We start from the raw sequence: 57671 nt of genomic DNA on the forward strand, positions 1-57671 counted from the left end.
GAGCGTATCCGTGAGACGCTGCGTGTTCGGTCACCTGCTGGCTGAATTCGTCGGCGAGGACGTCAAGGTCTGCTTCGAGGGAATCGAGGTCGGCTTTGGCCGCATGAATAGTGAAATGATTTGCCGCGATAACACGATCGGATGAGACCTCTTGGACAGAATCATCAAGGGCCCGGCGAATCGCAGACGTGACGTCGACGGGCTTGATTCCCGACCGAAACACACGGGAAAAGGCACTATTCACGCCTTTTTCCACCGCGTGTTCAAAGCGGTCGAAGATGCTCATTGTGTCTCCTCATGCGTGCGGAATACATCCTGACGTACTGCGCTGGCACAGCCAACCACCACCCAGTTTAACCGTCAACGTGAGATTGAGGGATTTTTGCCTGACAGCCCGCAGCAAAATTCGGAGCATATGCAGAGACAATGCGGTATACAACATGCGTCTTGGCATGAATTAAGGGCCGACCCGAAGGTCGACCCTCAATCCAATCCCATCAACACAGTGCAGTTTTTCCGAAGGCATCCCCCTACCACAATTATCGACCCATGTGTGTGGGCCGCCGCGGCCCGGGTCGTATTCCTTTGTGATGACACCCAATGTAGGAGTTCTTTCTGATGAGACGGTTGAATGCGCCTGGGATTTTCCTGGGATTTGGGCTTCTACGGGCATACGACACATCGCGTTCGCAGGTATCAGAGGTCAATACGAACGACGGCCCCAGCCGATATGGCTGGGGCCGTGTGCTGTCAATGGGATGGGCTTAGAAATCCCAGTCCTCGTCCTCGGTGTCAACGATTTCGCCGATGACGTAGGAGGAACCCGATCCGGAGAAGAAATCGTGGTTCTCGTCGGCATTGGGCGACAGAGCGGCAAGAATTGCCGGGTTGACATCTGTGGAATCGGCGGGGAAGAGAGCCTCGTACCCCAGGTTCATCAGAGCCTTGTTCGCGTTGTACCTGAGGAACTTCTTAACATCCTCGGTCAAACCGAGAGGATCGTAGAGGTCCTCGGTGTACTGCTCTTCGTTTTCGTACAGCTCATACAGGAGTGAGAAGGTGTAGTCCTTGAGTTCATCCTGGCGTTCGGGAGAGGACTCATTGACGGCAACCTGGTACTTGTAGCCGATGTAGTACCCGTGAACGGCCTCGTCACGAATAATCAGACGGATGAGGTCAGCGGTGTTCGTCAGCTTGGCGTGCGCAGACCAGTACATGGGTGCGTAGAAACCGGAGTAGAAAAGGAAAGATTCAAGCATCGTCGAGGCGACTTTGCGTTTCTCAGGGTCGTCACCTTCGTAGTAGGACTTGACGATCTCGGCTTTCTTCTGGAGTGCTTCGTTCTCCTCAGACCAGCGGAACGATTCGTTGATTTCCTCGGTAGACAGCAGAGTCGAGAAGATTGACGAGTACGACTTCGCGTGCACCGACTCCATGAATGCGATATTCGTCAGCACCGCTTCCTCGTGAGGGGTGCGGGCATCGGGAATCAGCGACACGGCACCGATGGTCCCTTGGAGGGTGTCGAGCAGTGTGAGGCCGGTGAAGACGCGGTTCGTCATCAGCTGCTCGTGGGGGCGCAGAGTCTTCCAGGATTGGAGGTCGTTGGAGAGCGGAATTTTCTCAGGCAGCCAGAAATTCCCCGTGAGGCGGTCCCAGACTTCCTGGTCCTTGTCGTCTTCGATGCGATTCCAGTTGATTGCCTGAAAAATGGGTGTATTCGACACGGCTTCTCCTTAGGTGTCCTGCGATTTTACGTCACGTGTGGGGGCGCGTCGGGGCGGGCGCCTCGTTCGCTGCTGCGTATTCGTATTGACGAGGGCGAGCTGGGCCTCCGAGCGTTTCGGATTTCCGGCGCGTTAGTCTCGACTGCGAAGGAAAACCAACGCCGCTGCGTCAACGAGGATAGCCCCAATCGTCAGGGGAAGAGCCTGACGCGTATGAGCCAGGGCCACTCCCTGTGCGCGGCGACGCTCCCCGCGGGAGAAGAGCCATTTTTCACAGGCGACGGTTACCCCAATGGACGCTGCGGCAAGACCCGCGCCGATGGCGAGTTCCTTGATCGGAAGTTCGGCGTCGCCCTCGTCCGTGTCATCACAGTCGGCGTCGTCTGGGGTCTCGTCGTAGGATTCCTCTCCCGCAACGTAGTAGTCAGTGCGATCATCAAAGTCACTGGCACGGTCCCACGCGGCCCACCCGGCAACACCGAGAAGTCCAACTTTGAGAAGCGCTCGCACCCCTTTTGACCTGACAAAATCTGGGAGGGCATACCAGGCGAAGACACTTGCGCCGGTGACGGCGGTGGGGATCAACTGGTGAGGATCCTCTTCAATGGCACTGCGTGTCTCCTCGTACAGCTCGGTAATGTCGAAGCTTGGTTCCGTCAGGTCACGGGGGGCCGGCAGGCCTGTTGCCGAATCGGTCATGATGTCTCCTTGGTTGAGGCTGCCTCCACTCTAACGGCCCCGCGGGTGTTTGTGTATGGGGGAGGACGCACGTGAGGATAAATTGCGAAAGCTCGGGCACGCGAGTAAAGACACTCACTCATCCAGACTGCCCGAGTTCTCACAGGTGGAAACTCTCCTCACCCGCGTGAAGGACGACACCCGATCCGTACACCCAGGTCCCGTGCGGTACCTAATCGTTGAGCATGGCGTGCAGGTGGTCGAAGACTTTACCTCCCGACGCCCTGACTCCGTCATGCTGATACTCATTCGTCACCCACGTGCGGACACCCGGAACAACAGACGCGGTGTCCAAGGAAAGCTCGCGAGGAACAAACATGTCGTCGTAGTAGACCGCCGCGGCCACGGGAACCGTGTTCGAGGCCAACACATCGGGCAGATAGACGGGATTCCAATCTGATTTTTCAGCGAGTTCATTCGCCGTACCCGCCAGGTGACGAAGAGTAGGATCCTCGTCGAAAATCGTCCGCATCATGTGCTCACCGGTAAGGAAGTACGGCTCGTCCTCGTTGAGCGGATCGGCGTCTTTGGCGAAACCGGGGATTTCTTCGGCGAGGCGATCGGCAGCCCACCTCGTCCTCGTCCCCGCTAAATCGGGGGTCGCTCCGGCGTAAATGGACTCTTGGAGAACCCCGTACATGGGAACCATCGCGACTTCGGAGGCTACCTGGTGGAGGAAATTCTCCGAGAGGCGCCGCTGGCCGCGCACACTCACCCACGGGCATTCCACAAGATAGTGGAGCATGTCGAATCGGGTGTCCAACCCCAGGCCAATGCCGATCATGCGGAAACGTTCAGTGGAGAGGCGCTCGCCCGTGGGAAGGAACTCCTCGGTATCGCGCAGGTGCGCGGCAATTTCGCGGATCGTGCGTTCGTCCCAGGGATAGCGATCAAGATAGGCGCGGTTGCGCACAGCGGTCGCTGCGTAGGTCTGACGGTAGATGTCATCAATGGGGACGAGGCCGGGCAGTCCGCCGGTAATAAGCGAGGCCGCCAGGCCCTCAGGTGCTAGTGACAGATAGCTCAACGTGATGAAGCCGCCGAAGCTCTGCCCCAGTGAGGTCCACGGAGCGCCACCGGTGATTTCCTTACGCAGAGCCTCGGCATCGCGAACAATCTGGTCCTGTCGGAAGAACGACAAGTAGTGGGCGCGCTCGGCATCGGAGGCGAAGGACGACAGGTACTGCCAGTCCATGTGTGTTGACTGTCCGGTGCCACGTTGGTCAAGCAGGACAACGCGGTAATGCTCAAGGGCTCGTCCGATCCACCCGTCACGGAAGTCGCTTTGACGTGGGGATGCTCCCCCGGGACCACCTTGCAAGAAGACGAGGTGGGGGAGGGACTCCCCGCCGGAGCGCACGATTTCGCGTGCGAATATGCCGATTGAGGGATTATCGGGTCCGGTGGGACGCGAATGGTCAAGAGGAACCTCAATGCGGTGTTCGTTGATCGTGCAGGAATGCTGGGTGTACGTCAGCGTCATCATGCATGTGAGCATATCGGGTTGGCTGGCTCTCAGTCGGCGTTATCGGTTGCACCGCACAATCGCATGGGCGAGGCGAATGCGGATAGGCGAGGAGGGGGCGAGGGCGTGGCCGAGTGCGGAGGGGCGAGGGCGTGGCCGTGGCCAGAATCGTCTGGACTACGCGAAGGTCGACAGAAGAACAACGTACGTGACGGTCCCCGCCGCGACGGAAAGAATGAGACGTCGGCCAAAAATCAGGTGAACGACGGCGGTGACTGCGGCGGCGAGAATGGCAATCCACCAGGTGGGAGAGGCTTGTTCAATGCCGTCGCGCAGCGTCGCGGCAACGAGGATCACCATGATTCCCGCGGGCATCCACGCTGCCATGTTCCCAACGAAACGGGAATCCCGCAGAGGTTCGAGGATCGCGAAAGGAATGGCGCGCAGCCCGAAGTCAATGAGGAAGACAACGACGAGAATCCCCAGAAGGTACAGCACGGAGATATTCATTCGCGAGAACCTCCCGTACGTGCCGAGACATTGGACGACTCAGATTCGGCGCCGGAATCTTCCCCGGGCGTTGGAGACACCCGATCGCCGAGGACGTCCGGGGATGGACCGTTCGGATTCGAGCGTGTTGTGAGCACATGCCTGAAGCACAAAATTGCGACGAACAGAAGGAGCGCGGCAAGCAGTGATTGATCGGGGAACGCTCCGAGTGCCACGAGGTAGGAAGCGCCCGCCAGAAGAACGGAAGGCAGTTCTTTGAGCGTCCGGGCTGCATCTAATGCCAGCGTGATGAACATGGCGCACAAAGCGAAATCCAGTCCCGGAATGGGCTGGGGAATGAGTGAGCCCGCACCTACTCCAACCAGGCCGGACACCACCCATGTTGCCTGGAATGTCACCTGCATCGCGAGCAAACGAGGTTTCGTCCACCCGTGGGGCCGCGCAGCCGTCAGTGCGAAAGCCTCATCGACCAGCGCGTACATTGAGTACAGGCGCGCAACCCGTCCCTCAACGACGTGCAGTGGAAACGAGAAGGCGTAGAACACGTGGCGAAAATTCACCAGGAGCATCGTCACCGCAATCACCGAGATCGGCGAATACTGCGCTGCCATTGCAATGACCAGAAGCTCCGCTGACCCGGAATACGCCGCCATCGACAGTGCCGGCGCCATCCACCAGGGCATCCCCAGCTGCGCAACAAGTAAGCCGTACGCCATCCCCAGTGGAATGTAGCCCAGCGCCAAAGGCACCGTCATTTTCACCCCGGTGACAATCTCCATCCGGGGCGGTTGCGCGGGCACCGGGACTGGCGCCGTCTCAACTGATCCGGTCATAGTGCCATTGTGCGCGTCCTATAGCTGGTGCGGTTCCTTTGTTTCGTCCCGTGAACCCGCGTGAATTAGCTGATCAGAGTTGACTGATGGTGAACGATCCGCATTGACGAGGACGAATCCGCACCTTGACCTGCGTTGTCACCCGATGGGTGTTCTCGGGTGCCCCGTGTTCGCCAGATTGAGGTTTCGACCGAGGAACCGCCGTCCCAACTCAAGGTGTATCGGGTTGTCCATAGTCCCGAGGCGAGGGCGCAAGCTGCGATACGCCCGATCGTCAGTGAGGCTGGAACGGGCCCGAGTGTTGAATCGGTGACGCGGCCGTTAGGCCACACGCGCCGAAAATCGGGATCTTCGAGCGTGGTAATTGTCTCTTCGTCACCGTTCATCCACGCGAGAATCCACGACTTCTCCGAGTCGATAATCTGTGTCGCCTCAGTGTTTTCACTGTTGGATGCCGAGGCGCTGGCTTCCTGAGCCGTTGCGGGGCTCGGTGCCGACTGAGTGTCCTCATCTTTGGGAGTTGAGGTCTGGATGTGTGATCCGCTCAAGCCCGGTCCTCCCGTTGGAGTTTTTCCGTCTTGATAGGCCTGCGCGCATTCACGCGCACGATCGTCCGCCATCTCGTTGAGCCGATGCCCGGCGTGTCCCTTCACCCACTCAAAGGTCACCTGACGACCGCGGATTTCCCGATCAATGTCCTGGATGACGTCCAGGTTCTTGATCGGTTTCTTGTCGGCCTTGACCCAGCCGCGTTTCTTCCAACCGTGCATCCACTTCGACACGACGTTAATCGCGTATTGCGAGTCAGCAAGGATATGCAGGGGTTCGTCGGCGTACCCGGCGGCCGCTGTTGCGCGCAACAGCTCGAGGATTGCGGTGAGTTCACCAAGATTATTTGTGCCGCTTGGCCATCCACCCGCATCCCACCGGTCATCATCAATGACCCACGCCCATCCGGCGGGACCTGGGTTACCGAGTGAGGATCCATCAGCAGCGGCGGTAATTGTCATGACGCACATCGTAGTTGACGCCGGATAGCCTGATCGACGACGTTTCTGGAGCGCTGGAAACCGTGGAACACTGCGTTGACCCCGAGGCCGCACGGCCTCGGGGTCAACATGGAGTGATCATCCACGACACACCCACATCACGTTGGTGAATGTGTCAGATGATGCGGAAATGGCAGCGGAGCCTTTGGTTCCTCATTCGTCGGCGAGTGCCTCAATCGGGCTTGTGCGTGATGCTCGGCGACCGGGCAACCACGATGCGACGAGGGCAGCGATAAGTGACACCGCAAGGATGGCTCCGATGAGCGGCCAGGGAATCTCAATGACCGTGCGTACTCCATCCAAAGGCAGGGATGCAGTTCCGATGGCACCGAAAATGGTTCCCAGGATGATGCCGATGAGCGACCCGGCAAGGCTGATGAGAACTGCCTCAAGGGTGAACATCCGTCTGACAGACCTGCGTGACATACCCAGTGCCCGCAGCAGCCCGTTCTCGCGAGTCCGTTCGGCAACCGACAGGCTCAGGGTGTTCGACACCCCAACGAGAGCAACCAGCACCGACACACTCAGAAGAGCAATCGCGCCGGTGAGCAGCACATTAATTGCTTTCGTGTACATTGCGCGCTCGGGAGCACCGCCGCCAACGATGAATGAGCTGTCGATCGAGGAAATCCTCGATTCCACATCCGTCGCTTGATCGACATTTGCCAGCTTGACGATAGCCGTTGTGTACGGGGCATTGGGTGCGAGGGACTCAAGCGTTGTTGCCGACACCTCCGCGTTATTCGGCGAGAGAGACTCCGAAAATTCCGCTTTCAGGGTTGCGCACACGGGCTCTTCTGTGCTCGATGACGGCTGAGCGCACACATCCAGTGAATCGCCGAAATGTGAGTAATACGTGGAGACGCGGACAATCGAATCTGGGATGTTCTCCACGGGTGAATGAGTCACCGAGGAAATGTCGGGGTACCCCTCAACCTGTGCGAGAGCGGGTAAATCATCGGTTGTCGACGTGTAGGAATCCATCGAAGCGGCAACCTGCGGCCCCCGACCTGCGGGGGCCAAAACCAGGGTTGAACCGCGGACAGCGACAAGACCATCCGTTCCTTCGACGGCCTTGATCTGGTTGATCCTGTCCTCGGGAATGGACCCCTGTGAAGACTGCACAATGAAATCAACGGGTCGACGATTATCCACCTGATTGAGGATTGTCTCGCGGGTCGAGGCTGCGCCCACACCCATTGTCGTGATCAGGGTGACACCAATGGTGATGGCAACCGCCGTTGCAGCTGTGCGACCGGGAGAGCGAACAACATTTTCCCGAGCGAGCTTGCCCGTCATCGACCGCATGAACACCCCGAGAAGATGTGCGATCGACGGGAAGAAAGCGGAGCACACCCCCATTGAGGACACCAAAAGCACGAGAGCGGAAACAAAGGTGACCAGGAAGCTCTCCTCGGTTCCTCGGTGCACGAGCCCGAAGGTAATTCCCGCGATGGCCAGGAGAGAAATGATGGAGAACACGATGAGGGAGGTGCGTCCCTTCCGTCGCTGATCCATCGTCACATCAATCGACGACAAGGCGGCGATCGGGCTGAGGCGCCCCATTTTTGCTGCGGGACGCCGACCGGCAATCCACGCGACAAGAGTTCCAACTAACCACGTGGCGGCAAGACCACCAGGGGAGAACGCGGCGAGGAATGCGGGGCCAAGGGTAAGGAAACCCAGTGCCCAAAGGCCGAGGCCACCCAGAGCAGCACCGATCAGAGCACCCAGTGCCGAGGCAACAGCACCCACAAGAAGTGTTTCCCGTGCAATGAGAGACCGAACCTGGGAGCGTGTGGCCCCCAATGCCCGAAGTAGTGCAAGTTCACGCGTGCGCTGTGTCATCACCACTTGGAATGTCGTCGACACAATGATGATCGACACAACAACGGAAATCAGTGGGAATATCGCCAGGACGGTCATCATTCCAGCCAACGAGGTTGACAGGAACTTCATCATTTTGTCAACGGCCACATCGGCAGTGGTGACATCTGTGGTTTCAGACAGACCGGCTTTTGCGAGGGAATCAGCAATCGAGGACGTGAGAGACTCCTGCTCGGCTTTCGACGGAGAGTCACTGTCTCCAGCCACGAGAAGACGCAGGGCGTTTCCTATGGTGGGAGAGAGGCGATCCATACCAGCGCTCGTGATGTAGACAATGCCCGACTCCATTGGAAGTGCTTTCGTAATGCCGGTGATTGTCAACGAGCGTGTCTGTGAGTCCTCCGTGTACGCCTCGGCAACCTCAAGGGAGGAACCGACATCAACGGACAGTGCCTTGGCAATATCGGGGCTCACAAGGACGCCATCATCGCTTGTTGGCAGGCTCCCGCGACTCAGAGTTGGAGAAGAGAAAGGGGGTGAGGAGAGTGTGCTCAGCATGCGCGTGATGCGTTTCCCCTCGTGTGAGAACTCCAGGAAAGACTGGCGAACAGGTTCAACGGCGCGCACCCCGGGAATCGTCGACACGTTGTCGATGATGTTGCGTACGTCCGAATCTTCGAAACTCGATAGAGATTCCGGCGGGGTGATGACTGTGGAGGCTCCGGCGAACTGCGCGGACGCCGACTGCGTGAAGGACCGCATCAAACCGGACGCGAAAGACAGGAAGAGGACGACGAATGCCGCCGATATGGCAACTGCAAGTCCTGTTGCCAGGTATCGACGAGCATGCGCTCGAAGATTTGCAGACAGAAGGCCTTTCATCGTGCGACCTCCAGCAGCTGCGCCTGGCTCGGGTGACGCAAGTCGGCGAAGATCTGGCCGTCGCGCATCACGAGGACGCGGTCAGCGACAAGAGCGGCACTCATATCGTGGGTGACCATGATGACGCTTTGTCCGAGCGTGTCGACTGCCGAACGCAGAAGCCCAAGAACTTCCTCGGATGCTGTGGAATCAAGGTTACCGGTGGGCTCATCGGCAACGATCACTGCGGGCTTTGATGCGAGGGAACGCGCAACGGCGACGCGCTGCTGTTGCCCTCCTGAAAGTTCACTGGGACGGTGAGTGAGTCGTTGTGACAGGCCAAGAACATCAACGATTGTCTTGACCCATTCGCGGTCCGGTGTGCGTCCCGCGAGGCGCAGCGGAAGCTCAATGTTTGCCTGAGCGGTCAGCGTTGGGACGAGGTTGAAAGACTGGAAAACAAATCCGATGCGATCGCGACGCAGACGCGTGAGGGCATCATCGTCGAGGGTGGACACGGCAACACCTTCAACGAACACCTCTCCAGATGTCACGGTATCTAGGCCAGCAAGCATGTGGAGCATCGTGGACTTGCCCGAACCGGACGGGCCCATGATCGCCGTGAATTCGTTGGCATTAATTGTTAACGAAACAGAGTTGAGTGCGGTGACAGCTGTTTCTTTCGAGCCATAAACCTTCGAGACGTTTTCTAAACGAATGACGGAAGCGGCCGTAGCCGGCGAAGAGGAAGTGGACGGAATTGACGTAGAAATGCTCTGAGGCACAGGTGTTGTGTTCATATGTCTACTGTGCCGAAAATCTAGCGCACGCAACATTGGGGGAAGGCCCCTTTCGGCCCTGAAATTCCTCCGCCACCTCTTCGGGGAATACCCTGAGCAGCAGTGCGGGAGGGGAAATTATTCGGTTATTCCCAGCTGCGTGAGTGTAAAAGCGAACTCCTGTGCACGACAGGCCCATCGTCCTTCACGGCCCGACGGACCAGAGTGCCCGGCAACCATCTCGGTGCGCAAGACAATGGGTCGCGCTATTGCGTTGGCGGTTCCCGTGGCCTCACGCAGGCGTTGAACCCACTTCGTTGGCTCAACGAACTCAACGCGCGTGTCATTGAGTGAGGTTGACGCGAAAACCGCAGGAAGACGCTGACCTTGGGGAACGTTCTCATAGGGGGAATACGACCGCATGAGCGCATACACCTGCGGATCCTTCACGGGATTCCCCCACTCTTGCCACTCACCAACCGTCAACGGCAATGTCGGATCGAGGATCGTTGTTAACGCATCAACGAATGGGACACCGGCAACGATGACTCGGAATAGAGAGGGAGCCATGTTGAGGACCGCACCCATGAGCAGTCCGCCTGCGCTGCGTCCCTCAGCTGCCAAACGCTCAGAGGCAACCCAGCCAGATGTTGTTAACCATTGAGCAACATCAATGAAGTCCGTGAAAGAGTTGACCTTCGAGAGTTGGCGTCCGTCCTCGTACCAGGACCGTCCCATCTCGCCGCCACCGCGGACGTGAGCGATCGCGAAAACCACTCCGCGCTCCAACAGCGGTAAACGCAGGGTGTCAAACTCGGGGTCATAACTAATCTCGTAGGCCCCGTAGCCCAGGAGCCACCCTGGATTCGTGAAGTCCGGTGTGACGTCGCTTCGGTGAATGAGGGTCACGGGAATACGGGTTCGACCGTCACGCGCCAGAACCCACGCGCGTTCCTCCACGAAATGACTCGGATCCCACCCGGGAACATCGCGCACTCTGAGCGTGGTCAGAGCGCAGGTAATGGGGTTAACGTGCAGGGTCGTTGGAGGAGCCGTAACCGACTGAATCTCAACACGTAGTGAACGGTCCTCGAAACGAGCCCCCGGCACAGTGGAGATCGTTCGGATATCAGCGTCCGTTGCGAGGAAACGCCCGGGGCCCCACACGTGGGCGAGGTCATCGGCTTGGCCGAAAATCGCTGAACGCATGCGTACCTCCACCTGAGTGAGGCCCCCGGAACGCATTGTCACGGCAAGATAATCCGCGCCAGCTTCGGCGTAGAGCACTCGCTCCCCACGGCGGGGCTGGCGCAGAGTCCACCACAGCGGCTCGGGAGCAATGGGCGCCAGCGCGGGAAATGACGGATCCGACGGATGGGAGTACACCGCGCAACCTTTGAGAAGGAGTTCTTGCTCGCCAGACAGGCGGAGAAGCTCCTCGCGATGGGGTAGGGGTGCGAGGGCGACGCAGCCCTCTCGTGACCGTGCGCTATGAACGAGGACGAGGTGATCTCCCGCCGGTTCAACGGATATCAGGACGTTATCCATCGGCCCGGTAATGGGCAAGGGCGTTGCCGTGGGTTCCGAAACGATCCACAACCAGGCCTGAGATGATGTCAGTGACGACGAGGAAATGACCACGTGCTCTGGGTCAAGAGAGTCAACAATTTCAATGTCAAAGGACGGGTCTTCCTCTTCGAGAAGCAGACGATCGTTAAATTGCGGTGACCCAACGGTGTGGAGCCACACCTGGTGGGCGCGCCACGCATCATCCACACCGACGTAGAGAAAAGCCTGTGAGGAAGCAGCCCACGCGAAGCCATAACCGGCGTGATCCACTCCCGAATCAATGACTTCCCCGGTGGACATCTTCGTGATGTGCCAGCGGTAGCGTTCATCCCCGCTCCAATCCGCAGCCCAGGCAACAAAGGCCCCATCGGGGCTGGGAACCAGATCAGCTAAACGGAAGAACTCGTGCCCTAAAGCCAAAGCGTTTTCGTCAATGATCAATTCCTCGCCGTCAAGAGGAACACCGGGGGTTACCGTCGGAGGAAGATCGTTGGTGCCCATAGGTCCGCTGCTCTGAGCGGCCACCCGGTAGTGCCTGCGATATTGGTCTCCCTCGGTCCAGCGAGAGAAATACCAGTAGTCGCCGGCGCGCACCGGAACAGAGACATCGGTGAGAATGGTGTGAGCGCGGACCTGACGAACGATCTCCTGTGCGAGGGAGCGCGAGGAGTGCGTCACCTGGTCAGTCCACGTATTTTCTGCGTTCAGATGCGCGATGACCTCTGGGTTTTCCCCATCACGGAGCCAGTCCCACCCGTCATCGATACGGTCAGAATGGAGTGAACGTACACGCACCCCTAAGCGCTTTGCGGCGACGGGTGGCGCGGTCATACGGGACTGGGTATTCGTGGTCGCCTGCGCGGTTGCCGCATTGAGGGGCGAAACAGAGGACGCAGTGGGATTGTCTGAGGAATCGGAGGAATGCGAGCTATTTTCAGGGAAGGTCATGAGGTGACTGTAGACATGTTCTTCCGCATCGGTAAGCCGATTGTGTCGGCGTGTTGATTCAGATCCACGTGCCTGTGGATAACTCGCATCGTCACTAGCTGAGCGCGGGTGACCGACCCCACCGATTGAGTGAGAACCCACGATGAAGATTCACGGCATAGGCTGGAGGAATGAATGAAACGATGGGAGTCACCAGCACCACGGTGACGCGAGTTGAAGATACGGCGATCATTTTCGAGGGCGGCGGTATGCGCAATGCGTACACCGCAGGCTTCGTCTCGATGCTCCTGGAGCAGGGAATCGAATTTCCCCACGTCTCAGGGGTCTCTGCCGGATCGTCCCACCTGTGTAACTATGTGTCTCGAGACATTACCCGAGTTCACTCAACATTCGTTGACATCGCCGATGACCCAGAGTTTGCTGGGCTCACGCACCTACGCAAGGGTCACGGCTTCTTCAACGCCGAATATATTTACCAAAAGATCTGCTACCCCGACGGCGCGATGCCCTTCGATTTGGCAACTTTCCTCCAGAACCCGGCACAGGTGCGCGTATGCGCTTTTAATGCCTCGCGCGGTCAGAGCCGCTGGTTCACCAAAGAAGATATGAGCACCCTTGAAACCCTGGGACCGGCAGTTCGCGCGTCCTCAACCCTGCCCGTGATGATGCCTCCCGTGGTCATTGACTCGGACACCTACGTTGACGGAGCCATCGGAGACAACGGCGGAATCGCCCTCGATGCTGCTCTTCACGACGGATACCGCAAGGTCGTCGTTGTTCTCACTCGTCCTCGTCACTACGTCAAACCCCCGATGAAAAGTTCCGTTGGGGCACTCCTGAAAACCGTCTACCGTGATTTCCCATCCGTGTACGAGGGCGTCGCGCAACGCCACATCAGATACAACGCGGCGCGCCGCCTCCTTGACCGCATGGAAGCCGACGGACGTGCCTTCCTTTTCTGCCCCGACAACCTGTGGATCAAGAACACGGAGATCCGTAAACCCCGACTTGAAGCGGCGTTCCGTTCGGGCTACTACCAGTCGTATCGGGAACTTGGCAGGCTCAAAGAATTCCTTGGTATTGCGTAGACGCCTCAACGTCTTCACGGGCGCGCTCGTCCTCGTTCATCACCGGCGCCTGGCTGGTGACCTTCAACACCCGGTAGCGGTTGATCGCGGCACCAATGTCGACAAGCCGTGGGCGCACAAGGAAGGGCGGGAACTCGCGGGCACCGAACTTCACTGCGGCGTCAAGGCCCTCGGAATTCACCTGTCGCTCAAGACGCTTGAGTAGCTCAGGCAGGGGTGTCTTTCCGTTCGCGAACTGCTCAAGGATGCCGCGAATAAACCACGCGATCGCTTCCGTTTGCCCCGGATCAACGATCTGCTCAACATCTGTCAGATCAATGATCTGGCGGTCGAGCATGACTTCGTTGAGGCCCGTTGACTTGGTTTTCGGACGAGAATTGGAGCTTGTGGCGCGCGCGGGCATGCGCTCGGGAGTGAGTGCGGTCGCGGGTTCGTCACTTCGCCGGCGCGGCATCGCGGCAACAACCTCGCGGGCCCGTTCGGTGACATCGCGACACCGGTACTCGTCAAGCATGATCACCTGGTCGGCAACATCGAGATAATCTCCTGAACCACCCATCACCATGACAACGGACACCCCGCGGTCATGGGCGAGGGCGCCGATGCGATCAACGAGCGGGGTGATCGGTTCCTTGTCCGCGTGGACAAGCTCGCGCATTCGCGAATCCCGGATCAGGAGATTCGTTGCGGACGTATCCTCGTCAATGAGGAGCATCTGGGCTCCCATCTCAACGGATTCAACGATTGCCGCGGCCTGCGACGTTGATCCCGACGCGTTCTCGGTGGAAAACACCGTCGTGTCGATCCCCCCGGGCAGGTGTGAGATGAACGGGGACACATCCACGCCGGTGACCGCGCGTCCGTCTGCGGCCCGCACTTTCACAGCCGTGGGGACCGTGGCAACGAGCTCGCGTCCATCCCCGGGAATATGTGCGTACACGCCGCGCTGGAGGGCACCCAGCAGCGTGGATTTCCCGTGGTAGCCACCGCCCACGATCAGCGTGATTCCCGGTGTGATGACCATGCCGGATACCTCGCCTGCGTGAGGCAGAGTGACGGTGCGGCGCATGGACTCTGGGGACTCGAAAGCAATGACGCCATCGCCCGTCATTGGTAGCTGCGACACCCCGGATTTGCGTGCAAGAACGGAATGGTCGCCAACGAAGGCCAGCCACCCGTTTTCTTCAAGGAGTTCCTGCAGTGCGCAATGATCCTCATAGGTGGCGATGTGTCCACGGAGGGCGCGTCGCTGGACATCTGTTCGTGGATCGTCGGATACGTAGTCGAAGGTGTCCATGACGATGTTGGGAATGTCAACGTCGAATAGTCCGGCGGCCTCGTGTCCGCGAATTGTTCGTCCTCGTGCGGGAAGATGCACCTGGAAACGCACCTCAACGCGGTCGGGGAGGACGGTTGCGCTTGAGCGTTGGAGAATCTCCTGACCCGGATGTGCGATACGGACCGTACCTGCGGCGTTGTTCTGACGGATCGCGTTCTCGAAGGTCCGCGCAAGGAAATCTGCCGCAGCAAGACGCGCATCTGCGTGTGCGATGGCTTCGGCTGGCAGACCCATGCGTTCGGGTGTCGTGATTGCACGGACCTGGGTTGGCGGCGCATAGGGGTCGGACTGGACGCGGTCAATTGACAGCGAGAAATCCCCGTAGTCCCAGTTGCCCGTCAGGGACTTGTACGTTCCGTACGGGCGTCCGTCGATCCGGTGGAGATCACCGATGAGGTCCTTGTCGGTTCCTTCGCGCCGCCGGGGGCTGTCGGAGTTCTTGCGTTGCCCGTGGTGAGCGTAAGGGGGAGTCATCGGGGTTTCCTTCCGCGAACGTGTTCGGTTCACTCACCGTCATTGGCTGCGAGCAGCCGTTGACGGGTCCTTTCCAGCGTGAGTGTAGGCGGGGAGGGCCGACAGGGAACCCCCGGGAGCCCTCACCCGCTCCTCTCGTACGCGCGCTGAGTGCGCGTCTGGGCGCTGGTGATCTTAGGGGACGAGGACGAGTGCCCTCACCCGATCACAGCATGCAGGACACGCAGCCTTCGACCGCGGTTCCTTCGAGAGCCATCTGACGTAGACGCATGTAGTACAGCGTCTTGATGCCGTTCCTCCACGCGTAGATGTAGGACTTGTTGATGTCTCGGGTGGTCACGGTGTCTGGGTAGAACAGCGTCAGAGACAGACCCTGATCAACGTGCTGCGTGGCCACAGCGTAGGTGTCGATAATTTTTTCCGGGCCGATTTCGTAGGCGTCCTCGTAGTATTCGAGGTTGTCGTTTGTCATGTACGGCGCCGGGTAGTACACGCGGCCGATCTTGCCCTCTTTGCGGATTTCGATCTTCGAGACAATCGGGTGGATCGACGAGGTGGAGTTGTTGATGTAGCTGATCGACCCCGTTGGTGGAACCGCCTGGAGGTTCTGGTTGTACATTCCGTAGGTCTTGACGTCCTCTGCAAGCCTCTTCCAGTCTTCACTGGTGGGGACCCGGATTGTGGACTTTGCCAGGAGCTCGCGGCACTTATCTGTTGTTGGCTCCCAGGTTCCGTTGATGTACTTGTCGAAGTACTCGCCGCTTGCGTACGTTGAATCGCGGAACCCCTCGAAGGCGATGCCGCGTTCCTTTGCGATGAGGCACGACGTGCGAATCGCCTCGTAGGCAACGGTCATGAAGTACATGTTGGTGAAGTCAAGAGCTTCGGGTGATCCGTAGTGCACGTGTTCGCGGGCAAGGTAGCCGTGGAGATTCATTTGTCCCAGGCCGATGGCGTGGCTCATTGAATTACCGCGGGCAATTGAGGGAACAGACCCAATGTCGGATAGATCAGAGACAGCGGTTAGGGCGCGAACGGCTGTTTCGACGGTCATCGAAAAATCGTCCGAATCCATCGTCTTGGCGATGTTGAGTGATCCGAGGTTGCAGGAGATGTCTTTACCGACGTGATCATAGGACAGGTCGTCGTTGTAGGTTGAGGCCTCGGAGACCTGGAGGATTTCGGAACACAGGTTCGACATGGTGATCCGCCCCTTGATGGGGTTCGCCGCGTTCACCGTGTCTTCGAAAACAATGTAGGGGTACCCGGACTCGAACTGGATTTCGGCGAGGGTCTGGAAGAAACGACGCGCGTTGATCTTCTTCTTGCGGATCTGCCCGTTGTCAACCATCTCGTGATACTTCTCGGTGACGGAAATATCGGAGAATGGCACGCCGTAGACGCGTTCAACGTCGTAGGGGGAGAACAGGTACATATCCTCGTTCTTCCGGGCCAACTCGAAGGTGATGTCGGGAACAACAACACCTAAAGACAGGGTCTTGATACGAATCTTCTCGTCGGCGTTTTCGCGCTTCGTGTCAAGGAAGCTCATGATGTCGGGATGGTGGGCGTGCAGGTAGACGGCACCCGCACCCTGACGTGCTCCGAGCTGATTGGCGTAGGAGAAGGAATCCTCAAGTAACTTCATGACGGGCACGACGCCGGAGGATTGGTTCTCGATACGTTTAATCGGTGCACCGGTTTCACGCAGATTCGTCAGCTGAAGCGCAACGCCGCCGCCGCGTTTGGATAGCTGGAGGGCAGAGTTAATGCCTCGGGCGATGGATTCCATATTGTCTTCGATGCGCAGAAGGAAGCAGGAGACCAGTTCGCCACGTGCGGCTTTGCCGGCGTTGAGGAATGTGGGTGTTGCGGGCTGGAAGCGGCCCGTCATCATTTCGTCAACGAGTTGACGGGCAAGGTCAACATCGCCGCGAGCAAGATAAAGAGCGACCATTGCGACACGATCCTCGAAACGCTCAAGGTAGCGTTTCCCGTCGAAGGTTTTGAGTGTGTACGACGTGTAGTACTTGAAAGCGCCCAGGAACGTGGGGAAGCGGAACTTGTGTGCGTAGGCCTGCTTGTACAGCGCCTTAATATCGGCGAACTCGTACTGATCGAGGACGTCTTTCTCGTAGTAACCCTCTTCCACCAGGTACTCAAGTTTTTCTTCCAGGTCGTGAAAGAACACGGTGTTCTGGTTGACGTGCTGAAGGAAGTACTGGCGTGCGGCCTTGCGGTCCGCGTCGAACTGGATGTGTCCCTCAGCGTCATAGAGATTGAGCTGGGCGTTGAGAGCGTGGTAGTCAAGCTCCGGGCGCGAAATTTCTTCTACTCCCGTGTCGGTGAGATTCTCTGCCAAAACTCGTTCAGTCCTTCGCGAACTCGGGAGACATCCTCGGGTGTTCCAAGGAGCTCGAACTTATACATGTGCGGGACTTTCAGCTTCGCTGAAATGATGTCCCCTGCAAGGCAGTATGCCGTGCCGAAATTAGTGTTGCCCGACGAAATGACGCCCACGCAGTGACGCCGATTCTCGGGGTCGTTGAGGAACTTAATGACCTGCTTGGGAACCGCGCCTTTGATATTACCGCCACCGTAGGTTGGGACAATCAACACATAGGGCTCGTTGACGTGAAGAAACTCATCATGTGGACGCAGGGGGATGCGCTGGGCGGGAAGCTGGAGTTTCGTGACGAAGCGATGGGTGTTGCCGGTGGCCGACGAAAAATAAACGACGTTGACCATGACAACATTCCTTCCCGAAACTTCGCATTCTCGCGGGGACTGGTGACGCCTGACGAGGCGGTGCGCCTGCTGCGTGGCGGACACACAGGTGTCCCGACCGCCCAGGCGGCCGGGACACGGTGCTTAGTTCTGGCCGACGGCGAGAGGAGCTTCTGCGAGGGCGGCGGCAACGGCCTTGATCCGGTCGGGACGGAAGCCGGACCAGTGATCTTCGCCGACCGTGACGACGGGAGCTTGCTGATAGCCCAGGCCCTTGATGAAGTTGAGAGCGGCAGCGTCCTCGGTGACGTCAACCTTGACGTAGTCCATTCCCTGCTTGTCGAGGAGGCGGTACGTGGCATCGCACTGCGGGCAGCGGGGCTTGGAGTAGACGGTGATCGTCATGGGATGCTCCTTACTCATGTGTCTGGGCGTTTCGGTGCCGTAAAGCGCGAAATGACGCCGATGTAATTCGGATGGGAACGACTCGCGTTCCGAACACAGATAACACTACACCTTGTGGTGTCCGTCTGGGTGAACCCCAAGATGTTGTGTTTATTGCCTCGGTGACATTTTGCTGTGAATGACGGAAGTGCGGCCTGTGGATGGCATGTGTATATCGACTTCTTCTCCTTCATGATCTCAGGGGGTACCGGCATCTGCGGCCCGAGTGAAAGCCGAATTTTTCGCTGACAATGCGCCGATCTTCTTGGCGAGGAAGATGAGGGACAAGCCGCTGTGGATACTGTGGAACAAGGACGATCATTTTTCCACAGCCTGTGGAAAACTCTGAGGATTCCCTGTGGCAGTGAGTGAAAAAATTGTCTCTCATCTCGGCGTGTCGCCACTAGATCTGGGGGTGGGCATCGACATGCGCCCCCGATATCTAGTGGTCGTGTGATGGGCGGGGATACGGTGACGATCTATTCGCGCCACCACAGCGTGCGCCCAAGGCGCCAAAGCATGGTGTTTCTCTCGTGGTCCGCGCGCGTGAATTCGGTGGCGAGGACGGCATGTGTCATGTGCTCGTAGAAAATCAGGGGCGTCGAATCTATTGACTTTCGTTTCAGCGAGTGATTACTGTGGATCCATAGCGTTGAGCATGGCTCCGCAGCGTCATCTACACCTTCTGCTCATGCGAAGGTCTCGTGTTTCCGCAATCTCCCTGAAAAACGACGGTGGTGAGGAGTTCTCCCATGAGCATCAGTATGTTGGGGTATCAGCAATGAACTGGCTCCGTGTGTGCGCTGCTCTCGTGGCATTTCACCTGGTCGCGGCATTGCTTTCCCCGCTGCGGCCGAATAGGACAATTCGGTTGAACGCCAATGAGTACCTTCAGTTTCGAGCTGTTTTACCGGAGGTATTTCTGTTTGCACTGCCGTTTCTTGTGTGCTCGGTGATCGCGCTTGGTGTCTTTTATTGGAAGAAATCGGTTCCCGTCCTGGTGTTGAGCTACCTGCTGGCTATTCCTGGAATCGTATGCACCGGGTATCTGGGAATCTTTCTTCTCCTCGCAAGCGGCATCATGATGCTCATCAGAGTATGCAGAATCGTCCTCGCAAAAGAGACAGAAGGCTAGCGGTCTGACGTCTGTGTCATCTCGATTCACTGGTCGCTTCACTGTGCGCATGGATCGAACTGAGGCCGGTCCGAAACATCGGACCGGCCTCCTGCCTTGCCAGGTAGCTATGCAGGTGGCTTCTTCTGGTGGAATCTCAGTCGAAAAGTCAGCGGCTTTGATCCGGCTGAGATGAACGACTCGGCTTCGGCGAATCCTCAACATTCAACGACATTGACGGCTAATCCTCCGGCTGATGTTTCCTTGTACTTTGACAGCATGTCGTTGCCGGTTTGCCTCATCGTCTCGATGACGACATCGAGAGCTACCGTATGTCTCCCGTCGCCCCACAACGCCATGCGTGCGGCATTGATCGCTTGAACAGCGGCAATGGCGTTGCGTTCGATACAGGGAATCTGCACCAGGCCGGACACGGGGTCACAGGTGAGTCCCAGTGAGTGTTCCATCGCGATTTCCGCGGCATTCTCAACCTGCTGGGGTGTTCCGCCGAGCGCCTGCGCAAGCCCAGCTGCCGCCATCGCCGAAGCCGACCCCACCTCCCCCTGGCACCCAACTTCGGCGCCAGCGATCGACGCATTTGTTTTAATCAACGCCCCGATCGCCGTTGCAGCGAGGAGAAACTCATGAATAGCGCGACGCCTCAGGAATGATCCGCGCATCTGTGTTTCACTCAAAGCCGACAATGTGCCATCAGCGCACGCAGGAGCACCTCCAGAAGAAGAGGGACCACTGTCATCCGAAGCACGCAGCCGCATACCCTTGAACGGCATGACCCCGCCGTCGTCCATGTTGGGGACGCTGAGCGACGGCGAACACCCGGCTTCTGGACAGAAAGACACGAGGTACCCCAAGACCGCGGGAATAACCCCGGCAGCACCGTTCGTTGGTGCGGTGACGATGCGGTGCCCGGCGGCGTTCTCTTCGTTGACGGCAAGGGCAAAAACGTTGACCCAGTCGATGGCTCGCATCGGGTCGTTCGGCATCGATGCCCAGCGCGTGATGGGGGAACCCTCAGCCGCTGTGCCTGCGGTTTGAGATGAGGTGGATTGAGACGAGTGGGTGCGTCCCGCGAGCCGGTAGACCAGAGTTTTCGCGCGGCGAGGAACATCTAAGCCTCCCGGAAGAATTCCCTGCGCACTGGTGCCCTGGTCGATTGCGTCGAACATCGTGTCGGCGATGCGGTCAAGGTAGGAGTCAACAGCCGCGGGCGGGCGTACCGCCTCCTCGTTTGCGCGAACAACCTGAGCGATGGAGAGACCGGATTCTTCGCACACAGCGAGCAGTTGCTCCGCCGAAGAAAACGGATACGGTGCCGCAGCGTCGATACTTGCGTTCGTCTGTCCCGTTGCCAGCGACCCGACCTGCGGGTCTTGCGGGTCGTCGTTGTGCTGAACCATGACGAAGCCGCCGCCAACGGAATAGTAGGTGCGCCGCAGAATCATCAACGAGGACGAGTTCGCCTCTTCCCCAAGCCTTTCGGGTGATCCAGGGGTCACGTGGGACGGGAGTGATGTGGGTGCGATGCCAGGCGCAGTTTCGCCCGCATTGTCGAGCACATTCATCGTCTCATCACCCGGCACCTGAACTGGCGGCACCTGAGCTGGCGTCGGGGGTGCCCATGCGGTGATCGTCAGGGCGTTGACGTGGTAGGGAAGGATCGTCAGGGGTCGGAAACGCACATCGCGGTCAAAGTCCATAGGGACGCTGCGTCCACCGGGCAGATCGAGAGTCTTCGTGCGGGCAAGCGACGGAAGGATCGCCTCAACGGTGTCCACCGACACCGTCTCCGGGTCGTGACCTGCCAGGCCCAGGAGGACCGCGCGGTCCGTGTTGTGGCCGCGGCCCGTGGCACCCAGAGAACCGAACAGGTCAACGGTGATACGAGTGGGAGTGGGCACGGAGGCAAGCTCCGCGGTGAAGGCCAGTCCCGCACGCATCGGGCCAACCGTGTGCGAGGACGAGGGGCCAATTCCCACGCGGAACATATCGAATACCGACAGAGGGTGCGGGGCCTCATCGGCGGACACCTCACCGGACACCAACGCGGCAGGAGTCGGACGATCCGGAGCGAAGTGCGTGGGAATCGAGCGGCTCAGTTCGCGTGTGCGATCGGGTGAGGAAAGATCCATGAGGACATTGTGCCTGATCCGAGGCGTAGCTCATGACAGGCGGCACGGCGCGAATATGGTGCTGACAGGCGCGCAGACCGGTATTCACACAGTGGGGAGAGACATCGCGCAGGCACGCGCCTCCCAATTAGACTGAGGCGCATGTCGAACACACAGCCAGGCCCTTTACTTTCGCTCCACATGCCCAAACGCACCCGTGTCGACGCCGTCATCCAGTGCGCGATGCCGATGGAAGCCCAGCCCTTTCTTCACGAACTCGACATCTGCGACTCCATCGAATTCGACGCGCTGACGAATCGGGGGGCAGAGAATCTTCGCGGCCAGAGTAGTGCTCAAGCCGCGGTTGCGGCGCCTGCGCACACGGGCGACGGTTCGCAAGTTTCCCCCGAGGCTACCGACACAGCTAGCTCGCAGTGGACTCCGAAAGATTTCCCGCGTTACGTGCTTGGACGATACGCCGGATCAACGGTCCTGATCGTCACCTCCGGCATTGGGCTGGCGAACTCCGCGGCCGCGACCGCCCGCGCACTCATGCTGGTTGATACTCCCGTGATCCTTGCGGCCGGAACAACGGGCGGTTTGGCGCGCAACATCAACGTCGGTGACATCGCCGGCGGGATCGCTTCGATCTACGGAGCTGCGGACGCCACGGCATTCGGATACGTCATGGGGCAGGTTCCTCAGATGCCCGTTGATTACCATTCAAGTGACGCCCTCATCGAGGCCCTTGGTCGCTTGGGAGAGCATCTTCCCTACACGGTTCATTCCGGGCGGGTCGTTTCTTCGGACTCTTTCATTACTCAGCCGCTGGCTGAACCCATGCGTGCGAAATTCCCCGACGCCATTGCCGCGGATATGGAAACGGCTGCGATGGCGCAGATCGCGTGGGTTCACGGCGTTCAGTGGCTGAGCCTGCGCGCTGTGTCGGACCTGTGTGGACCCCAGGCGGGGCAAGACTTCCACATGGATTCCGAAGAGGCCGCGCGCCATTCCGCCGAGGCAGTGACAGCTTTCCTCAGTCTGAACACGTCAGCCCATGTGACGGTAGGCCGCGCTCGTCCTCGTGAATAACGTGAATGAACAGAAGGGAAACCCGACATGACCAGCATCCTCATGGTGTGCACCGGAAATATCTGCCGATCAACGATGGCACACGAGGTACTTGAGGAGGCACTTGAAGCCGAAGGAATCGACGGCATCACCGTGGACTCCGCAGGCGTATCGAACGAGGAAGAAGGCAACCCCGTGGACTACCGGGCCGCTCGGGTGCTGCGCGATGCCGGATACCGGATTCCCAGCCACCGAGCCCGGCAGGTCCACGCAAAGGAACTGGCTCAGTGGGACCTGATCCTCGCGATGACCAGTCACCACCTGTCGGCACTCAACCGGCTGCGTGACCGTGCGGGACTGCCCGCAGGTCAAGGCCCAGAAATCCGGCTGTTCCGCGACTTTGATCCGAAATCTCGGCCCGGAGACATGGACCTGCCCGACCCCTGGTACGGCGGACACTCCGACTTCGTTGAGACCCTTGAGGTCATCGAACGGACAACACCGAAGATCGTTGAGTATGTCACGAAGCGCGAGCAGTAACGAACGAGGACGAGGGAGAACGGCTTAGCCCTCGGGTGGCTCTTCGGCGCTGACAACATAGTCGGCACGAGGACGGGACTCCTCAACGAACTCAATGTTCGCTGCGTCCACGGTCCGCACCCAGTGGGCGGCATCCACGCGGTCACGCCCAAAAGCTTCGTGCCGAGCAACGAGGCGGCGAAGCATATCGCTGCGCGGAGTGTCGATGTACACCAGCATGTCGATGAGCTCGCGCACGTCGCGCCAGCCTGGAAGATTCACCCCGAGATAGTTGCCTTCGGTGATGATGATTCCGGTGGGAGCCAAAGGAATCGAGGCTGCGATAGGTTCATGCAGGTCACGTCGATAGTCGGGCGCGAGAAGCGTCTCATTCGAGACCGTGCGCACCCGATGCAGAAGAGACACGTAGCCGCCGATGTCAAAGGTATCGGGGGCACCCTTACGATCATGACGCTCCCACAGATCAAGAACGGTGTTCGACAGGTGAAAACCGTCCATCGGGAGGATCCCCGCGACCTCCACATCCGCAGACTGAAGAAGGTCGCTGACTATTCCGGCGACCGTTGATTTCCCGGTTCCCGGCGGCCCAGTCAGGCCGAGGACGCGCAGTTCTTCACCGCGTGCGAGCCGGTGAAGAACGAGGTCCGTGATCTGACGGGCAACGGACTGCGAAGCATTAAACGAAGATGCGTGGATCATGACGAGTACCTGCGTTGTGGAGGGAATGGACCGGGCGCCGGCAGTGAGATGCCGATTCGTTGAGGGGTCGCCTGTGCGCTCGTCATGACCTGAGTTTAGGGCAAAGGGCGCCGCAGTGACGCTAGCTCACGAGCGTAGGCACCCCCGGGTTGTGTGGGAACGCCATCCTTCGTCCACGTGAGAATCCGACGCCGATCAAAGGAATGCGTGCATGAGCCACATGCGACAACACGTTTGGGCTGCCGGAAAAGTTTCTTCGTTGCCCCGCACACCGGGCACGTCCCCACCCAGGGGGCCTCAGGTTCTGGGAGTTGAGCGGGTAGGCGTGCGTCATCAGGAGCGCCGAGCGCCCGAGCCATACGCTTCCATTCGGCATCGTGATGGTGATGGGGACCAACCATTGCGTGCGCGATTTCGTGGAGGATAACGCCGCGCACCGTCGCCTCGTCGTAGAGATCAACAAGGGGGCCCGATAGAGTGATTGTTTTGCGCGCGTGGGTGCACGAGCCGGCGCGTCGTTTCGCGTGATCGAAACGAAACGTCCAGTCGCTAAGTCCCGCGGCGTCCATGATGACCCGGGCTTGCCTGCGTGCCTCCTCCCGGTTCACGTCAGACGCCCCAACAAAGTGCGGATCCGCTTGACTGACACTTTCGTTGGCGTGCCCAACTGTTGAGCAAAGAAAGACACCCGAAGTTCTTGCAGCATCCACCGGGCGTGGAGAATCAGCTCGGCGCGTTCGGTACTGAAAGGCAGAGTATCGGCGCGGGCCTGAGCGTCATCCACCATCGCCGTGGCCTCGGTGATCCGGCCCATGTCCTCGAGGTCTCGGGCGAGTGCTCCAGGGGACGAGGACGCGCGCGCAATGCGCGCGGCACCCGCACGCAAATACCTGGCCAGATGGGGCATCGCCCACAGCGGGGTCTGCGCAACAAAACCGGGGTAGACAAGGGATTTCGTGTTTGCGGCCACGTCCGTGACGGTCTGAGTCATCGATGCTTCCGTGTGCTCACGCAGTGCGCTGTCAACCTCACTCTGGCCCTCCATTGCACGCACCACGTGACCGAGAATGTCGTAAACGCGATCCTCGTGAAGGTCACGGGCCACGGCAGCAAGACTGTCGAAAGATTCTCGGCTACGGATCGACGAGACACCGCTTGGCCCGGAGAGTTCATCAACCAAGGAGAGCGCGGATGCGTACTGTGCGTCGGCAACCAATTCTTCCGTGTTGGCATAGGGAGAAGCAGCGAGCATCAGTGCCTGACGTCCCGTCCACCGCGTTGTCACCCGCGTGTGTGTCAATTGCACTTTAAGTAAGAGGAGACGAGCAAGCCCGACCCGATGGTTGCGATCAGCTTCGGCTGCATTCGCCATGACGCGAACACTAACGGCACCTGTGTCAGTGGTGCTGTGGTTGATGAGTGCGGGGAAACCGCGGAGTTTCACCCCATCTGCTCCCGTTGACTCAACGGATCGAGGCAACGGTCTGATGGGAAACTCCGTGAGGCCGTCTTGGTGGAAGTCAGCGGCCTGGCTCATTGCCCCCACAGGGGATGGTGAATGATCGAGGGCGTGCTGCGCGCGACTGTCTTTCACAGAAGCGGTGCGATCAGAGGCAGCCGTGCCGCTTGCCCCGTGAACACCGTGGAGTTCAGATGAGCGGGGTTCACCCGTCTGCGTGGAAGCTGGATCCTTTGCCGCCGTCACCTTGCGAGCCCCGGCTCTCCCACGTCGGTTGGAACGGTCGCGCTGTGCATCCTCAAACGCCTGAGCAACTGCGCCTCGCACCGCATGACGAATGGCCTGGTCCGCTGCCTTCGCAAGGGTTCGCTGAAGATAGGTCAGGTCAGTTCCACTCCCCAGCTCCCTCCCGGAGCCATCAACAACAACGTAGGTCATGCGCAGATGATCGGGCAGAGCATTGGCAGCGTAGGCCAGGTCCTCATCGGACAGATCAACGCCGCGTAGCTCACGCATCGCTCGGGAAAACGCCTGAGCGAACGACGCGGACATACCGGCCCGCGTTTTCTGGGAGTCACCGGAGTTCAAGGGGACGCTCTGAGCGGCAGGAGAGTCGGCGAGTGCATGGGAGCCCTGCGCCGAAGCCGCTGTCACTGCCTGCTGAGGGAGAGCTTTCGGTTTGGCGCGCGTGGCCTGCCCCGTGCGCGCACCCCACTGCGCAAGACGGTCCATCGCCGCCGACAACGACAGGGGATCGTCCTCGGCTCGGCTCGTCGTCACAGTGTTGAGCGCCGCCGCCTCGTCCTCGTCACCATCCCCCGACTCTCGCTTCGCCATCCACGCGGATGCCTGCGCCCCCACCTCAGGTGCCGGAGCGAGAAGACGGCGTTTAGCTTTGGGGAGGGCCCGAATGGTTTCAGTAATGAGTTCCTCGCGCATCCCGGGAACCAGCCAGTCAGTTCCCCCGTCGGTCACGCGTTCAAGAACCTCAATGGGAATTGTCATCGTGATGCCATCACGAGCCGACCCAGGTGAGAACTCGTAATCCAGACGCAGCCTGATGTCACCGCACATCCAATGGTCAGGAAAACCTTCCTGCTCATGGCCACCACCGCGCGGCAACAGCACAGCCGATGTGTACGTCAGCAAATCAGGGGTCTTGACCCGCTGACGTTTCCACCAGCGATTGAAATGACCCGTCGACACGACGTCCTCGGGAATGACATCGTCGAAGAAACGGAAACGTGCGTCCTCGTCTGCAACGAGGCCGCGGCGACGTGAGCGCCGCTCAATCTCGCGGGCTTGCTCAAGGAGTTCATCGTTACGTTTCTGGAAGGCATGACGTTCACGCCACTGGCCCGCAACCAGGGCATGCGAGATGAACATGTCACGTGCCACGGTTCGCGCCGTCAACTTGGCATCGGCATCATCGACATCGGTGCCGGGGGTTGATGCGCCAGTCGATAAGGCACTGTCCTGCGGTGAAGAGTCACGTGACGAGGCCGCACCAGCGACTCCGCGAGCGCCAGTTGCAGCAGGAAAATGAGCATCGGCGGACACAACGGAATCTGGTTGAGCCCCGTGAGCCTTCCCCTCGTCGCTGGCAGCTGCGGAGCTGGCGGCCAACGCTAAGGCAAGAATGTCGCGCCCCACCGACCCGAGTTCTTGGGAGGCGCGCGCTGACCCGCGACGAGCGGGTCCGTCCTCGTCCCCACGATCTCCGAGCAAACCCTGAGCGATGCCCGCAAGAGATCCCGGTGTGGCCACAGATGACCCGAGTACGCCGGATGACCCAATAACAGTGTCGCCCAGACGCCCAAGGAGAACAGGCCGGTCGGCGCTCAACGTCAGGCCGTAGAGCAGCACCTTTTCTTTGACCATCGCGGCGCCCTTCGAGGACGACCAATACGGTTGCGAATAGATACGCTTGACAAGAGGGGCAGCAAGAGGCTCGATCCATTCGGGGCGGATCCGCGCAACTGTTCGAGCAAAGAGACGGCTTGTTTCCACAAGTTCAGCGGTCATCACCCACGCCGGATGTGACCTGGCCAAACCCGACCCCGGCCACACCGTGAAACGCGTGCCACGAGTACCCTGATAGGTGCGTTTCTGCTCATCCCAGGACCCCACGTTCGATAGCAACCCCACGAGGAGAGAACGGTGAATCTCATCGGCATCAACCGTGGTATGCCCCTGCGTGAATGCCACAACCGCGCGGGCCGCAGCGTCCTGGGTTCCCCCAAATTGCGCGGCCTCGACGACATCTCGGCTGCTGGGGATACTCAACGGATGGATCGCTAAATCCAGAGGGCGGGCCATCTGCTGAAGCTGCGTGACGACGTCGCGCCACTCACGGAAGCGCAGGTAGTGAAGGAACTCCGCGCGGCATAGGCGCCTGAAAGCTGAGCCCGAGAGGTCGCGCTGTTGAACATGCAAGTAGCGCCACAGGTTGAGGTAGGTGATGAAATCTGAATGCGGGTCGGCAAAGCGCGCGTGGGACGCGTCGGCGGCTTGCTGATGATCGAGTGGGCGCTCGCGGACATCTTGAATAGACAGGGCTGCAACAATGACAAGAACTTCGGACGCACAGCCGTTCGCATCGCCCTCAAGGAGCATCCGACCCAGGCGCGGATCAATGGGAAGATGAGCGAGGTCTCGGCCGATCGGCGTGAGGGAATGCTCGCCCGCCTCGTCCTCGTCAAGCGCGCCGATCTCCACGAGAAGCTGGATGCCGTCACGCACAGCCCGACGATCCGGTGGGTCAAGGAAGGGGAACTGCTGGATGGACCCCAGGCCCAGTGAGGCCATCTGAAGGATGACGGAAGCCAGGGAAGTTCTCAGGATCTCAGGTTCGGTGAACTCTGGGCGCGCCTCGTAGTCCCGCTGTGAATACAGGCGAATCGCAATGCCGTCGGCAACGCGGCCGCTTCGTCCGGCGCGCTGGTTCGCGGAGGCCTGCGATACCGGTTCAATGGGAAGACGCTGCACTTTCGTCCGATTTGAGTACCGGGAAATTCGTGCCATGCCAGGGTCGATGACGTAGCGGATCCCCGGGACAGTCAGCGACGTTTCCGCCACATTCGTTGCCAGAACAACCCGGCGCAGACGGTGCGCCTCGAACACCCTGTGCTGTTCGGCCGCGGTCAGGCGCGCGAAGAGCGGAATGACTTCCACGCTGCCGGGTCGGGCTGGTGCATCTTCACCGGCACGCACTCCCCGGGGGCCCAGGTGGTCGAGCAGAGCCTGTTCGGTGTCGCGGATATCGCGTTCACCCGGGAGGAATACGAGGATGTCGCCCTCGCCCTCGGTGGCGCTGCGGTGAGCGTCCTCGGCGATGAGTTCGTCAACGGCATGACAAATTGCCTGCTCAACGTCGATGTCTTCGCCCAGGCCATAACCGAGGGTCGGGAGGTCATCGTCTGGGTCTTCGAGTACCAACTGCTCGACGTGACCTAAGTGATTGTCTTGACCGGGTGTCACGCGAGGATCAGAGGAGTTGCCCGGGGTCTCGTGGGCGCCGGATATTCCGTCGGGTGCGTGAGTGTGGCTGGACGTTGAGTATGAGGTCGGTACGTCGGCGCTCAGAGGTCGGTAGCGGATCTCCACGGGGAAGGTCCGGCCTGATACCTCGATGACGGGAGCTTTCTCAATGAGACGCCCTTGCCCGGGGATTCCGTCCCACCGGCCAAAATGCTCAGCGAAACGCTGAGAATCAATTGTTGCCGAGGTGATGATGACTTTCAGATCAGGGCGCATCGGCAGCAGACGCGCGAGGTAGCCCAGGATGAAGTCGATGTTCAAGCTGCGTTCGTGGGCTTCGTCAATGATCAGGGTGTCGTAGCGGCTTAGCAGTGGATCCGACTGGATTTCTGCCAGCAGGATGCCGTCAGTCATGAGTTTGACGAGGGTTGTGGGGCCGACCTCGTCGGTGAAACGCACCTGGTAGCCCACAACCTGACCGTTTTCTCGTCCGACTTTCTGGCCGAGTTCTTCTGCGATTCTGTCGGCGACGGATCGGGCGGCGATCCTGCGTGGCTGTGTATGACCGATCAGTCCACGCACCCCTCGTCCCAGTTGCAAACAGATTTTCGGCAGCTGCGTTGTTTTACCCGAACCCGTTTCTCCCGACACGATAACGACCTGGTGGTCCCTGATGGCGTCGGCGATTTCGTGGCGTCGCGCGCTGACGGGCAAGTCAGGGTACGTGATGACGGGGATCGATGCGGCCCGCAGCGCCAATTGATCGGGGGTGAAAGGACGGAAAGGACGTGCCGTGTCGTAGTGGGGGCGCCGCGTGCGTCGCCGAAGTCTCAGCTGGTCGCGCTGCTGTTCTCCCCGGGTGTGTGCGCGCCTCTTCGGTGACGCTGCCTGTTGGGTATTTTTCCGAGAATTCGTGGGGGCCTTCCCCCGGGGGTCCTTCTGGGGACGAGGACGAGCCGGCCCGCCGGTCCTTAGACGTGAGGAACCGTTGTTTTCAGGCTGCTTCTTACGAGGCTGCGGGTCGGACGTAGGCACCCGACTATTTTAGTCGACGCATCATGACCTACACGATCGAAGACCTGTTGTTCGCGGCATGCCTTGGCTTCTCACAGATGATCGAAGACCTGTTGTTCGCGGCATGCCTTGGCTTCTCACAGATGATCGAAGATGCTAGGAATGATCCCATGCATGGAGTTTTCGCTGGCCTGACCACTTTGGACATCATTCACGCCCTGGATCACGAACCCGACACCGCAACGAAAACCACGTCAACGAATCACGTGATGGCCGCCGGAGGACCGGCAACAAATGCCGCGGTAACAGCGGCAGCCCTCAACCGCGTCGCCGGGGCGCTGAAGCCTGGACACGAGGACGAGGCTTTAGCGATGACTCTGCTCACCGCGCTTGGTGGGGGAACAGTCGCACAGTTCCTGGCTGTGGACTTGAAAGAATCCGGGGTGTTGAGCCTCGATGCCACTGCTGCATCGTCGACAGAGGATACGCCGGCGATCTCCTCGATCATTGAGCATCCCCGCGGACGCATGGTTGCCTCAACAAATGCGCGCCTCGACGTTGACGTGGACACCGGACGGGCTCTCCTGCGCGCACAGATTGAACGCGTTGGACCTCCAGACGTTGTTCTCGTTGACGGACACAACCCCGGCCTCGCCAATGAAGCACTGAAGTGGGGAGTTGAACTGGCTCACGAGGACGGTTCACACCGGGGCGAAAACTTAGATGACCCCTTTGCTTTCATTGAGGCAAAACCCCCTCACCTGCGGATTCTTGACGGCGGCTCGTGGAAGGACTGGTTGACGCCGCTGCTGCCACTCATTGATATAGCGGTCGTCTCGGCTGACTTTTGCCCACCTGTGCTCACTCAACCCGACGGCGAACAGGTCGCAGCTTTCCTGCGCGGGTTCGGCATCACTCGCGTGATCCGCACGCAGGGACCCGACCCGGTTCAGTGGTGGTGGGCAGGCACCTCGGGTGAAGTTGAGGTTCCCAGCGTCAACGCCATCTCCACCCTGGGTGCCGGTGACATTTTCCACGGGGCACTGGCATGGGCTCTCGGTCACCTCCACCACAGTTCACGAATCATTGCCGAGGACGAGGCGGGCTCAACGCACCCACACGCACGCGACACCCACGTTCACACTGACGGTATGGACAATCCTTCGGCGGTTATTGCCTTTGCCAGCGATGTTGCGGCACTGTCAACTCAGAGCTTTGGGACGCGATCGTGGCGGGAAACCCCAGAGCTTGAGAGCATCGTCGCGAGGTTCCTTGAGGCGAACTGACACGCGGGCGACACCAGCGGGTGCCGGGTGCTGTGCGGGAAACTATCTCTGGGCCGGAAAACTACCGCTGGTCAGCGGTTTTACGTGCGATGGGCACCCACTGTTTGGCCCAGTTAACTGCGAGGCTGTCTAGCTCTTCAACGCCGACGCCGGAACCAAAATCTGAGTTCGGAACAATCTCCACCCGAGACCCGTCAGGCAGCTTGGGGAACGCGTCCTGCGTGAGCGCCATCAGGCCGCTTTGCGCATCCGCTTCGTCATGAATGATGAGCGTCGGCTGAGAAAGCCCGTCAACAAGGGACTCAGTGTCTGTCATTGACAGGTCAATGAGCGTCTGCTTGGAGATTGTGAACTGGCGGCGAACCGACGGTGAATCATCGGGGATCGTCGTGGTTCCGTAGTCCTCGAGGTCACGCAGCTGAATGTCAGAGAAGATCGCCGTCCAATCGTAGGAGATCGGGCCGATCGTGGGGGAAGACAAAATCATGGCGGCAACGTCACGAGGTCTGGCGCGTAACGCCACGGTCGCGCCGAAAGAATGCCCGTGAAGAACCTGACGCGTAAAACCTTGATCCGCCAACCACCCCGACGCTGCACGCAGGTCCTCGACCATTGCGTCCAGAGTGATGATTTCATCGCCGGAAGCCCCGTGACCCGAATAGTCGAACTCAAGGGTGGCGTACCCGGCCTCACGATAAGCCTTCGACAGCCGATCAAAATGCTCCGCCGAATGTCGGTCAGCAAGGAAGGAGTGAGAGAAGAGGACCGCAGCATCGCTGGAATCGACGGGGTTGGTCAACGTCCCCGCGATTGAAACCCCTCTGGGTGTCTGCATCACAATTTCACTCACCCCTACACGGTATCGCGTTGCGCTGACGAATTCGAGAGTGTTTTCAACTGATGTGCATTTGTGACACGTTTGCCCGCACACTTGCTGGGGATGATTCGTGGGGAAACGGTAGGCTTGATTGCGTTGGATGCTACGCCGACGTGATGACCTCACGCACCAGAATCTGAAGAATCGAGGGGGCCACATGGGAATGAAAATGGGACTTGTTGTGGGACTTGGAGTCGGATACGTCCTGGGCACACGCGCCGGACGTGAACAGTACGACAAGATCCGCACCGTGGCATCAAAAGTTCGCCGCGTCCCCATCGTTGCCAAACCCCTCGACGCCGCCGGAGCCAAAGCCTCCGACATTGTTCGCGCTCAGGGCGAACGCGTCACCGACAAAGTCGCTGACATGGTGAAGGAACGCCTCTTCGGGGCTCCAGCTTCGTCCTCGTCAATGGAATATCCGGCGCACACCACGTACCCGGCGAGTCCGCCTGCCCCTGAGGGAACCGTTCCAGTGGATGGCACGCAAACGAGCGTTCGCTGATGCAACCAACGCGCCAGCAGATTCGGCGGTGGAGACGTCACCTCGCAGAAGAACGCATGGAGGCGCGCACCTACCGGTCGCTTGCGGAACGTCGAACAGGCGAAGAACGCCAGGTCCTGCTTGCCCTCGCCGAAGCGGAGGGGCGTCATGAGGAATACTGGCTTGCTCTCCTGGGAGATCGAGCGCTCCCGGTTCCGCGCCCACCTTTGCGCGCGAAATTTGCTTCGTGGCTCGCCCAGATGTTCGGCACGATCTTCATTCTCGCGATGGCTCAGCGTGCCGAGCAACGCACCACCTACGACATTGACGAGGACGCCCCAGCCCAGATGGCGGCGGATGAACACATCCACGGGGAAGTCATTCGAGGATTGACAGCCCGATCACGTGAGGCTCTTGCGGGAACATTTCGGGCTGCGGTCTTTGGAGCAAATGATGGGCTGGTCTCCAACCTTGCGCTTGTCCTCGGTGTGGCCGCAACGGGGATGAGTCCCCAGTTGGTTCTTGCAACGGGGGTGGCGGGTCTGCTGGCCGGGGCGCTGTCGATGGCCGCCGGTGAATGGGTGAGCGTCCGTAGTCAACGCGAACTCCTTGACGCTTCAATCCCCGATCCCGAAGCTCACCAGGCAGTTCCTGCCTTGGATGTCAATGCCAACGAACTTGCCCTGGTGTTTCGTGCCCGAGGAGAAAGCGCGCAGGAGGCACAGGAACACGCTTCGCAGATCTTCGCCCAGATTTCCTCTCGGTCCGGGGCGAACACTGACTCCGGGGTCATTGCCTTGCGTTCGGCACTTGGTGAAGGAAACGGAGTTAATACCGGTGCGGGTGATGAAATCGGAACACCGTGGAGAGCGGCCGCGTCCTCGTTCATTTTCTTTGCCATTGGTGCGCTATTCCCGTTGATCCCCTACATTTGTGGTTTATCGGGAACCACTGCGGTCGTCGTGGCAGCCGTCATCGTTGGCTGCGCACTGCTGGGAACAGGGGGAGTCGTTGGAGTCCTCTCCGGTCAGGCACCCACCCCGCGTGCTTTCCGCCAACTCGCCATCGGCTATGGAGCTGCCGCGGTGACCTACGCTCTGGGCCTGCTTTTTGGGACGACGGTGGCCTGACATGAGGGGCGTGTTGGTGGCATCGACTCGCGGGGAGCGCCACGAGGTCTGGACATATCATCATGGTTTCTGTGAAATGGTGAGTCGGATCCGACGGACGGGGCACAAGGAGGTGCAATGACCGGCGGCACGGTACTGGACATGCTCAACGAGACACTCCCCGATCTCTTTCGAGCAATTGAGCTTCTCGGAGTCCTCCTCAATGGGATCCTTGGCGGGCGTCTTGCTCGGATGAAGAACTTCGATGCCGTTGGCTTCGCGGTGCTGGCAATCATGTCTGCCCTGGCAGGAGGAATGCTGCGCGATGTGCTTTTGCAGGCCGGGCCTCCCATCGCGCTCACCGACCCCTACTACCTGGGAACAGCGCTCGTGGGAGCGGGAATAGCGATGCTATGGAAGCTCGAATCGCGCCCGTGGCGGATCGCGTTGATCCTCGCCGACGGCACGGTCCTGGGATGCTGGGCCGCAACCGGCGCCCTGAAAACCCTCGATGCTGGCTTTGGATGGGTGCCCGCGATCATGCTCGGCATCACGACGGCCGTCGGCGGAGGAATGATCCGCGACGTTTCCGCAGGGAACATTCCGATGGTGTTCGGTGGCAATAATCTCTACGCGACTCCGGCGCTGGTGTCATCCATCATCATGGTGGCGTTCCACGAGTTTGACCTCAACACCATCGGCATACTCATTGCAACCATCGTGGGATCCAGTTTCACCGTTGTGGCGCATTGGAGAAAATGGCAGCTCCCGCAGACGGGTGAATGGACTCTGACGTTGACGGCCAGCCAGCTACGCAGGCTCATTAACCTGGGGCGCACAGCGAATGAGAGTGATGAGGGGAACGTCCGCGACGTCACCTAGTTCATCGTCTTTTCCACTATGTGGGATGGATGGGTGAATCCCCATCGGGTAAATTCCGTGTAAATCCGCGAACTTTTGAGATAAATTCCCATGTCACGCCGCCTATAACGTCCGGTATCTGGCGCGGTTGGCGCCGTGTGGAGCAACACCCCTAGTCTGAGCGGCGCGCTCCGACAGCCTGCTGAATGACCCGTTAGCTGGGGCGTTTCCGTTTCACTTCAATGCACGGCGAAAGGCCCTACCAGTGACGAGGACCCCGATGGCTGGCGAATGCGCTGCCTCAGACGGACATTCATCGGCTCATTCTCAAAAATTTAAGAAACGCCACTTGTCGATGATGGCGTTGGGGAGCGCCATCGGAGCGGGATTCTTCCTCGGAACAGGGGTCGCGGTATCCAAAGCCGGACCCGCCGTGCTTATTTCCTACGCCCTCGCCGCGCTCATCGCCGTTTCCGTGATCTTTGCGCTCGCGGAACTTGCGTCAGCGCTGCCCTCAACGGGATCGTTCTCCACCTATGCGGAAGCTGGAATTGGGCGCTGGGCGGGATTTACTGCCGGGTGGCTGTACTGGTCGATGCTCATCATGGTGCTCGGAATGGAAATCACGGGTGCTGCTGCGATCTGTGTTCGGTGGTTCCCCGCCCTGCCGCAGTGGGTTGTTGCGTTGGCGATCGTCGTCGTCCTCGGCGGCATCAATCTGCTGGCCGCGCGCAGTTTCGGCGAGGTCGAGGCGTGGCTGGCCGGAATCAAAGTTGTTGCGATCATCGCCTTCCTCCTCGTTGGCCTCGCCCTGATCTTCGGCGTGATCCCCGGACGCGTCGAACCCGTTGTTGACACCATCGTTGGACACGGCGGTCTGATGCCTAACGGCATGTCGGGAGTGGCGATCGGCCTGCTCGCGATCATCACCTCCTTCGGTGGCATTGAAATCGTCACTATTGCCGCAGCGGAGGCTGAGGATGCCCGGGCCGCTATGGGCGCCGCCATCCGGTCCGTCATCATGCGGATTCTGGTCTTCTACGTTGGCTCGGTTGTTGTGCTCATCTGCCTGCTCCCGTGGAATTCGCCGGAAATGGCAGAAAATCCCTTCGCATCGGTCCTCAAAATGGCGGGAATCCCCGCGGTCGCAACGATCATGGAAGCCGTTGTCTTCATCGCCCTCATCTCGGCGTTCTCGGCGAATATCTACGCTTCCTCGCGCATGGCGTACTCCCTATCAGCACGAGGGATGGGCGTGCGTTGGCTCCTGGGCAAAGATGCGGTTATTCCCCCGTATGTAAGGCAGAGTGAGTCGGTTGTCGAGGGTGAATCCGAAAAGGAGAGCCAGGGGTTGGATCCCCTAAGTGTGGAGGCCTCCCACGAAGCGGTCGGTGACATTGAACGAGGACGGACACCGCGGCGAGCGGTGTCGGTGTCGATTGCCCTGTCCCTGGTGTCTGTGGGCCTCAACTGGTGGCTCCCCGACACGCTCCTGGGAGTTCTCCTCAACGCCATCGGCATGGTTCTTTTGATCATCTGGGTTTTCGTTCTCATTGCGCAGATGCGGCTCCATCATTCATTGGAGCAATCTGGGAAACTGGCGATCCGCATGCCGGGGTGGCCGTGGCTGCCGTGGGTCGTCCTCGTTGCCCTTGTTGGGGTTGCGGGCCTTATGGCGTGGGATCCTGCGGCACGTCAGCAGCTCATCGCGATGTCGGTGTTGACCCTCATTGTTATCGGACTGTTCTTCCTCAAGGACTGGTGGATGAAGCGCCGATTGGCGTGACTTTCGAGGTCGGCGGATCGATGGGCAGAGCACCGTTCTGTGAGGTGGAGTGTCGGTCTGCCGAAAACGTGACAGTGAAAAGATTCGTTGTGACATAAGTGGCTGGAAAGTGGCCGGAATGGGGGATTTTGGGCCAAAAACGTCACACTGAAAAGATTCACTGTCACGTAAACGGCTGGAAAGTGGCCGGAATGAGGGGTTTTGCGTCAAAAACGTCACACTGAAAAGATTCGCTGTGACGTGAATGGCGCAGAGCGGCCCGAAAACTGGGCAGATGTCCGATGGTTCAACACAAGTCGCGGAAAAGTTGGATGAGCACTCTAGAATCCAACAAAAGTACCAGTTGTGTTGGATTGTTGTATCCTTATCCAACAGAAGTGCCAAAAAAGTTGGATTGTCGCTGACGAATCCAACACAAGTGTCAGTGGTGTTGGATCGAGGACGATCGGTCCACCACCGGTAGGCGAAAGGGATGCGTCAATCCTGACGTGACGTGGTGAATTGATGGAGCGGGTGATGAGCAGTGGATCTTGAGGCGTTTGTCAACAAAGACATGGGGGAACTCGTCGATATCCGCGGTGAAGACCCTGTGCGGGGCACGTGGACTCACTCTGCGTTCATTCCGGTGCCTCTGACTGACAACGAGCCACAACTGACGGGCGAAACGTACCGACTTGTATCAGCTGCTGGTCGAGCATTAGCGGCGTTGGATGCGACTGCTGATCGCCTTCCAAACTCCTACCTATTCCGTTCGCCGGCGCTTCGACGTGAGGCGCAAGCGACCTCTGCACTTGAGGGAACTTTTGCTCCGCTTGAAAGTGTATTCACTGCGGATGAGGATGCGCCGGGGAGCGCTGAAATGGTGGAAATCCTCAACTATGTGGCTATGGCAAATATGGGGTTCAGCTGGCTGCGTGACCGCAGGCCGTTCACCGTCGGCTTGCTTGAAGCATTGCAGGGTCGGCTCATGCGCGCGACTCCCGTGGAAGCAGAATCAGGTCATATCCGAACGGGGCAGGTAGTCATCGGTAAGCGCACAGATATCGGCCGTCGCGATGTTCCAGTTCATGCTGCGCGATTCATTCCGGCCCCCGCAGGGGATCAGCTACGTGCGGGAGTGGATGCGCTTGTTCAATGGATGAGTGTTGACCATTCCCAACAGATTGATCCGGTGATCGCAGCGGGGATGGCTCACTACCAATTCGAGACGCTTCACCCGTTCCGTGACGGGAACGGTCGACTTGGCCGCTTTCTTATCGTTCTCAGCCTGGTATCGCAGGGAATACTCCATGAGCCAACACTGACGGTCTCACCGTGGTTCGAGAAACGCCGGACTGAGTATTACGACGCGCTTTTTGGTGTATCTACGCGTGGAGATTGGGACACATTTCTTGCGTTCTTTGCGCGCGGACTCGTGGATTCAGCGATGGACACACAACGTCAGATGCTTGCCTTGGTTGGAGTACACGAACACATGAAAGAGCGGGTGGGCGCAGCCGGTATTCGTTCTGCCAAAGCGATGGTCCTGGTTGATCTTGCTGTCGCGAACCCGTCATTCACTATGAAGAGGGTGTGTGAGCAGACGGGGCTGACGCATGCTGGAGCGACGCGACTGGTTGGGCAACTCGTTGAATGCGGCGTCCTTGCGGAAGTGAATCCTCATCACACCCCGCGCTATTACGCGGCGCCAGCGGTTCTTGACGTGCTCTTACGACCCGAACTGTAGTTCTGTGCGTTTCACAAATCGGTTGAGTGGAAGCGCTTGAGCACTCACGCGTGGGGAAATCAGATCACCACACGAGCCCGCCGGGGTCCGATCGTGTGGGATCGGCGACCTTGTCAACAGGGTGTAGGTGGGGTGTTCCAGTTGCCGGTGCTGTGGGTGAGAATGACATCAACGTTGTGAACGGCTTGCCGCTCACTGTTCGTTGACGGATGTCGGAAGTCTGGGAGGGATGAGGATGGCACGAAAAAGGAAGAAACGGGTGCGCGTGGGTGATGCCCTCATCGCCCTGGTGATTCTCCTGATTCTCCTGTGGTTCTTCGTTCCCCAAGGCAAAGCATTTCTCACCACGGTGGCGCGTGAAATAGGGATCACGCTCCCGTCTTCGCAGGTGTCAATCGAGGATCTTCCCGCTAGTCAAGCTCGGGATCAGCTTGCCGCGATCCCCGTTCGCGAGCCGCAGGACGCAGTCGACAACCCGCGCTATAGCAGGGACCGTTTCGGCGATGCGTGGGCGGATGTTGACCGAAACGGCTGTGACACGCGTAATGACATTCTCTCCCGTGACCTTGCTCGTCCAACCTTTAAGGAAGGGCCCTTTGGTTGCATTGTTCTGACAGGAACACTTGCTGAACCGTACACGGGGAAAACTGTGCACTTTCAACGAGGAAAAGACACCTCGCCGCTCGTACAGATTGACCATGTTGTTGCCCTGGCGAATGCCTGGGAATCGGGAGCATGGGAATGGACGGATTCTCAACGGCTCGAATTTGCCAACGATCCGGACAACCTCCTTGCCGTTGATGGACAGGCCAATCAGGAAAAGCTGGCGTCCAGCGCAGACCAGTGGCTGCCACCCAACACAGAGTTTCGGTGCGACTACGTGTCCCGTCAGATACGCGTGAAGTCGCAGTGGGGATTGTCTGTGACGGCTGCCGAACGCGAAACGATGATCCGCGTACTCGCCGATTGTGGCTAACAGTTCAGTGATCTAGCTAGTTAGCCGGACTTGCTCTCATCAACGCCGGTCATTGTGGGGACTGGAGTCCTGGATACGTGTGTGCAAATTATCAATTGTCGTCGACAGGTTGTGTTGTGCTCCAGTCTCGCATGACTGGTGAACTGTAGAGTCTTTCTGCTCGACGTGCATCACATAGCCATGAACAAAGGAGTTAACGTGGCTGCGAAGAAAGCAAAAAAGCAGAAAAAGAGAATGAGAAATGGATTCTACCTTCTTCTCACAGTCCCATTTATTGTTATAGCGCTTGTGCTTGCGATAGGAATTAATGTCGCAACATCATCTCTGCGGGGAATAATCGTCAATGCGGTCGGCGATGGTGAATGGTCGGTGAAGAAGGCGAAAGATTCAGAAGAGCTCGATCGTACCTACTATCAAGCTGATTATAAAACCATTGATGAGGCAATGAAAGCCTCCGGAGAAGTTACCGGAGCTATCGCAGAGGAAGGAATGGTCCTCCTCAAAAACAACGGCACCCTGCCGCTTCCTGGAGGCAAAGTGACGCTCTATGGTCGGGGAGCAGCAGACCCGCTGTATGGGGGAACGGGATCAGGGCATGCAGTTGCAGATGATGCCGTGACAATTCGGGCTGGGCTTGAGTCGGCAGGCTATGAGGTCAATGCAACTGTCTACAACGAACTCGAAGCTTTCGCGGCTGCTCATTCCGAGGCTGAGGGGGGACGAACAGCCATTGCGTTCCTGCCGGGCAAAGAGTCGGTGTACAAGGTCGGTGAAATGCCGGTCGATCAGTACTCGTCTGATGCTCTCCACTCTATGGATGAATTCAACGATGCAGCGCTAGTAGTCATCAGTCGTACCGGTGGTGAGGGTGGTGACATGCTGCTCGATATGGATGGCCACGACGAAAACTATGTTGAGGGGCAGCATCTCCTTGAGTTAAACAAGGACGAACGCGATCAGGTGGAATTAGCGAAGGCTCATTCAGACCGGGTCATCGTTCTTGTGAACGCGTCGACCTCTATCGAGCTGGGTGATCTTCAGAATGACCCCGATGTTGATGCGATCATGATGGTTGGGAATCCTGGGGTGACGGGATTTGCGGCGCTTGGGAAGTTGCTCAACGGTGAACTCAATCCGTCAGGACGAACGGTTGATACCTTCGCAGCAGATTTCACGAAAGATCCAACGTTTGTTAATTTTGGAGACTTTAGATTGACGAATGTTGAAGAAGGAACTTTCGTTGATTACGAAGAAGGAATTTACTCGGGTTACCGGTACTATGAGACGGCGGCAGAGGAAGGTTTTATCAACTACGACGAGGCCGTTGTCTATCCATTTGGATTTGGACTAAGCTACACAAACTTCACGTGGGAAGTGGTCAATCAGAAACTTGGAAAAGTAGGGGAAGAAATATCTGTCGATGTTCGCGTGACGAACACTGGCGACGTCGCTGGAAAAGATGTTGTGGAGATGTACTATTCAGCTCCCTACGTGAAGGGCGGAATTGAAAAACCCTCTGTTGTTCTTGCAGATTTTGCCAAGACTGATGTGCTTGAACCCGGTGAATCGCAGACGCTCACACTGTCGATCGCTGTTGATGACATGGCGTCGTATGACTACAAGGGTGCGAAGTCCTATGTGCTGGAGGCTGGAGAGTATCAATTATCGCTGCGCACAGACTCCCACACCGTGAAGGAAGGGACAACACCAATTGCTCTAACGATTGATCATGAGAGCGTTTTCGATCAGACCCCACGTTCGACAGATCAGGGGGTAGCGTCCAATCAGTTCGACGATGTGTCGGCAGCTTTCGCTGGGAATGAAGCACTGGATCCGGAAATCGCTGAAATGGTCGGGCCGAAGAAAACGATTCTGTCTCGGGCTGATTTTGCTGGTACTTTCCCCTCAGCTCCCACTCGAGAGGAGATGACTGCCGGTGAAGCATTGGCGCAGAAATATGAGGTGTACGACGCCAGTGCAGCAAATGAAGGAATCGACGCGCAGAAGCCTCAAACGAATGTCAATAACGGTATTCAACTTATTGATCTGCGCGGACGCCAGTGGGACGATCCACAGTGGGAAAAGTACCTTGATCAGTTCACGTCTTCTGAGCTGTACGACTTGGTCAATGACGGTGCGTACCGAACAGTTGCGATTGGTCGTCTAGGTAAACCAGCGACGCTGGATATGGACGGCCCGGCAGGGTTCTCGTCCTTCATTTCAGATGTCCACGGATCAGCATTCCCCACTGGTTACATTCTTGGGCAGACATGGAATCGCGAGCTTGCTCGTCAAATGGGTGTGAGTATTGGGAACGAAGCTCTTGCTCTTGGAATTTCAGGATGGTACGCACCCGCTGTGAACACTCATCGCTCGCCGTTCGCAGGTCGAAACTTCGAATACTATTCCGAAGACGGAACGCTTGCTGGCAAGATCGCGGCAAGCACGATCAGCGGTGCGCTCGAAAAGGGTGTGTATTCCTACCTCAAGCATTTCGCTCTCAATGATCAGGAAACGAACCGCGATGTGAACGGCCTCGCAACCTGGGCTGACGAACAAACGATCCGCGAGGTCTACCTCAAACCATTCAGCATTGCTCTGAAAGAATCTCGCGGAGAAGTGAAATACCTCGACGAGCAGAACAACCCGCAGACAAACCTGATCCACGGAACCGCAGTGATGAGTTCCTTTAACCGAATCGGGATGACCTGGGCTGGCGGTAACTCAGCGCTGCTCACGAAAGTGCTTCGTGACGAGTGGGGCTTTAAGGGAATGGTTGTCACAGATATGGCTGCGTTGCGTCAATATATGTCACCTGACTGGGCGATTGCCGGCGGCACTGACCTTCAGTTGGCATGGAAATTCATGAAGCCCATGCAGGATCCCGACAGTGCGATTTCGTTGGTACGTCAACGCGCAGCTGCTCACAACATCCTGTATGCGGTGGCGAATTCGAATGCGTTGAATGGGGTTGCCCCCGGCGACACCCTCCAGTATCACCGTGCAGCGTGGGAATGGATTGTCATCGGAATCACCGTGGTCCTCGCACTGCTTGCTGCGTTTGGCACCTACCGGGTCGTTCGGCGCTGTCGCCGATATTCGCAGCTGAAGAAAGCAACACCATCGGGTGAAAAGATCATGTGGTAGATCCCGATACTCAGAGAATTGAGGGGGCAGCGTGTGCATGGCACGCTGCCCCCGACCTCGAGATTTGGGAAGAATCACTGCTTTGGGAGATCGGTGAATATGCGATCAGGCCCTAGGACGTAATCGCGTGGAGGTTCTGGCCGTTTGTTTCGGGAGCCATGAACTGGGAGATCAAAGCGCCGGCAACGCACATGAGCGCACCGATGAGCATGCATGCCCGGATCCCGATTGTCTCGATACCCACGGGAAGTAGCCACGTCCCAATGGCTGCACCGATTCGACTGGCAGCGGTTCCCAGACCGACCCCCGATGTACGTAGCGCCGTGGGGAAAAGCTCCGCGGGATAGACGGCGGTGAGGCAGGCAGACAGCGAGTTGAAGAAAGCGAATGCCCAGAAACACGCCGACAGAAGGATGAGAGGGGGATGAGCGACGACAGCGACGAGTCCCAAGGCAATCGCCTGAATCCAGAACGGGCCAATCAGCATGGGACGTCGCCCCATGCGATCAACAATGAAGGTCCCCACGGTGACGCCCAAAAGCGCCACCGTGTTCGTCAGGATTGTTGCGCCGTTGCCTTCACCCAGGCCGGCAGCACCAAGAACGGTTGGGGCAAAGGTGAAAATCGCGAAGTATGGGGCAACCAAACATGCCCAGAATACGCAGACAAAGATCGTTCGCTTCGCTTGGGCACCAACGAAGAGACTCCGCAGTGACGTGCGAGTTTCGGCTTCTCCGGACGTGTCGGAGGGGTCCAAATTGTATTGCTCGATGAGTGCGCGGGCTTCGTCCTCGTACCCCTTGGACATGAGCCATCGTGGGGACTCCGGCAGGTGGTGACGCAGGATGTACGTGATGATGGCGGGGATTCCGCAGGTTGCCAGGATCCACCGCCAGTGCAAACCAGCGGTATCGAGCAGATGAGCGATGATGACGGCAGCGAGGAATCCTCCGTACCAGCAGATCTGTAGGCTGGATAGACGCTTGCCGCGGTGGTGAGCGGGAGAGAATTCCGCGAGCATGGGTGCGCCGATCGCGTATTCAGCTCCGATGGCAATGCCCAGAGCCAGTCGGGCAACGAAGAGGAGGATACCGTCGGGAACAAGAGCCTGACCGAAGCCTGCGACGATGAAGATGATGATGTCGATGTGGAACATCAGTCGTCTGCCAAAACGATCCGTCAGGTAGCCGAAAATTGGTCCGCCGAGAAAAATCCCGATGAGGGAAGATGCGCCGATCAGGCCGGTTTCGAGGGGTGAGAGCCCCAGGTCGTGTGTCAAAGAAATCATGACGACGCTTAAGACTCCGAGGTCGTATCCGTCGAGTCCCTGGCCGAAGGCTGTTGCCATTGTGAGGCGTCGATACAGGTGAGCAGCTTTCGGGGATAACTGAGACTTCGGTGTATCAGCAGACATATCTTCCCTCTCACTTCAGATTGTGTGAGGCGCACACAGGGGAGGGCATAGCCTCTCCTTGGTGGGCTGCCTCCGTACTGTCGTGATGGTCTCTGGTCTCTCTGACACGACGAATATGGCATCGTTGCCCGCAGACGCACGCGTCAACGTGAACGTCTGGTGTAATGCCGGTAACATACCACCGTTTACCGAGTGAATCGAGTGAAGGGGCTTGCGGATGGATGAGAAACTTGCGGATCGCTTGCGTCGATCACCCGTGATTGCCTCAGTGAAGAGCGAAGATGACCTCGAATATGCTCTGGCATCGCCCTGCCGTGTGATCTGTCTTCTTTTTGGTGAAATTTCCACAATTGGGGCGCTGACTCGTCGGGTCACAGACGCGGGGAAGGACGCTTTCGTCAACCTCGATATGGTTGACGGTCTCGCTCCCAGAGCTTCCGCGGTACGTTTCATTCGCGATCAGACGAGTGCGACGGGGATCCTCACCAGCAAGGTTCCCGTGTGCCGCGCGGCCTCGGACAGTGGATTGGTGGCGATCCTCCGCTTCTTCATGGTTGATTCCTTCGCCTACGGTCAGGTCGTCAGCCAGAGCGCCTCCGCGAAAGCTCATGCCGTGGAGATTCTTCCCGGATGCATCCCGCGCGTCATCACATGGATGCGTGATGACCTCTCTCTTCCGATCATCGCCGGAGGACTGGTCTGCAACATCACCGACATCATGGACGCCCTCGATGCAGGGGCTGCGGCAATCGCCACGTCCAGCAAAGAACTGTGGTCAGTGGCGCCGAGTGCGTAGAGCGAACATTCCGCCGCCGGAGTGGGCGCGGGTGAGGTACGGCATCTGGCGCCGAGTACGTAGAGCGAGCATCCCGCAGCCGTCGCTGCGAGCGTTCGGGATGAACACGTCCTGCTTATGGGTAACCGAGCGAACCTTGACGAGGTGTTCGCGCACTGGGGTTGACACGCGATGAACTCAATGCCACAATTTCGGCTACCGCGACGCTACGGGCTCTGACGAGCCACGTAGCGAGTTACTAGAGCTGAGAGAACAGTAACCCGCGTCCATCGGGGCTGTTCTCTTTTTGTTTGCCGTCCCGACAGGTCGCAACGCCGGGCGCAGCCGCTCATGAGCCTATGAGCCGCACAAGCCCGCAACACCGCACACGGGGATGCTGCTTGAGCCACGAGGCAAGAACCAAGCGCCAAGGGCACCCCATCCGGGAAGCAAACAAACCACGAAGGGGTGGAGTTGGAGTGACACAAGCGAGGAAATGGATCAGCTTCCTGATCCTCTCAATGACCGGAGGCATCGTCTTCCAGGTCGGATACATCCGCTACGTGTTCCTTGAGGACACGTACAACGCGCTGAACCTGAGCGCGCAGGACTACGGAAACATCATCTCCGTCTACGGTATCGCAGCGACAATCGGCTACTTCATCGGCGGGTGGTTCGCCGATAAGTTCTCTCCGAAGATGCTTGTCGCTTTCGCGATGATCGGAACGGGAATCATCGACATCCTCATCGCAATGGCTCCGGGATACGCCGCGATCCTCATTCTCCACGTCGTCATGGCGTTCCTCGGAATGGGCCTGTACTGGTCGGCCTTGGTCAAACTCATCGGGATGCTCGGAGATTCCCACGAACAGGGCCGCCTCTTCGGATATCTTGAAGGGGTTCGCGGTGTTGTGTCAACAATCGTTGGCTTCGCAGGAGCGTGGATTGTTGCGACAGCGGCCTCGTCGGTCGTTGGTGTTCTCTGGCTGATCCGGATCTACGGTGTGTGCGCAATCCTTCTTGGCCTTGCCGTGTGGCTGATCGTCAAGGAAGACCCGAATTCGCCGGCCGTGCAGGCACGTTCAACGGTGACCCTGCATCAACTCGTCCTCGCCGCTAAGAACCCGTACACGTGGCTCATTGGTTTCTCAATCGCCTGTATTTATGCGGGGTACACGTGTCTGGGTTACTTCTCTCCGCTGCTCCAACACCAGTTCGGTCTCAGCGCCGCTTTCATCGGGGTCATCGGGGTGGTGCGCACCTATGTTTTCCAATTCGTTGCGGGCCCGATCTCGGGTGTCGTCGCAGATAAGGGAGCAAAGTCCACGCCTCGTTTCCTGCGCTGGATGTTCATTGCCACAATCATCATCCTCGGTGTTTTCCTCGTCATGCCGCGTAACGAATCGTTTATGTGGATCGCCGTGGCGTTGATGTTCCTCCTGACGTTCGCGATTTTCGCGTGCCGCGGCGTGTACTGGGCTCTCCCTGGGGAAATGGAGATTCCCGAGGACGAGCGTGGCGGCGTCATCGGCCTCGCTTCTGGAATCGCCTATCTGCCAGATGCGTTCCTTCCTTCGCTTGCGGCCTGGTGGATTGGCGACCCGGCAGCGTCTCCGGCGATCCCAGAGCACGGCGGCGGCTACGTGACGATGTTTATTTTCCTCATTGTTTTGGCGCTCATCGGCATTGGCTTGACAACCGTGATGATGCGACGCCGCACACGCGAACTCGCCCTCGTCCCCTCTGAGGCAGGGAATTAACGAGGACGACGACGCACCTTCCCACAGAAAGTCCAGTTATCAATCGGTCACCGCAGATGGTTGGCCACAGCAGAGAAATCACCCAAGGAGTGACGTTGACATGCATATCAGTGAATTTTCAATGAATCTTTTCTCCCTCGACGGCAAAAACGCGATCATCACCGGAGGAAACTCAGGTCTGGGTTTGGCATTTTCAGTTGCCCTGGCCAAAGCGGGAGCGAACGTTTTCGTCCCCTCAATCACAACGGATGTTGAGGAAGTCAAGACCCTGGTTGAGGGCGAAGGACGACGTTTTGAGTTCCTCGAAACGAACATCACAGAACCCGGTGCGTGCAAGACAATCGTTGACACGTGTATCGAACGCCTCGGCAGCGTCGACATCATCGTCAACTGCGCGGGCATCTGTAACCTCGGCGAGGTCGACGAATTCGATCGCGCGAAGTGGGATCCGATGATCGCCATTAACCTGACGGCAGCGTTCGAGCTGTCCTACGAGGCCATGCCGCATATGCGCACGCAGGGACACGGCAAAATCATCAACATCGCCTCGCTGTTCTCCTTCCTGGGTGGACAGTGGTCGCCCGCATACGCGGCAACGAAGCACGGCATCGTTGGCTTCACGAAGGCGTACTGCGACGAACTCGCTCAGCACAACATCCAGGTCAACGCGATTGCTCCGGGCTACTTCGCCACGAAGATCACCGAGGCAACCCGCTCGAACCCGGTAACGAACCAGCGCGTCCTCGACCACATTCCCGCGAATCGTTGGGGAGACGTTGCCGACCTCATGGGAGCATGCGTGTTCCTCGCATCGAATGCCTCCGACTACGTCAACGGTCACACCCTGACAGTTGACGGCGGCTACCTGGTCCGCTGACCCACCGACTCATTACCACCTGCCGATACTGAAGGAATTATTTTCATGACAGACGAACACGACGCACGTCACGCCCAGACCATTGAGGCGCTCACGCAGATTGTTGGCGCAGGCAACGTTGACACGGATCTTGTGACTCGCCAGAAGTCCAGCGTTGACCGTTTCAAGAAGTACTCATCGCTTCACGGAATCTACGAAGGCCCCCTGCCGATCGCCGTCGTCACGGCGCACTCAACCGAGGAGATTTCGCAGATCCTCTCGTGGTGCAACGACCATGACATCACGGTGATTCCTCGAACGGGCCGCACCTCCACGGAGGGTGGACTCGAGGTCGTTGCCGACAACACGATCGTTCTTGACGGATCCGCGATGAACACGATCGTGTCGATCGACCCGGTGAATATGCAGGCAACAGCACAGTGCGGCGTCCCCCTTCAAGTTCTTGAAGATGAGTGCCGCAAGCAGGGGCTGACAATCGGTCACTCACCGCAGTCGAAACCGGTTGCGCAAATGGGTGGCCTCGTGTCGACGCGTTCAATCGGTCAGCTCTCAACGCTCTACGGAGCAATCGAAGACATGGTCACGGGTCTTGAGGCCGTGTTCCCCGATGGCACGATCACTCGAATCAAGGATGTTCCCCGGCGAGCAGCAGGCCCCGATATTCGCCACGTCATCATCGGCAATGAGGGAACCCTGTGCTACATCACCGAAGTGACGGTGAAGCTGCACAAGTACACGCCCGAGACAACGCGCTTCGCGGGATTCCTCATTGACGATATGGCCGATGGCCTCGGTGTTCTCCGCACCGTCATCACCGACGGCTACCACCCCGCGGTGTGCCGCGTGTACTCGCCAGAGGATGCCCGTCAGCACTGGGAGTGGTACAACGGCAAGTGCGTCCTCGTCTTCTCCGCTGAAGGTCCCGCACCGATTGCTGACGCAACGATCGCGCACGCCACCGAGGTTGCTCAGGCCGCGGGCGCGGAGGCTGTTGATCCGACACTCATTGAGACATGGTTTGCAAACCTCAACTGGGGTCTGGACAAAATTGAGGCAGAGAAGCAGTGGATGCGCGATCACGCGAACCTGGGGTACACAACGGAAATCTCGGGGAACTGGTCGGTTGTCGCAGACATTTATCGTTCAACGATCGCGCGGATCCGCGAGGAATTCCCGCGTGCTCAGGACCTGACGATGCTGGGGGCTCACTCATCTCACTCGTACCAAACGGGCACGAACCTCTACTTTGTCTACGACTACAACATCAACTGTGAGCCGGCGGACGAGATCAACGAATACCACATCCCGCTGAACGCAATCATCGTTGAGGAAGCCCTCAAGCACGGTGGGTCGATGGTTCACCATCACGGGATCGGTAAGTATCGCACGCCGTGGACCCGCGAGGAACACGGGTCGGCGTTCTACCTGCTCGAAGGGTTGAAGAAGCAGTTTGACCCGAAGAACACGATGAACCCGGGGTCCATCTATCCGTTGGATTCAGCGAAATAGGGGCCGACGATGACGGAATATCTTGTCGGTATTGACAACGGGTCTCAGTCAACGAAAGTGACGATCGTTGATGCCGACGGCACGGTTTACGCAACGGGGAAGTGTCCGCTTCGACCGAATTCCACTCCGCGTCCCGGTGTTGTTGAACATCCTGATGATGACCTGTGGGAGTCAATCGGAGCGGCATGCCGCGAAGCGATGTCGCGTTTTGACGGGGATCCACGGGATATCCGCGGGATCGGTCTGTGCACGATTCGTTTCTGCCGGGCGATGCTTCGTCAGGACGGGACACTGGCCTCACCGGTGCTGTCGTGGATGGATTCGCGGGTGTCACGCCCCTACGAGGACGACGATCCGGATGTTGCTTGGGTGACGACTTCCTCGGGCTATATCAGCGTCCGGATGACGGGGAACTTCGTTGACACGGCTGCGAACTATGCGGGGATGTGGCCACTGGACATCCACACGTGGCAGTGGCTGCCTGAAGGTGAAGAGTTTGATTCCTACGGGTATCCGCGTGAAAAACTCTTTGCGCTGGTCAACCCCGGTGACGAGCTTGGGCGTGTGACCGCAGAGGCGAGCCGACACACGGGCCTACCCGAGGGGATTCCCGTCTACGCGACATCGAATGACAAAGCGGTTGAAGCATTGGGCTGCGGGATCCGCACGGAAGGTGACCTGCTCGTGTCCTTGGGCACGTATATCGCCGGAATGGCCGTGGGCACTCACGTTGCCGAGGACGCCACGGACTTCTGGACGAACTACGGCAGCGAGCCGGGTGTGTACCTCTACGAATCCAATGGGATCCGTCGCGGTATGTGGACGGTTTCGTGGATCGCTGATCTGTTGCGAACAATGGCGCGGGAGGATGAGCCGCTCGACGCCGTTGTTCGTCGCCTTGACACCCTCGCGGCTGAGGTTCCAGCGGGGTCGGATGGTCTCATGGTGCTCTTGGATTGGCTTGCCCCCACGGATCACCCGTACCGCAAGGGTGCGTTCCTTGGCTTCGATGGTCGTCAGTCGGGAACGCACATGTACCGCGCGGTCCTTGAGGCTATCGCGCTGACGATGCGTTTGCGTGTCCTGGAGATGGAGCAGGAGCTGGGAACCTCATTCCAGCAGGTTGTGCTCTCGGGTGGAGGATCGAATTCTGATCTATTCATGCAGATTTTCGCAGATGTCTGGGGGATTCCCGCTGTCCGTATGGAGATGAATAACGCTGCCGGCCTCGGGTCCGTGATCTGCGCAGGTGTGGGCTCCGGTGTCTACTCTGACTTCGCTCACGCAAGCCGCCGACTGGTCAAGAAGGGAACCGAGTTCGTGCCGAATCAGCAAAATATCGAGGTGTATCGCCGGATGCTTGCGCTCTATGAGCGTCTGCATGAAGGCCTTGACCCGGTATTTCGTCAGAGTGCGGAAATTTTTGGATAGATCACGGTCAGGGACGTTTCGTGGCGGCCTCGTCCTCGTTTCTTTGAGTGAATGATTGACGAGGACGAGGCTAAAGCCATCCTGATTCGGTGGCGATCCGCACGGCTTCGGATCGTGTACGCGCTCCGGTCTTGAGCATTGCGGCTGACACGTGGTTACGCACGGTTCCCTGACTGAGCCCGAGATCCTGTGCGACGTCGGCGATGGTGCCACCGGAACCCACGGATCTCAGGACCTCGGCCTCGCGGTCGGTCAGGGGAGAGGCCCCGCGGGTTAATGCTTCGACGGCGAGGGTTGGGTCAATGACGCGTAGACCCTGGGCGATGCGGCGAACAGCGTCCGCGAGCTGCTGCGATGGGGCATCTTTGACGAGGAAGCCGCTGGCTCCCGCATCGAGAGCGCGTTGGACGTAGCCGGGACGACCGAAGGTTGTGAGGATGAGCACCCGGGTGCTGGGGAAGCGGTCGCGAATAGCTGAACATGTGGTGAGTCCATCGAGTTGCGGCATTTCAATGTCGAGGAGAACAACGTCGATGGATGGTTCACTTGGTTGCAACCGACGCTTGTCGAGGAGTGCGAGAGTGTCCGCGCCGTTACCTGCCTGCCCGACCACGACGATGTCTGGTTCCAGGCTCAGCAGCGTGGCTAAAGCCTCGCGGACCATTACCTGGTCGTCTGCGACGATGACGTGGATGGGATCCACTGAGGGTGGTGTCATGCTGGGGCCTCCTGAGGGGCGCCATGTGTGTCGCAGGTGCGTGTCTTAGCGGCTGAGGGAAGGTCGTACGAGCGATCCATTCGGGTGAGTGTGAGGTCGAGGGTCCAGGCCTCTGATCCGTAAGGTCCGGCAGTAATCGTTCCGAAATCACCCACTCTGGAGCGTAGACCGGTAATTCCAGAGCCTTCGATGAGGTGGTTCTTCTCCGGTTTCCACAGTGCCAATAGGGGGCGTGACGATGCACCGTTGTTCCACACGGTGACCCCGTCATTGCGTAGCGTAATTATCACCGTGTCGGGGGTTGCGTGCCGTAGAGCATTGGTGATTCCCTCACGGATCACGTGAGCGACCAGTGTCGATGTGGGACCGGGAGGGGGATTTCCGCAGCGTTTAACACGGAGGGTGACCTGTGCGGCCGAGCAGAGGGTCTTCGCTGATTCCAATTCCGTTTCTGGAAGGAGCGTCCGCTGATTTGCGACGACTTGACGGACGTCGGCAAGAGCGCAGCGAGCCATCTCAGTGAGATCCTCAACCTGGCTTCGAGCGTCTTCGTAGCGCTGCGCATCGAGGAGTCGACCTGCCAGATCAGCCTTGATTGTCATCCCCGTGAGTGTCTGGCCGAGAATGTCGTGGAGATCAGCGGACATGCGGGAACGTTCCTGCTCACGGGAAAGCAGCACATCCTGTTGATGCGTGTATTCAGCCAGGCGGTCCCGATCGATGCCGAAGCGGGCCGTGGAGCACATGATCGCAGTCGTGAGGACGGCCATTAACTGATAGAGCGGCTCACCGGGGAGAATGATCGTTTCAATGCCGAAAAGAATCGTGGCAGCCAACACGAGAGGAATGAGTAGGGGGCGCGGAGTCAGGAGGATTGTCGCCGCGAAGATGTACGTCATCAGATATGCGGCCCCCGGGTTGTCCGTGATCAGACACCATCCCGCAATTGTGCATTGAAGTGCAACGAGGATGGTGTATGGCACCGCGAATCGCCAGGTGACGTGTCGGGACCTCGGTGCGGTTGGGTTAAAGACCCACATGGAGACGTACGTGGCAGCATAGAGAACAATGATGAGGAGACACGCGACAACCAGGGGGTTGTTGAAACCCACTGCGGCAAGCGAGGTGATGGGGAACGCCAAGAAGACCAGCGAGGGAAGCGCCCACATCAGGGCGATAGCAGTTTCGGAAGCATACCACCGGCGCCGAAGGGACGGTGGTCGACTCATGCGTCAGTTCTCCTCAGGTCTTTCGGGTGTCTCGCGTGGAGGTTGGGAGGGGTATTGTCCGTCGGGCGTTTGGGATGTGGGGTGCTCATGTCCTGATTGCATGTAGTCGTCGGGATTCGCCGAGGGTGAGATCCCGGGCTGGGGAGGATAGTGGTCCTGCGGTGGGAATGGCCCTGTCTGCTCGTACCCAGGATGATACCCGGGTTGCTGCTCATATCCGGGCTGTCCGTATCCGGTGTGATACTCGGGCTGAGTGGGCCATTCTGACTGTCCGTAGTCCTGGGTTGGCCACTGTTGCGTGGGAGCCGCTTGAGAGAATTGTTCCTGCTGGGACAGCAGAGCAAGCCGAGCTGCCTTCTTGTGACCGCTGACAACAAGGGCTGTGACGGCACCACCGAACGTCACAACGGCAGCCCCCAGCACGCCGGCGGCGATTCCCAGCGGTGATCGGAAGAAATCGCCGACCTGGGAGAGGATGTTAGAGCCATCCTTGAGCGTGGAATCTGTGGATGACTCTGCTGCGCCGCCACTGGATTGAGCATCCTCAGAGGGCTTCGCATCCCCTAAAGAACCGAAGAGCCCGCCTTTGCCGTCTTTGGCGACCGCACGGTAACCTCCCGCTACTTCTTCAGAAAATAGGAAGTTATCCCACGTCACGGTGTTGCCTTCGATCCGTCCACTCCCCGATGCCTCGGTGACCGGACCCGGGAATGTCACTGAGAGGGATGAAGTGAACGGATACATGTCCATGAGTGGCGCAAGTGCATCCTTCTGTTGCTGAAGCTCCTCGGCAGTGAAGACGGCAGGCACTGTGTAGACATACTGGCCATTCTCGTGCGTGAGCGTTGCCGAATGCTCGTCGGCTCCAAAGTCGCTCAGAGGGGTACGGGTAACTTTCATCTCGCACGCCGGTTGCCCTTCGTACGAGGTGAAGGAGACATCAACGTCGCTGCCGCTAGGCAGCAGACTCCTCCATTCTTTCAGTCCGTTGGCATCCAGGTTGTCCAGGGAACACACCGATTCCAGCAGGGTGTCAGGACTCAGGGGGTTGTCGGAACCCCCGAGGTCGCTGATGAAGTCGTTGGAATACCAGCCCAGAACGCTCACATCCGCGGTGTCATCTGCATTAACGGAAATGTTGATTTTGGCACCACATGCGCTGAGCATGACAGCGAGGGGAATCAGAAGAAGGGCGCTGAGCCGGCGCATCCTGCGCTGGGAAACAAAAAGCATAGTCATGGTTTCAGTATAATCTTCTGTACTGCATCCAAGAGCCTGTTTGCCGCATCGTCTTCGTCCCCGAAAACTTCAGACAACACCCGGGAGCAAGGAAACCCTCACCGGTTCGTATCCCGACGCTGAGCCCAAGCCGCGATCGCGCCGAACACGAGGACCCACGCGAGGAAATTAGCCAGCCACGTCCACCTGAAGGTCTCGAACCCGTAGATCGGTAACATCACCAGCTGGGAGATCCCATAGAACGGTGTCCACGGAGCAAGATGCTGGAAAATACTGCCCATCTGATCCAAAGGGATAAACATCCCCGCAGCGAAGGAACCGAATACCGTGATCGTTGAGGTCACGGCGAAGGCTCCGTCGGAGCGAATCGCGAAGGCCGCCGCAAGCCCCAACGCCGCCGGAAGCAGCGACGACGCAACAATAAAGAGGCCGCTGAGAACCCAGGTGCTTGCGGTCATCCGGGAGCCCGTCAAGCCTCCGACGCCGAAAACTACCGTAATGACAACGGTCGCGATTCCAACGGACGCAACAGCGCGCGCACAAATCTGTGCCGTCGCAGACATCGGGGTCATTGCGAAGAGCCGCGAAACACCGTGCGCCCGCTCCAATGCGATATTCGCTCCCATCGAGGCAACCGTCATGATCGTTCCGTAGACCGCCATGTTGAGGAGCACGGTGGCAGCGACATTCCCGTTGCCCACGTCAATGTCGGAATACTCTTGACCCGTTCCGAACATGAAGTACATGAAAATGGGCAGTGCCAGAGCAAAACCCAGTGAATAGGGATTCGTCAGGAGCTTCCAGAATGAATACCACGTGAGCAGGCCAAATCCGGACCACGGATTGCCGAGGGGACGTTCAATGACGGCAGATGGTGCGTGTGTCTCGTGGGAAAGCCCAGGGGAAGTGGTCAGAGTCATTGGGCAGCCTCCTCTTCGATTGCAGTGAACACATCTTCGAGGCTGGCCTCGCTGATGAGAAGGTTATGTGCTCCCGGGATGTCGAGCAGAACGCGGACGGCCTCGTCAACTGAGCGGGCGCGCAGCGTGAGTGTCGAACACGAGGCAGAGGTGTCCGCTGGCTCGCGTTTGCTCGTGTCGTCATGAACGGGTTTCCACTGCCAGTGACCATCGGGCAGAGCACAGGAAACGAGGGCGTCTTCGGCGCGCTGTCGCGCATCGTCGGGAATGGTGATGCACAGGGTTTTCGATTCGGCCTCGTGTCGGATCGTGTTCGTTGGGCCGTCGCGGACAATACGGCCGCGAGACATGATGATCGTTCGCTCGGCGAAGTCTTGAGCTTCTGCAAGATAGTGGGTTGCGAAAAGAATCGTTCGACCGTGTGCGGCCTGAAGACCCATGAGCTCCCAGAAGTTGCGCCGAGCTGACGCATCCATCCCGGCGGTCGGTTCGTCAAGAATCAACAGCGGGGGATTGGGCAGGAGGGCGAGGGCGAGGCGGACACGCTGCAACTCCCCACCCGACAGCTTCGAGATGCGGCGCTTGGAGAGCTCCGTCAGTCGCGTTTCGGCGAGAACATCCGCAATGGGCAGATGATCGTGATGAGTCGCAGCGAAGAGGTGAATCATCTGGGCGACCGTGTAGTCATTCATCAACCCACCCGTCTGATGGACCGCTCCCACTAGGGAACGACGGAGCGCCTCACGCGGGGGCATACCAAAGAGGTGCGTTGTTCCACGAGTCGGCGTGGTCAGGCCGAGGATCATGTCAATGAGCGTTGTCTTCCCGGCGCCGTTATGACCCAGGAGGGCAACGATCTGTCCCTGAGGAATCGTCAACGACAGTGAACGGACCGCGTGGACCGTCCCGAAGGACTTTTCTGCGTCTTTCACATCGATGGCGAATGGTGATGTGTTCATGGAAGCGACTATTGCAGCGCCGAAGACCGCTGAGAAGTGTTCTTTGATGTGGCATAACCCATGACATCTGTCATCCCGGGGTCCAGCAATTACAGTGTGTGTCATGGCAGCGTCAAAGAAACTGGTCAAAGCGAACATCAACATGACCGACGTGATTTACCGGGTCGCGAGGCTTCCCGGGGTTCGTATCGATCGGGAAGACTACCTGCGTCACGCTTTCGGACGCTACTGCACGCCCGATCAGGTTGAACGAGTCGTTGCCGCCGGACCGTCAAGCGCCGGTATCAGCGAGAAAATCATCTCCGCCGCAGCGAAGTCCTCGATCCGATATGAAACGATCAAGGTCACCAGTGTGTCGGCGCTTGCGGGTATTCCCGGCGGCCTGGCGATGCTTGGGACCGTGCCGGCCGACCTCGCACAGCTCTACGCACATATGCTTCGTGTTGCCCAAAAACTTGCCTACATTTACGACTGGCCCGACCTTTTCGACGTCGATGGTGACGAGGAAGCTGTGCAGAATCTCCTCGTGCTTTTCATGGGTGCGATGTTCGGCATCAAAACCGCAAATCAGGGGATCGCGCAGGTTATGGAACGTGTGTCTCGAAGCGTCACCGGCACGATTCCCGAGAAGGCCCTTGCCGAGGGCGTCATCGCGACGATTGCAAATAAGGTTGCCAAGACGCTGGGAATGAAGATCCCTGAAGAGTCAATTAAACGTGGAGTGGCGAAGGCTGTGCCCGTCATCAGCGCCGCAATTTCAGGTGGAGTGACATTCTCTGCGTTCTATCCCATGTCACGTCGCCTACAAAAGGATCTCATCGACATTCAACAGCTGCGTCAAGAAAGCCGTTGGGCTGAATGGGATCAGCGCGCCCGTAGTGGACCAGCAGGCGTTGACAATCCCTTTGGGCACTCCGCAGCAGGCGAAGGGGCGGGTGCCGGCGTAGACCCCAGGAGACAGGCGAATAGCGCGCCGCGCCCTGATCCTGGTACGCAGGGATCACAGACCTACCGAGGGGTTTATGGCGAACAGCTCATTCTTGACGCCGAAATCGTCGAAGATTAACGAGGGCGAGCTCGTCCTCGTCCCCCGGTGTGGACGAAAGGGGAATCCCTCACCCGGTGAAAACCCGCCACCGTCCCGGGTTTCCCCCGAGGAACGAGTGGCGGGTCTTCTCGATTCTGGCTGGAGTACCGATCCAACCGGAACAGGTTTACAAGTTGAGCTGAATCTGACGGCCGGGGACCGCCTCAATGAGCTCGCGCGTGTAGTCCTGCACCGGATGGTTGAAGAGATCATCCGTGGAGTTCATCTCGACGAGTTTGCCCTTCTCCATGACAACAACGTCGTCGGCGATCTGACGGACCACCGCAAGGTCATGCGTGATGAAGAGATAGGACAATCCCAGCTGTGCCTGCAAGTCATTGAGCAGGTAGAGGATCTGGTTCTGCACGAGGACGTCCAGGGCGGACACGGCCTCGTCGAGGACGATGACTTCCGGATTGAGGGCAAGCGCACGCGCCACGGCAACGCGCTGGCGCTGACCGCCGGAAAGCTCATTCGGATAGCGACGCATCGCCGAACGCGGCAGAGCCACCATGTCGAGCAGTTCGGACACCCGATTGATGCGCAGGCGCTTCGGATTGAGTTCCTTCTTCTCGGCGGCGCTGAGCTGACGGCCAGAGTTCTCGGCCTCAAGCAGGCGAGAAATCCATTCCTCGGGTTCGCGTCCCGTTGCCTGTGCGCGAGCAAACTCTTGCTTCGCATAGGTGAGTGTGCCGTACCCGTGGACACGCAGCGGTTCCTCGATGACTCGGAAGATCGAATACATCGGATCGAGCGAACCGTACGGATTCTGGAAAACGGCCTGGAGGCGTCGACGCAGTTGGAACAGCTCTTTATCCGACAGCTGCGAGGTGTCCTGTCCGTCAAAGAATACTTTTCCTGAGGTCGGCTCAAGCAGGTGGAGAATCATGTTCGCGGCGGTTGACTTACCTGAACCGGACTCGCCAACGACCGCCAGTGTCGTGCCACGACGCAGCGCGAAAGACACGTCATCAACAGCCCGGAGGGTCTTCGCCTCGCCTTTAGCTCCACGGATATCGAAGATCTTCGTCAAATTTTCAACGCGAATGATTTCTTCGGTTGACGTGGCACCCTTTCCGGCTCCGGTGAGTTCCTCCTCTGTCACCTGGATCCCGTGGGCGTGGGCTGATTCGATGCGCGCTGACGCCAGCGACGGAGCAGCGGAAACCAGGCGCTTCGTGTACGGATGCTGCGGATGCTGAAGGATTTCCAGTGCGGGACCGGACTCAACGATGCGCCCACGGTGCATCACCACCAGCTGCTCAGCACGCTCGGCGGCCAAACCCAGGTCGTGCGTAATGAAGAGCACCGCAGTCCCCAGTTCGTGCGTGAGCGTCCCCAGGTGGTCGAGGATGCGGCGCTGAACGGTGACATCCAGTGCGGACGTCGGTTCATCAGCGATGAGAAGCTTTGGGCGTGCAGCCATGCCGATGGCAATGAGGACGCGCTGGCGCATACCGCCGGAGAACTCGTGGGGGAACTGTTTTGCACGGCGCTGCGCGTCGGGCAGTCCCGCCTCCTCAAGAAGCTGGGCAACGCGTTGCCCGACCTCGGAGTTGGGGACAACGTGGTTCGCCTTGAGTGCCTCCTTGACCTGCCTGCCCACGCGGAGCACCG

The 57671-nt window shown here is 58.8% G+C and carries 46 protein-coding genes (2 of these 46 only partly in view); 19 read left to right on the forward strand and 27 right to left on the reverse strand.

Annotated elements, in window-relative coordinates:
* Nucleotides 1-286, reverse strand: the 5' end (the start) of a protein-coding gene (locus G7Y41_RS00725) for an FHA domain-containing protein (RefSeq protein WP_165217123.1). Its footprint begins 419 nt before the window's first position; 286 of the gene's 705 nt are visible here — the first part of the coding sequence; it begins with the start codon at nt 284-286; its stop codon lies beyond the left edge, outside the window.
* 332 nt (nt 287-618) lie between these two features.
* Between G7Y41_RS00725 and G7Y41_RS00730 the strand changes: the two genes are divergently transcribed.
* The gene (locus tag G7Y41_RS00730) at nt 619-768 is read left to right on the forward strand and encodes a hypothetical protein (protein WP_165315699.1); all 150 of its coding nucleotides are present in this window, start codon (nt 619-621) and stop codon (nt 766-768) included.
* Here G7Y41_RS00730 and nrdF read toward each other — a convergent pair.
* The 9 genes from nrdF to G7Y41_RS00775 form a co-directional block, all read right to left on the reverse strand.
* Nucleotides 765-1727, reverse strand: a complete 963-nt coding sequence (gene nrdF / locus G7Y41_RS00735) for a class 1b ribonucleoside-diphosphate reductase subunit beta (RefSeq protein ID WP_165217125.1) — start codon at nt 1725-1727, stop codon at nt 765-767. The two genes, G7Y41_RS00730 and nrdF, sit on opposite strands and share 4 nt — an antisense overlap.
* Nucleotides 1728-1859: 132 nt before the next feature.
* A complete protein-coding gene (locus G7Y41_RS00740; RefSeq protein WP_231367320.1) occupies nt 1860-2426 on the reverse strand; it encodes a peptidase S9 in 567 nt (188 codons plus the stop codon).
* 211 nt (nt 2427-2637) lie between these two features.
* Complete coding sequence (locus tag G7Y41_RS00745; protein ID WP_165315700.1) at nt 2638-3951, reverse strand: alpha/beta fold hydrolase; 1314 nt, start codon at nt 3949-3951, stop codon at nt 2638-2640.
* 156 nt (nt 3952-4107) lie between these two features.
* Nucleotides 4108-4440 (reverse strand): branched-chain amino acid transporter permease, encoded by a 333-nt coding sequence (locus G7Y41_RS00750; protein ID WP_165315701.1) that lies wholly within the window; start codon nt 4438-4440, stop codon nt 4108-4110.
* A complete protein-coding gene (locus G7Y41_RS00755) occupies nt 4437-5273 on the reverse strand; it encodes an AzlC family ABC transporter permease (protein ID WP_231367321.1) in 837 nt (278 codons plus the stop codon). Before G7Y41_RS00755 ends, G7Y41_RS00750 begins: the two co-directional genes overlap by 4 nt.
* Nucleotides 5274-5338: 65 nt before the next feature.
* Nucleotides 5339-6283: a ribonuclease H family protein gene (locus G7Y41_RS00760; RefSeq protein WP_165315702.1), complete on the reverse strand. Its 945-nt coding sequence runs from the start codon at nt 6281-6283 to the stop codon at nt 5339-5341.
* A gap of 192 nt (nt 6284-6475) precedes the next feature.
* Nucleotides 6476-9031, reverse strand: a complete 2556-nt coding sequence (locus tag G7Y41_RS00765) for an FtsX-like permease family protein (RefSeq protein WP_165315703.1) — start codon at nt 9029-9031, stop codon at nt 6476-6478.
* Nucleotides 9028-9810 carry an ABC transporter ATP-binding protein gene (locus tag G7Y41_RS00770; protein ID WP_165315704.1) on the reverse strand — a complete coding sequence of 261 codons (783 nt, stop codon included), beginning with the start codon at nt 9808-9810 and terminating at the stop codon, nt 9028-9030. Before G7Y41_RS00770 ends, G7Y41_RS00765 begins: the two co-directional genes overlap by 4 nt.
* A gap of 117 nt (nt 9811-9927) precedes the next feature.
* Nucleotides 9928-12306 carry a S9 family peptidase gene (locus G7Y41_RS00775; protein WP_331272607.1) on the reverse strand — a complete coding sequence of 793 codons (2379 nt, stop codon included), beginning with the start codon at nt 12304-12306 and terminating at the stop codon, nt 9928-9930.
* Nucleotides 12307-12476: 170 nt separating this feature from the next.
* On the opposite strand from G7Y41_RS00775, the gene G7Y41_RS00780 reads away from it, so the two are divergent.
* On the forward strand, nt 12477-13394 hold the full coding sequence (locus G7Y41_RS00780; protein WP_165217140.1) for a patatin-like phospholipase family protein: 918 nt from the start codon (nt 12477-12479) through the stop codon (nt 13392-13394).
* Here the strand turns inward: G7Y41_RS00780 and G7Y41_RS00785 are convergent.
* The 4 genes from G7Y41_RS00785 to nrdH form a co-directional block, all read right to left on the reverse strand.
* Nucleotides 13369-15207 (reverse strand): ABC-ATPase domain-containing protein, encoded by a 1839-nt coding sequence (locus G7Y41_RS00785; protein WP_165315705.1) that lies wholly within the window; start codon nt 15205-15207, stop codon nt 13369-13371. The two genes, G7Y41_RS00780 and G7Y41_RS00785, sit on opposite strands and share 26 nt — an antisense overlap.
* A gap of 205 nt (nt 15208-15412) precedes the next feature.
* On the reverse strand, nt 15413-17569 hold the full coding sequence (gene nrdE / locus G7Y41_RS00790; protein WP_165315706.1) for a class 1b ribonucleoside-diphosphate reductase subunit alpha: 2157 nt from the start codon (nt 17567-17569) through the stop codon (nt 15413-15415).
* On the reverse strand, nt 17539-17955 hold the full coding sequence (gene nrdI, locus G7Y41_RS00795; RefSeq protein WP_165217149.1) for a class Ib ribonucleoside-diphosphate reductase assembly flavoprotein NrdI: 417 nt from the start codon (nt 17953-17955) through the stop codon (nt 17539-17541). Before nrdI ends, nrdE begins: the two co-directional genes overlap by 31 nt.
* Before the next feature lie 123 nt (nt 17956-18078).
* Nucleotides 18079-18339 (reverse strand): glutaredoxin-like protein NrdH, encoded by a 261-nt coding sequence (gene nrdH, locus G7Y41_RS00800; protein WP_165315707.1) that lies wholly within the window; start codon nt 18337-18339, stop codon nt 18079-18081.
* Between the two features lie 730 nt (nt 18340-19069).
* On the opposite strand from nrdH, the gene G7Y41_RS00805 reads away from it, so the two are divergent.
* Complete coding sequence (locus G7Y41_RS00805) at nt 19070-19513, forward strand: hypothetical protein (RefSeq protein ID WP_165315708.1); 444 nt, start codon at nt 19070-19072, stop codon at nt 19511-19513.
* Between the two features lie 197 nt (nt 19514-19710).
* Here the strand turns inward: G7Y41_RS00805 and G7Y41_RS00810 are convergent, their stop codons facing one another.
* Entirely contained in the window at nt 19711-21642 is a 1932-nt protein-coding gene (locus G7Y41_RS00810; protein WP_231367322.1) for an L-serine ammonia-lyase, iron-sulfur-dependent, subunit alpha, read from the reverse strand.
* Nucleotides 21643-21783: 141 nt separating this feature from the next.
* Here G7Y41_RS00810 and mtnN point away from each other — a divergent pair, with 141 nt between their 5' ends.
* The gene (gene mtnN / locus G7Y41_RS00815; protein ID WP_231367323.1) at nt 21784-22713 is read left to right on the forward strand and encodes a 5'-methylthioadenosine/S-adenosylhomocysteine nucleosidase; all 930 of its coding nucleotides are present in this window, start codon (nt 21784-21786) and stop codon (nt 22711-22713) included.
* Between the two features lie 27 nt (nt 22714-22740).
* The gene (locus tag G7Y41_RS00820) at nt 22741-23232 is read left to right on the forward strand and encodes a low molecular weight protein-tyrosine-phosphatase (protein WP_165315709.1); all 492 of its coding nucleotides are present in this window, start codon (nt 22741-22743) and stop codon (nt 23230-23232) included.
* 24 nt (nt 23233-23256) lie between these two features.
* Here G7Y41_RS00820 and G7Y41_RS00825 read toward each other — a convergent pair whose 3' ends face one another.
* The 3 genes from G7Y41_RS00825 to G7Y41_RS00835 all read right to left on the reverse strand — a co-directional run bounded on the left by G7Y41_RS00825 (nt 23257) and on the right by G7Y41_RS00835 (nt 29905).
* Nucleotides 23257-23931, reverse strand: coding sequence for a nucleoside/nucleotide kinase family protein (locus G7Y41_RS00825; RefSeq protein WP_165315710.1), 675 nt, complete (start codon nt 23929-23931; stop codon nt 23257-23259).
* A 95-nt stretch (nt 23932-24026) separates the two neighbouring features.
* On the reverse strand, nt 24027-24539 hold the full coding sequence (locus tag G7Y41_RS00830) for a SprT-like domain-containing protein (RefSeq protein ID WP_165315711.1): 513 nt from the start codon (nt 24537-24539) through the stop codon (nt 24027-24029).
* Nucleotides 24536-29905 (reverse strand): DUF3418 domain-containing protein, encoded by a 5370-nt coding sequence (locus G7Y41_RS00835; protein WP_442984250.1) that lies wholly within the window; start codon nt 29903-29905, stop codon nt 24536-24538. Before G7Y41_RS00835 ends, G7Y41_RS00830 begins: the two co-directional genes overlap by 4 nt.
* 149 nt (nt 29906-30054) lie before the next feature.
* On the opposite strand from G7Y41_RS00835, the gene G7Y41_RS00840 reads away from it, so the two are divergent.
* Nucleotides 30055-31170, forward strand: a complete 1116-nt coding sequence (locus G7Y41_RS00840; RefSeq protein WP_165315741.1) for a PfkB family carbohydrate kinase — start codon at nt 30055-30057, stop codon at nt 31168-31170.
* A 61-nt stretch (nt 31171-31231) separates the two neighbouring features.
* On the opposite strand, the gene G7Y41_RS00845 is transcribed toward G7Y41_RS00840, so the two are convergent.
* Entirely contained in the window at nt 31232-32020 is a 789-nt protein-coding gene (locus G7Y41_RS00845) for an alpha/beta hydrolase (protein WP_165315712.1), read from the reverse strand.
* A gap of 184 nt (nt 32021-32204) precedes the next feature.
* On the opposite strand from G7Y41_RS00845, the gene G7Y41_RS00850 reads away from it, so the two are divergent.
* The 7 genes from G7Y41_RS00850 to G7Y41_RS00880 all read left to right on the forward strand — a co-directional run bounded on the left by G7Y41_RS00850 (nt 32205) and on the right by G7Y41_RS00880 (nt 42136).
* On the forward strand, nt 32205-32552 hold the full coding sequence (locus G7Y41_RS00850; protein ID WP_231367324.1) for a YtxH domain-containing protein: 348 nt from the start codon (nt 32205-32207) through the stop codon (nt 32550-32552).
* The gene (locus tag G7Y41_RS00855) at nt 32552-33661 is read left to right on the forward strand and encodes a VIT1/CCC1 transporter family protein (protein ID WP_231367325.1); all 1110 of its coding nucleotides are present in this window, start codon (nt 32552-32554) and stop codon (nt 33659-33661) included. Before G7Y41_RS00850 ends, G7Y41_RS00855 begins: the two co-directional genes overlap by 1 nt.
* 117 nt (nt 33662-33778) lie before the next feature.
* The gene (locus G7Y41_RS00860) at nt 33779-34522 is read left to right on the forward strand and encodes a trimeric intracellular cation channel family protein (protein WP_165217169.1); all 744 of its coding nucleotides are present in this window, start codon (nt 33779-33781) and stop codon (nt 34520-34522) included.
* A gap of 259 nt (nt 34523-34781) precedes the next feature.
* The gene (locus G7Y41_RS00865) at nt 34782-36287 is read left to right on the forward strand and encodes an amino acid permease (RefSeq protein ID WP_231367326.1); all 1506 of its coding nucleotides are present in this window, start codon (nt 34782-34784) and stop codon (nt 36285-36287) included.
* A 523-nt stretch (nt 36288-36810) separates the two neighbouring features.
* The gene (locus tag G7Y41_RS00870; RefSeq protein ID WP_196819522.1) at nt 36811-38013 is read left to right on the forward strand and encodes a Fic family protein; all 1203 of its coding nucleotides are present in this window, start codon (nt 36811-36813) and stop codon (nt 38011-38013) included.
* A gap of 235 nt (nt 38014-38248) precedes the next feature.
* Nucleotides 38249-38989, forward strand: a complete 741-nt coding sequence (locus G7Y41_RS00875) for an HNH endonuclease family protein (RefSeq protein ID WP_165315713.1) — start codon at nt 38249-38251, stop codon at nt 38987-38989.
* 198 nt (nt 38990-39187) lie between these two features.
* Nucleotides 39188-42136, forward strand: a complete 2949-nt coding sequence (locus G7Y41_RS00880; RefSeq protein WP_196819523.1) for a glycoside hydrolase family 3 N-terminal domain-containing protein — start codon at nt 39188-39190, stop codon at nt 42134-42136.
* A 112-nt stretch (nt 42137-42248) separates the two neighbouring features.
* Here the strand turns inward: G7Y41_RS00880 and G7Y41_RS00885 are convergent, their stop codons facing one another.
* Nucleotides 42249-43550: an MFS transporter gene (locus G7Y41_RS00885; RefSeq protein WP_165217174.1), complete on the reverse strand. Its 1302-nt coding sequence runs from the start codon at nt 43548-43550 to the stop codon at nt 42249-42251.
* 217 nt (nt 43551-43767) lie between these two features.
* On the opposite strand from G7Y41_RS00885, the gene G7Y41_RS00890 reads away from it, so the two are divergent.
* Complete coding sequence (locus G7Y41_RS00890) at nt 43768-44346, forward strand: glycerol-3-phosphate responsive antiterminator (RefSeq protein ID WP_165217176.1); 579 nt, start codon at nt 43768-43770, stop codon at nt 44344-44346.
* Here G7Y41_RS00890 and G7Y41_RS00895 read toward each other — a convergent pair.
* On the reverse strand, nt 44326-44514 hold the full coding sequence (locus G7Y41_RS00895; RefSeq protein ID WP_165315714.1) for a hypothetical protein: 189 nt from the start codon (nt 44512-44514) through the stop codon (nt 44326-44328). The two genes, G7Y41_RS00890 and G7Y41_RS00895, sit on opposite strands and share 21 nt — an antisense overlap.
* Nucleotides 44515-44804: 290 nt before the next feature.
* On the opposite strand from G7Y41_RS00895, the gene G7Y41_RS00900 reads away from it, so the two are divergent.
* The 4 genes from G7Y41_RS00900 (at nt 44805) to G7Y41_RS00915 (ending at nt 49902) form a co-directional block, all read left to right on the forward strand.
* On the forward strand, nt 44805-46085 hold the full coding sequence (locus tag G7Y41_RS00900) for an MFS transporter (protein WP_165315715.1): 1281 nt from the start codon (nt 44805-44807) through the stop codon (nt 46083-46085).
* A 100-nt stretch (nt 46086-46185) separates the two neighbouring features.
* A complete protein-coding gene (locus G7Y41_RS00905; RefSeq protein ID WP_165315716.1) occupies nt 46186-46962 on the forward strand; it encodes an SDR family oxidoreductase in 777 nt (258 codons plus the stop codon).
* A gap of 45 nt (nt 46963-47007) precedes the next feature.
* Nucleotides 47008-48471 carry an FAD-binding oxidoreductase gene (locus G7Y41_RS00910; RefSeq protein WP_165217186.1) on the forward strand — a complete coding sequence of 488 codons (1464 nt, stop codon included), beginning with the start codon at nt 47008-47010 and terminating at the stop codon, nt 48469-48471.
* Between the two features lie 9 nt (nt 48472-48480).
* A complete protein-coding gene (locus G7Y41_RS00915) occupies nt 48481-49902 on the forward strand; it encodes an FGGY-family carbohydrate kinase (protein WP_165315717.1) in 1422 nt (473 codons plus the stop codon).
* 70 nt (nt 49903-49972) lie between these two features.
* On the opposite strand, the gene G7Y41_RS00920 is transcribed toward G7Y41_RS00915, so the two are convergent.
* The 5 genes from G7Y41_RS00920 to G7Y41_RS00940 all read right to left on the reverse strand — a co-directional run bounded on the left by G7Y41_RS00920 (nt 49973) and on the right by G7Y41_RS00940 (nt 54967).
* Entirely contained in the window at nt 49973-50620 is a 648-nt protein-coding gene (locus G7Y41_RS00920) for a response regulator transcription factor (protein WP_165315718.1), read from the reverse strand.
* Nucleotides 50617-51849 carry a sensor histidine kinase gene (locus G7Y41_RS00925; protein ID WP_165315719.1) on the reverse strand — a complete coding sequence of 411 codons (1233 nt, stop codon included), beginning with the start codon at nt 51847-51849 and terminating at the stop codon, nt 50617-50619. The genes G7Y41_RS00920 and G7Y41_RS00925 overlap by 4 nt, the downstream gene beginning before the upstream one ends.
* A gap of 3 nt (nt 51850-51852) precedes the next feature.
* Entirely contained in the window at nt 51853-53088 is a 1236-nt protein-coding gene (locus tag G7Y41_RS00930) for an LppM family (lipo)protein (RefSeq protein ID WP_165315720.1), read from the reverse strand.
* Between the two features lie 98 nt (nt 53089-53186).
* Complete coding sequence (locus tag G7Y41_RS00935; RefSeq protein ID WP_165315721.1) at nt 53187-54008, reverse strand: ABC transporter permease; 822 nt, start codon at nt 54006-54008, stop codon at nt 53187-53189.
* A complete protein-coding gene (locus tag G7Y41_RS00940) occupies nt 54005-54967 on the reverse strand; it encodes an ABC transporter ATP-binding protein (RefSeq protein ID WP_165315722.1) in 963 nt (320 codons plus the stop codon). The genes G7Y41_RS00935 and G7Y41_RS00940 overlap by 4 nt, the downstream gene beginning before the upstream one ends.
* A gap of 103 nt (nt 54968-55070) precedes the next feature.
* On the opposite strand from G7Y41_RS00940, the gene G7Y41_RS00945 reads away from it, so the two are divergent.
* Complete coding sequence (locus G7Y41_RS00945; protein ID WP_165315723.1) at nt 55071-56033, forward strand: hypothetical protein; 963 nt, start codon at nt 55071-55073, stop codon at nt 56031-56033.
* A 148-nt stretch (nt 56034-56181) separates the two neighbouring features.
* On the opposite strand, the gene G7Y41_RS00950 is transcribed toward G7Y41_RS00945, so the two are convergent.
* Nucleotides 56182-57671 carry the 3' portion of a dipeptide ABC transporter ATP-binding protein gene (locus tag G7Y41_RS00950; RefSeq protein ID WP_231367327.1) on the reverse strand. The gene runs 472 nt beyond the window's last position, so the window shows 1490 of its 1962 coding nt (coding positions 473-1962); its start codon lies beyond the right edge, outside the window; the stop codon is at nt 56182-56184.

This window comes from Schaalia sp. ZJ405 (assembly GCF_011038885.2).
Lineage (GTDB): Bacteria > Actinomycetota > Actinomycetes > Actinomycetales > Actinomycetaceae > Pauljensenia.

Coding starts and splice junctions, on each gene's coding strand:
- G7Y41_RS00730 (WP_165315699.1), top strand. CDS start 619: ATGAGACGGTTGAATGCGCCTGGGATTTTCCTGGGATTTGGGCTTCTA.
- G7Y41_RS00740 (WP_231367320.1), bottom strand. CDS start 2,426: ATGACCGATTCGGCAACAGGCCTGCCGGCCCCCCGTGACCTGACGGAA.
- G7Y41_RS00745 (WP_165315700.1), bottom strand. CDS start 3,951: ATGATGACGCTGACGTACACCCAGCATTCCTGCACGATCAACGAACAC.
- G7Y41_RS00750 (WP_165315701.1), bottom strand. CDS start 4,440: ATGAATATCTCCGTGCTGTACCTTCTGGGGATTCTCGTCGTTGTCTTC.
- G7Y41_RS00755 (WP_231367321.1), bottom strand. CDS start 5,273: ATGACCGGATCAGTTGAGACGGCGCCAGTCCCGGTGCCCGCGCAACCG.
- G7Y41_RS00760 (WP_165315702.1), bottom strand. CDS start 6,283: ATGACAATTACCGCCGCTGCTGATGGATCCTCACTCGGTAACCCAGGT.
- G7Y41_RS00765 (WP_165315703.1), bottom strand. CDS start 9,031: ATGAAAGGCCTTCTGTCTGCAAATCTTCGAGCGCATGCTCGTCGATAC.
- G7Y41_RS00770 (WP_165315704.1), bottom strand. CDS start 9,810: ATGAACACAACACCTGTGCCTCAGAGCATTTCTACGTCAATTCCGTCC.
- G7Y41_RS00775 (WP_331272607.1), bottom strand. CDS start 12,306: ATGACCTTCCCTGAAAATAGCTCGCATTCCTCCGATTCCTCAGACAAT.
- G7Y41_RS00780 (WP_165217140.1), top strand. CDS start 12,477: ATGAATGAAACGATGGGAGTCACCAGCACCACGGTGACGCGAGTTGAA.
- G7Y41_RS00785 (WP_165315705.1), bottom strand. CDS start 15,207: ATGACTCCCCCTTACGCTCACCACGGGCAACGCAAGAACTCCGACAGC.
- nrdI (WP_165217149.1), bottom strand. CDS start 17,955: ATGGTCAACGTCGTTTATTTTTCGTCGGCCACCGGCAACACCCATCGC.
- nrdH (WP_165315707.1), bottom strand. CDS start 18,339: ATGACGATCACCGTCTACTCCAAGCCCCGCTGCCCGCAGTGCGATGCC.
- G7Y41_RS00805 (WP_165315708.1), top strand. CDS start 19,070: ATGCGAAGGTCTCGTGTTTCCGCAATCTCCCTGAAAAACGACGGTGGT.
- G7Y41_RS00810 (WP_231367322.1), bottom strand. CDS start 21,642: ATGGATCTTTCCTCACCCGATCGCACACGCGAACTGAGCCGCTCGATT.
- mtnN (WP_231367323.1), top strand. CDS start 21,784: ATGTCGAACACACAGCCAGGCCCTTTACTTTCGCTCCACATGCCCAAA.
- G7Y41_RS00820 (WP_165315709.1), top strand. CDS start 22,741: ATGACCAGCATCCTCATGGTGTGCACCGGAAATATCTGCCGATCAACG.
- G7Y41_RS00825 (WP_165315710.1), bottom strand. CDS start 23,931: ATGATCCACGCATCTTCGTTTAATGCTTCGCAGTCCGTTGCCCGTCAG.
- G7Y41_RS00840 (WP_165315741.1), top strand. CDS start 30,055: ATGCATGGAGTTTTCGCTGGCCTGACCACTTTGGACATCATTCACGCC.
- G7Y41_RS00850 (WP_231367324.1), top strand. CDS start 32,205: ATGGGAATGAAAATGGGACTTGTTGTGGGACTTGGAGTCGGATACGTC.
- G7Y41_RS00855 (WP_231367325.1), top strand. CDS start 32,552: ATGCAACCAACGCGCCAGCAGATTCGGCGGTGGAGACGTCACCTCGCA.
- G7Y41_RS00860 (WP_165217169.1), top strand. CDS start 33,779: ATGACCGGCGGCACGGTACTGGACATGCTCAACGAGACACTCCCCGAT.
- G7Y41_RS00865 (WP_231367326.1), top strand. CDS start 34,782: ATGGCTGGCGAATGCGCTGCCTCAGACGGACATTCATCGGCTCATTCT.
- G7Y41_RS00875 (WP_165315713.1), top strand. CDS start 38,249: ATGGCACGAAAAAGGAAGAAACGGGTGCGCGTGGGTGATGCCCTCATC.
- G7Y41_RS00885 (WP_165217174.1), bottom strand. CDS start 43,550: ATGTCTGCTGATACACCGAAGTCTCAGTTATCCCCGAAAGCTGCTCAC.
- G7Y41_RS00890 (WP_165217176.1), top strand. CDS start 43,768: ATGGATGAGAAACTTGCGGATCGCTTGCGTCGATCACCCGTGATTGCC.
- G7Y41_RS00905 (WP_165315716.1), top strand. CDS start 46,186: ATGCATATCAGTGAATTTTCAATGAATCTTTTCTCCCTCGACGGCAAA.
- G7Y41_RS00910 (WP_165217186.1), top strand. CDS start 47,008: ATGACAGACGAACACGACGCACGTCACGCCCAGACCATTGAGGCGCTC.
- G7Y41_RS00915 (WP_165315717.1), top strand. CDS start 48,481: ATGACGGAATATCTTGTCGGTATTGACAACGGGTCTCAGTCAACGAAA.
- G7Y41_RS00920 (WP_165315718.1), bottom strand. CDS start 50,620: ATGACACCACCCTCAGTGGATCCCATCCACGTCATCGTCGCAGACGAC.
- G7Y41_RS00925 (WP_165315719.1), bottom strand. CDS start 51,849: ATGAGTCGACCACCGTCCCTTCGGCGCCGGTGGTATGCTTCCGAAACT.
- G7Y41_RS00930 (WP_165315720.1), bottom strand. CDS start 53,088: ATGACTATGCTTTTTGTTTCCCAGCGCAGGATGCGCCGGCTCAGCGCC.
- G7Y41_RS00935 (WP_165315721.1), bottom strand. CDS start 54,008: ATGACTCTGACCACTTCCCCTGGGCTTTCCCACGAGACACACGCACCA.
- G7Y41_RS00940 (WP_165315722.1), bottom strand. CDS start 54,967: ATGAACACATCACCATTCGCCATCGATGTGAAAGACGCAGAAAAGTCC.
- G7Y41_RS00945 (WP_165315723.1), top strand. CDS start 55,071: ATGGCAGCGTCAAAGAAACTGGTCAAAGCGAACATCAACATGACCGAC.